This is a genomic window from Clostridium sp. AM34-11AC (assembly GCF_003435375.1).
GTDB lineage: Bacteria > Bacillota > Clostridia > Lachnospirales > Lachnospiraceae > Pilosibacter > Pilosibacter fragilis.
This window is the reverse complement of sequence record NZ_QWGL01000004.1, coordinates 56943-114613: the sequence shown is the minus strand read 5'-3', so window position 1 is coordinate 114613 and position 57671 is coordinate 56943. Positions and strand designations below refer to the sequence as shown.

Annotated in this window: 48 protein-coding genes and 1 other RNA gene (2 of these 49 cut by a window edge); 45 read left to right on the top strand and 4 right to left on the bottom strand. The window is 50.0% G+C overall.

What is annotated here, in order from left to right; genetic code table 11:
- Nucleotides 1-1081, bottom strand: the 5' portion of a protein-coding gene (locus DW826_RS04925; protein WP_117552202.1) for a spore germination protein. It extends 338 nt beyond the left edge of the window; 1081 of the gene's 1419 nt are visible here — the first part of the coding sequence; its start codon is at nucleotides 1079-1081; its stop codon lies beyond the left edge, outside the window.
- Nucleotides 1082-1932: 851 nt separating this feature from the next.
- Between DW826_RS04925 and DW826_RS04920 the strand changes: the two genes are divergently transcribed.
- From DW826_RS04920 to DW826_RS04870, 11 genes are all read left to right on the top strand, one after another.
- The gene (locus DW826_RS04920) at nucleotides 1933-3864 is read left to right on the top strand and encodes an NAD(+) synthase (RefSeq protein WP_117552201.1); all 1932 of its coding nucleotides are present in this window, start codon (nucleotides 1933-1935) and stop codon (nucleotides 3862-3864) included.
- The gene (locus tag DW826_RS04915) at nucleotides 3861-4643 is read left to right on the top strand and encodes an RNA methyltransferase (RefSeq protein ID WP_117484326.1); all 783 of its coding nucleotides are present in this window, start codon (nucleotides 3861-3863) and stop codon (nucleotides 4641-4643) included. Before DW826_RS04920 ends, DW826_RS04915 begins: the two co-directional genes overlap by 4 nt.
- A 12-nt stretch (nucleotides 4644-4655) precedes the next feature.
- The gene (locus tag DW826_RS04910; protein WP_015554883.1) at nucleotides 4656-5105 is read left to right on the top strand and encodes an NfeD family protein; all 450 of its coding nucleotides are present in this window, start codon (nucleotides 4656-4658) and stop codon (nucleotides 5103-5105) included.
- A 99-nt stretch (nucleotides 5106-5204) separates the two neighbouring features.
- Nucleotides 5205-6140, top strand: coding sequence for an SPFH domain-containing protein (locus tag DW826_RS04905; RefSeq protein WP_015554882.1), 936 nt, complete (start codon nucleotides 5205-5207; stop codon nucleotides 6138-6140).
- Nucleotides 6124-7269 carry a patatin-like phospholipase family protein gene (locus DW826_RS04900; RefSeq protein ID WP_117469867.1) on the top strand — a complete coding sequence of 382 codons (1146 nt, stop codon included), beginning with the start codon at nucleotides 6124-6126 and terminating at the stop codon, nucleotides 7267-7269. The genes DW826_RS04905 and DW826_RS04900 overlap by 17 nt, the downstream gene beginning before the upstream one ends.
- Before the next feature lie 104 nt (nucleotides 7270-7373).
- Entirely contained in the window at nucleotides 7374-7682 is a 309-nt protein-coding gene (locus DW826_RS04895; RefSeq protein WP_015554881.1) for a DUF6637 family protein, read from the top strand.
- 4 nt (nucleotides 7683-7686) lie between these two features.
- The gene (locus DW826_RS04890; RefSeq protein ID WP_015554880.1) at nucleotides 7687-8667 is read left to right on the top strand and encodes a biotin--[acetyl-CoA-carboxylase] ligase; all 981 of its coding nucleotides are present in this window, start codon (nucleotides 7687-7689) and stop codon (nucleotides 8665-8667) included.
- Nucleotides 8660-9796 (top strand): A/G-specific adenine glycosylase, encoded by a 1137-nt coding sequence (mutY, locus tag DW826_RS04885; RefSeq protein WP_242990529.1) that lies wholly within the window; start codon nucleotides 8660-8662, stop codon nucleotides 9794-9796. The genes DW826_RS04890 and mutY overlap by 8 nt, the downstream gene beginning before the upstream one ends.
- A gap of 218 nt (nucleotides 9797-10014) precedes the next feature.
- A complete protein-coding gene (locus tag DW826_RS04880) occupies nucleotides 10015-10950 on the top strand; it encodes a YegS/Rv2252/BmrU family lipid kinase (RefSeq protein ID WP_343220730.1) in 936 nt (311 codons plus the stop codon).
- 168 nt (nucleotides 10951-11118) lie between these two features.
- The gene (rpoD, locus tag DW826_RS04875) at nucleotides 11119-12243 is read left to right on the top strand and encodes an RNA polymerase sigma factor RpoD (RefSeq protein ID WP_021905985.1); all 1125 of its coding nucleotides are present in this window, start codon (nucleotides 11119-11121) and stop codon (nucleotides 12241-12243) included.
- A gap of 230 nt (nucleotides 12244-12473) precedes the next feature.
- Entirely contained in the window at nucleotides 12474-13136 is a 663-nt protein-coding gene (locus DW826_RS04870; RefSeq protein ID WP_015554877.1) for an epoxyqueuosine reductase QueH, read from the top strand.
- Here DW826_RS04870 and DW826_RS04865 read toward each other — a convergent pair.
- Complete coding sequence (locus tag DW826_RS04865; protein WP_117484322.1) at nucleotides 13116-14120, bottom strand: MBL fold metallo-hydrolase; 1005 nt, start codon at nucleotides 14118-14120, stop codon at nucleotides 13116-13118. The genes DW826_RS04870 and DW826_RS04865 overlap by 21 nt on opposite strands.
- A gap of 298 nt (nucleotides 14121-14418) precedes the next feature.
- Between DW826_RS04865 and DW826_RS04860 the strand changes: the two genes are divergently transcribed.
- From DW826_RS04860 to DW826_RS04800, 13 genes are all read left to right on the top strand, one after another.
- A complete protein-coding gene (locus DW826_RS04860) occupies nucleotides 14419-14682 on the top strand; it encodes an HPr family phosphocarrier protein (protein ID WP_015554876.1) in 264 nt (87 codons plus the stop codon).
- Between the two features lie 114 nt (nucleotides 14683-14796).
- Nucleotides 14797-15642 (top strand): Mrp/NBP35 family ATP-binding protein, encoded by an 846-nt coding sequence (locus tag DW826_RS04855; RefSeq protein WP_015554875.1) that lies wholly within the window; start codon nucleotides 14797-14799, stop codon nucleotides 15640-15642.
- A gap of 328 nt (nucleotides 15643-15970) precedes the next feature.
- Nucleotides 15971-17005: an ATP-binding cassette domain-containing protein gene (locus DW826_RS04850; RefSeq protein WP_117469863.1), complete on the top strand. Its 1035-nt coding sequence runs from the start codon at nucleotides 15971-15973 to the stop codon at nucleotides 17003-17005.
- A complete protein-coding gene (locus DW826_RS04845; protein ID WP_015554874.1) occupies nucleotides 16998-17678 on the top strand; it encodes a methionine ABC transporter permease in 681 nt (226 codons plus the stop codon). The genes DW826_RS04850 and DW826_RS04845 overlap by 8 nt, the downstream gene beginning before the upstream one ends.
- 179 nt (nucleotides 17679-17857) lie before the next feature.
- Nucleotides 17858-18745 (top strand): MetQ/NlpA family ABC transporter substrate-binding protein, encoded by an 888-nt coding sequence (locus tag DW826_RS04840; protein ID WP_015554873.1) that lies wholly within the window; start codon nucleotides 17858-17860, stop codon nucleotides 18743-18745.
- Between the two features lie 399 nt (nucleotides 18746-19144).
- Nucleotides 19145-20515: an MATE family efflux transporter gene (locus tag DW826_RS04835; protein ID WP_242994044.1), complete on the top strand. Its 1371-nt coding sequence runs from the start codon at nucleotides 19145-19147 to the stop codon at nucleotides 20513-20515.
- Nucleotides 20516-20948: 433 nt separating this feature from the next.
- Entirely contained in the window at nucleotides 20949-22928 is a 1980-nt protein-coding gene (locus tag DW826_RS04830) for an ABC-F family ATP-binding cassette domain-containing protein (protein WP_117552200.1), read from the top strand.
- Between the two features lie 276 nt (nucleotides 22929-23204).
- Nucleotides 23205-23897, top strand: a complete 693-nt coding sequence (locus DW826_RS04825; RefSeq protein WP_015554866.1) for a redox-sensing transcriptional repressor Rex — start codon at nucleotides 23205-23207, stop codon at nucleotides 23895-23897.
- Nucleotides 23891-24259, top strand: coding sequence for a holo-ACP synthase (gene acpS / locus DW826_RS04820; RefSeq protein ID WP_117552199.1), 369 nt, complete (start codon nucleotides 23891-23893; stop codon nucleotides 24257-24259). Before DW826_RS04825 ends, acpS begins: the two co-directional genes overlap by 7 nt.
- Nucleotides 24256-25839: an NAD(P)H-hydrate dehydratase gene (locus DW826_RS04815; protein WP_117552198.1), complete on the top strand. Its 1584-nt coding sequence runs from the start codon at nucleotides 24256-24258 to the stop codon at nucleotides 25837-25839. The genes acpS and DW826_RS04815 overlap by 4 nt, the downstream gene beginning before the upstream one ends.
- Nucleotides 25829-27004 carry an alanine racemase gene (gene alr / locus DW826_RS04810; RefSeq protein ID WP_117552197.1) on the top strand — a complete coding sequence of 392 codons (1176 nt, stop codon included), beginning with the start codon at nucleotides 25829-25831 and terminating at the stop codon, nucleotides 27002-27004. The genes DW826_RS04815 and alr overlap by 11 nt, the downstream gene beginning before the upstream one ends.
- A gap of 176 nt (nucleotides 27005-27180) precedes the next feature.
- Nucleotides 27181-27531, top strand: coding sequence for a type II toxin-antitoxin system PemK/MazF family toxin (locus DW826_RS04805; protein ID WP_117552214.1), 351 nt, complete (start codon nucleotides 27181-27183; stop codon nucleotides 27529-27531).
- Nucleotides 27532-27707: 176 nt separating this feature from the next.
- Nucleotides 27708-29054: a hemolysin family protein gene (locus DW826_RS04800; RefSeq protein WP_117552196.1), complete on the top strand. Its 1347-nt coding sequence runs from the start codon at nucleotides 27708-27710 to the stop codon at nucleotides 29052-29054.
- A gap of 71 nt (nucleotides 29055-29125) precedes the next feature.
- Here the strand turns inward: DW826_RS04800 and DW826_RS04795 are convergent, their stop codons facing one another.
- Nucleotides 29126-29710: a xanthine phosphoribosyltransferase gene (locus DW826_RS04795; RefSeq protein WP_015554861.1), complete on the bottom strand. Its 585-nt coding sequence runs from the start codon at nucleotides 29708-29710 to the stop codon at nucleotides 29126-29128.
- 480 nt (nucleotides 29711-30190) lie between these two features.
- On the opposite strand from DW826_RS04795, the gene recQ reads away from it, so the two are divergent.
- The 10 genes from recQ (at nucleotide 30191) to DW826_RS04745 (ending at nucleotide 42508) form a co-directional block, all read left to right on the top strand.
- Nucleotides 30191-32059, top strand: coding sequence for a DNA helicase RecQ (recQ, locus tag DW826_RS04790; protein WP_117552195.1), 1869 nt, complete (start codon nucleotides 30191-30193; stop codon nucleotides 32057-32059).
- Between the two features lie 216 nt (nucleotides 32060-32275).
- Nucleotides 32276-33313: an ABC transporter substrate-binding protein gene (locus DW826_RS04785; protein ID WP_117502962.1), complete on the top strand. Its 1038-nt coding sequence runs from the start codon at nucleotides 32276-32278 to the stop codon at nucleotides 33311-33313.
- A gap of 92 nt (nucleotides 33314-33405) precedes the next feature.
- Nucleotides 33406-34335 carry an ABC transporter permease gene (locus DW826_RS04780; RefSeq protein ID WP_117552194.1) on the top strand — a complete coding sequence of 310 codons (930 nt, stop codon included), beginning with the start codon at nucleotides 33406-33408 and terminating at the stop codon, nucleotides 34333-34335.
- Nucleotides 34328-35122, top strand: a complete 795-nt coding sequence (locus DW826_RS04775; protein ID WP_117552193.1) for an ABC transporter ATP-binding protein — start codon at nucleotides 34328-34330, stop codon at nucleotides 35120-35122. Before DW826_RS04780 ends, DW826_RS04775 begins: the two co-directional genes overlap by 8 nt.
- A gap of 339 nt (nucleotides 35123-35461) precedes the next feature.
- On the top strand, nucleotides 35462-35962 hold the full coding sequence (ybaK, locus tag DW826_RS04770) for a Cys-tRNA(Pro) deacylase (protein WP_021906009.1): 501 nt from the start codon (nucleotides 35462-35464) through the stop codon (nucleotides 35960-35962).
- A gap of 301 nt (nucleotides 35963-36263) precedes the next feature.
- Complete coding sequence (locus DW826_RS04765) at nucleotides 36264-37205, top strand: cell wall hydrolase (protein ID WP_117552192.1); 942 nt, start codon at nucleotides 36264-36266, stop codon at nucleotides 37203-37205.
- A gap of 268 nt (nucleotides 37206-37473) precedes the next feature.
- Nucleotides 37474-38136 (top strand): HAD family hydrolase, encoded by a 663-nt coding sequence (locus tag DW826_RS04760; RefSeq protein ID WP_117469851.1) that lies wholly within the window; start codon nucleotides 37474-37476, stop codon nucleotides 38134-38136.
- Nucleotides 38137-38331: 195 nt separating this feature from the next.
- Nucleotides 38332-38509, top strand: a non-coding RNA gene (gene ssrS / locus DW826_RS04755) — 6S RNA.
- Nucleotides 38510-38862: 353 nt separating this feature from the next.
- Nucleotides 38863-40173 carry an AI-2E family transporter gene (locus DW826_RS04750; RefSeq protein ID WP_117552191.1) on the top strand — a complete coding sequence of 437 codons (1311 nt, stop codon included), beginning with the start codon at nucleotides 38863-38865 and terminating at the stop codon, nucleotides 40171-40173.
- Between the two features lie 34 nt (nucleotides 40174-40207).
- The gene (locus DW826_RS04745; RefSeq protein WP_117552190.1) at nucleotides 40208-42508 is read left to right on the top strand and encodes a SpoIID/LytB domain-containing protein; all 2301 of its coding nucleotides are present in this window, start codon (nucleotides 40208-40210) and stop codon (nucleotides 42506-42508) included.
- 227 nt (nucleotides 42509-42735) lie between these two features.
- Here DW826_RS04745 and DW826_RS04740 read toward each other — a convergent pair whose 3' ends face one another.
- Complete coding sequence (locus tag DW826_RS04740; protein WP_252196285.1) at nucleotides 42736-43950, bottom strand: 6-phosphofructokinase; 1215 nt, start codon at nucleotides 43948-43950, stop codon at nucleotides 42736-42738.
- Nucleotides 43951-44147: 197 nt separating this feature from the next.
- Here DW826_RS04740 and DW826_RS18200 point away from each other — a divergent pair, with 197 nt between their 5' ends.
- The 11 genes from DW826_RS18200 to DW826_RS04685 form a co-directional block, all read left to right on the top strand.
- A complete protein-coding gene (locus DW826_RS18200; RefSeq protein WP_158552983.1) occupies nucleotides 44148-44318 on the top strand; it encodes a hypothetical protein in 171 nt (56 codons plus the stop codon).
- 22 nt (nucleotides 44319-44340) lie between these two features.
- On the top strand, nucleotides 44341-46311 hold the full coding sequence (locus DW826_RS04735; RefSeq protein ID WP_117552189.1) for an oleate hydratase: 1971 nt from the start codon (nucleotides 44341-44343) through the stop codon (nucleotides 46309-46311).
- Nucleotides 46312-46648: 337 nt separating this feature from the next.
- Entirely contained in the window at nucleotides 46649-48292 is a 1644-nt protein-coding gene (locus tag DW826_RS04730) for a DUF3298 and DUF4163 domain-containing protein (protein ID WP_117552188.1), read from the top strand.
- Between the two features lie 218 nt (nucleotides 48293-48510).
- Nucleotides 48511-49164 carry a fructose-6-phosphate aldolase gene (gene fsa, locus DW826_RS04720; RefSeq protein WP_117552186.1) on the top strand — a complete coding sequence of 218 codons (654 nt, stop codon included), beginning with the start codon at nucleotides 48511-48513 and terminating at the stop codon, nucleotides 49162-49164.
- A 189-nt stretch (nucleotides 49165-49353) separates the two neighbouring features.
- Nucleotides 49354-50256 (top strand): YitT family protein, encoded by a 903-nt coding sequence (locus DW826_RS04715; protein ID WP_117552185.1) that lies wholly within the window; start codon nucleotides 49354-49356, stop codon nucleotides 50254-50256.
- A gap of 175 nt (nucleotides 50257-50431) precedes the next feature.
- The gene (locus DW826_RS04710; RefSeq protein ID WP_242994043.1) at nucleotides 50432-51862 is read left to right on the top strand and encodes a carboxyl transferase domain-containing protein; all 1431 of its coding nucleotides are present in this window, start codon (nucleotides 50432-50434) and stop codon (nucleotides 51860-51862) included.
- A gap of 17 nt (nucleotides 51863-51879) precedes the next feature.
- Nucleotides 51880-52674 carry an OadG family transporter subunit gene (locus DW826_RS04705; RefSeq protein WP_015554845.1) on the top strand — a complete coding sequence of 265 codons (795 nt, stop codon included), beginning with the start codon at nucleotides 51880-51882 and terminating at the stop codon, nucleotides 52672-52674.
- Between the two features lie 21 nt (nucleotides 52675-52695).
- Nucleotides 52696-53091, top strand: coding sequence for a biotin/lipoyl-containing protein (locus DW826_RS04700; protein WP_015554844.1), 396 nt, complete (start codon nucleotides 52696-52698; stop codon nucleotides 53089-53091).
- A gap of 38 nt (nucleotides 53092-53129) precedes the next feature.
- Complete coding sequence (locus DW826_RS04695; RefSeq protein ID WP_015554843.1) at nucleotides 53130-54278, top strand: sodium ion-translocating decarboxylase subunit beta; 1149 nt, start codon at nucleotides 53130-53132, stop codon at nucleotides 54276-54278.
- Between the two features lie 66 nt (nucleotides 54279-54344).
- Complete coding sequence (locus DW826_RS04690; RefSeq protein ID WP_117469840.1) at nucleotides 54345-55757, top strand: oxaloacetate decarboxylase subunit alpha; 1413 nt, start codon at nucleotides 54345-54347, stop codon at nucleotides 55755-55757.
- 289 nt (nucleotides 55758-56046) lie between these two features.
- On the top strand, nucleotides 56047-57671 hold the 5' portion of the coding sequence (locus tag DW826_RS04685; protein ID WP_181967993.1) for an SH3 domain-containing protein. It continues 577 nt past the right edge of the window; only the first 1625 of its 2202 coding nucleotides appear in the window; the start codon lies at nucleotides 56047-56049; its stop codon lies off the right edge, out of view.

The following is a 57671-nucleotide window of genomic DNA, read 5'->3' as shown; positions in this document are numbered from 1 at the left end:
CGATAACACTTAACGGTGTGGTCAGCATGCTGGGCGTATTGACAGCGGCGAGGCGCAGGCCGTCGATGGCAAATTCCAGGATCAGGAGTTGGAAGATCAGCGGCACATACATGTCATCCGCCAGCTTGATAAACTCCAGCCAGCCTGGGATCCAGTTCTGGTTCTGCATAAAGAGAAGCCACACCGGGGTCAGAAACAGGGTGAGGAAGGAGACTGTCATCCTGGAGAGACGCAGGTAGGTTCCGGTCACCGGCGGGAAGTAGTAGTCATCTGCCTCCTCGATAATATCGAAGACTGAGGACGGCAGGATCATGCAGGCGGGGGAATTGTCAACAAGGATGACGATGTTTCCCTCCAGAATAGACGCCGCAGCCGTGTCCGGACGTTCAGAAAAACGGAATTTTGGGAACGGGTTGAACCATTTGTGGGGAAAGATACATTCTGCCAGACTTTCCTGATTCATAGTCAGAGCATCTACATGCAGATTTTCGATGCGGTCCTTGATCTTATTTAGCAGGTCCTCGTCCACACGACGTTTCATGTAGCAGATCGCAATGTCTGTGTGGGAGCTTTCTCCGGTCTGCATGATCTCCACCGTGAGATTCACGTCCCGGATCCGGCGGCGGATCAGGGCGGTATTGAAGATCATGGTTTCCACGAAGCCATCCCGGGAGCCTCGGAGCACCTTGTCTTTTTCGGGCTCCGAGACCCCGCGGGCCGGGTAAGTACGGCAGTCGATGAGGATCACCCGGTCATACCCGTCGATCAGGAGACAGGAGAGGCCGGAGAGGAGCTGTGTAAAGATATTTTTATCATCGGTCTCCACGGTGGTCTCGCCGTAATGGACGTACTGCTTTGCGAAATCATGGGCAGATGATGGGAACGAGTCCGGTTTTACGGAGGCGAAATCCTGCATCAGGCGCAGAAGGATCTCGTCCTTTGTGAAGCCGTCAATGAAGTACAGGCAGGCTTTTTTGTCCGCAATAGTGAGAGTGTGGTAGACGATATCGAAGTTTTTTTGGACATCCAGGATCTCGTGAAAGCGGGAGATGTTCTGATCGAAATTGGATGAAATGTTCATGGATATCATGTCCTTTCAAGAGTTATGATGATGTAGAGTGTTGCAAGCGACCGCGCTCGGTGCGAGAATGTGCCAAGGTACATTTCTTTTAAAAAGCAGACCCGGTGATCAATAATCGAAAGGGGCAGTCATGAGTCACGTGAAGGGGGAGTGATTCCTTCAGACGATATTTTGCAGATATTATTTCAAAAAAACATGAAATTATACGGGAGATACCTGCGGCCTGCAAACCGCCGAAAATGCGTACTGTATACAAAGTTCCAATTCCACTGGGCAGAACCACCATAGAATAGATTGTTTTTTTGTAAAAACAACGAATCTGCTTTTCCCCAGCGGACATTTGTGCGGAAGATAGTAAATATATACAATAAAATTGTGCAAATTTAACTATATTTACCATAGCATTTCCGGTAATATTTTGTTATACTGCATAAGCATTGAAATTGAAGGGGTATCAATTTCGAGGAACTGTATAATGCAAGGAAATTGTACGTGAATGAAAGGCTGTGCTCAGTGGGGGAGCACAGCCTTTCGCCGTTTAAGCGCTGCCCGTATGCAGTTCAGCGAATGTGAGTGCTTATGCAGGCAAGAGTGCAGCGCACACATATTTGCCAGACTGACGCATGGTCGGACTATTCATGAAATATTTCTTAAACAGATGAAAATCCATAGCCCTTTTCAGAAAAAAAGTGTATAATAAAAAGTAATCATTCAGCCATACGGAAATTTTCAAAACAATAGAAAGCCCGTTTATGACTGAATTGTTGTATAACGGCATATATTCCCAAACTGACTGAAATTCTGCGCTGCAGCGCGGCTATCAAAGTCGGAATGTAATAAGGAGAACAAAAATGAAAGACGGATTTATCCGGGTGGCGGCGGCCACCCCAGATTTAAAGGTTGCAGATCCTGTGTTTAACCGGGAACAGACCTGGAAGATGATGCAGGAGGCAGCATCCCAGGATGTAAAGATCCTGGTGTTCCCGGAGCTCGGTCTCACCGGATACACCTGCAGTGACCTGTTTCTGCAGGACACCCTGATCGATCAGGCGAAGGAAGAACTCTTATGGCTCTTAGACGCATCAAAGGATATGGATATGCTGACCTTCATCGGACTTCCGTGGATGAAGGACGGAAAACTCTACAACGTAGCGGCTGCCATCAAGGATGGCGAGCTTTTAGGCCTTGTTCCGAAGAGACATCTTCCGAACTATTCTGAATTCTATGAGCTACGCCATTTCAACCCGGGTCCGGTAAAACCGGATGTGGTAGAGTGGGGAGAGAGCCTGATCCCGTTTGGAAGCAAGATCCTGTTCCGCTGCACGAATATCCCGGAACTCATAGTCGCCGCAGAACTCTGCGAGGACGTATGGACGATGGATCCACCGAGCGTCTCCCACGCGAAAGCCGGAGCTACCGTGATCGCAAACTGCTCCGCCAGCGATGAGACCACAGGAAAAGCGGGATACCGTGAGACACTGATCGCCGGACAGTCTGCCCGCCTCGTATGTGCGTACATCTATGCCAATGCCGGAGAGGGCGAGTCCACCCAGGACCTCGTCTTCGGCGGACATGATATCATTGCCGAGAACGGAAATATCCTTGCGGAATCCGAGCGTTTCAAAAACGGCATGATCACGGCGGACATCGATCTTTACAGACTTAAAAACGAGAGAAGAAGAATGACCACATGTCAGCCGGGTGCGGAGACTGAGGACTATGATTACATGGACTTCACCTTAAACAAAACGGAGCTCACATTAAAACGCTATATCGATCCGGCACCTTTCGTTCCGTCAAACGAGAAAGAGAGAACCGCCCGCTGTGAGGAGATCTTAACGATCCAGGCCATGGGCTTAAAGAAACGTCTCGCCCACACCGGTGCCAAGAGCGCAGTTGTAGGAATCTCCGGCGGACTCGACTCCACCCTGGCACTTCTCATCACAGCGAGAGCCTTCGATATGCTTGGCATTCCGAGAGAAAATATCCTCTCCGTCACGATGCCGTGCTTCGGAACTACGGACAGAACCTACAACAACGCAGTCACGCTCACAAAGAAGCTGGGTGCGACATTAAGAGAGGTAAATATCAGAAAAGCAGTTTCCACCCACTTCGAGGATATCGGACATGATCCGGCGATCCATGATGTGACTTACGAGAACTCCCAGGCAAGATACCGCACCCTGATCCTCATGGACCTTGCGAACAAGACGAACGGCATGGTCATCGGAACAGGAGATATGTCTGAGCTGGCTCTTGGCTGGGCGACCTACAACGGCGACCACATGTCCATGTACGGCGTGAACGCGTCTGTTCCGAAGACGCTTGTCCGTCATCTTGTCCGCTACTACGCGGATACCTGCGGCGACAAGGCCTTGGCAGATGTACTCAACGATGTCCTCGATACCCCGGTGAGCCCGGAGCTTCTGCCGCCGGAGGACGGAAAGATCTCCCAGAAGACGGAGGACCTGGTCGGACCTTACGAGCTTCACGATTTCTTCCTCTATTATATTCTCCGTTACGGTTATCATCCGGCGAAGATCTACCGCCTGGCGAAGATCGCTTTCGCGGGAGTTTACGAGGACAAGGTGATCTACAAGTGGTTAAATACCTTCTACCGCCGGTTCTTCGCACAGCAGTTCAAGCGTTCCTGCCTGCCGGACGGCCCGAAGGTCGGATCTGTTGCGGTTTCTCCGAGAGGTGATCTCAGAATGCCGAGCGACGCAGCGAGACGGATCTGGATGGATGAAGTGGAGAAACTTGACCCGGAGGAAGGGAGATGATCACAAGCACAAAAAATGACCAGGTAAAAGCAGTCATTGAATTAAAGAAAAAAGCGAGAGCGAGAAATGAGCAGGGACTTTTCGTCGTCGAGGGAGTGCGGATGGCCGCTGAGCTCCCGAAGGATCAGGTTAAAAGTATCTATGTTTCTGAAACTTTCGCGAAAAATCCGGAGAATGCCGCAATTCTTGCGGAGTACCCGGGATACGAACTTGTCAGCGACTCTGTGTTTGCGGTGATGTCCGACACGCAGACGCCCCAGGGTGTGCTGGCACTTGTCAGACAGTTTTCCTACGGAATGGACGAGCTCTTAAAGAGTGACCGTCCAGCTCATCTGATGGTGCTGGAAAATCTTCAGGATCCAGGAAACCTGGGAACGATCCTGAGAGCCGGAGAGGGCGCGGGGATCACGGGACTCATTATGAGCCGTGATACTGTGGATATCTACAACCCGAAGGTGATCCGTTCCACCATGGGATCCGTATTCCGTGTCCCGTTCTTCTACACGGACGATCTGGAGCAGACCGTTCTGGATCTGAAAGCGCGGGGGATCCGGGTATTTGCGGCCCATCTCGCAGGAAAGAATAATTACGAGCAGGAAGATTATACTGGTAATACGGCGTTCCTGATCGGAAATGAGGGAAACGGGCTGACGGAAAAGCTTTCCAACATGGCAGACACCTGGGTGAAGATCCCCATGGCCGGAAAGGTGGAGTCGTTAAATGCCGCCATCGCTGCATCGATCCTGATGTTTGAGACGGCAAGACAGCGGCGCGCATAAAGGAGTGATTTTATGGATATGATCGGATGGCTGGTGGCCTTTGTAATTCTGATCGGAATCGAGGCGGCGACCATGGCGCTTACGACGATCTGGTTTGCGGGCGGGGCTGTGTTCGCGTTTTTTGCTGCGGTACTGGAATTTTCCGTGCAGTCGCAGCTTGTGGTGTTCCTGATCGTATCGTTTGTCCTTCTTCTCTTTACAAGACCGCTCGCTATCCGGTTCGTCAACCGGGAGACCGTGAAGACGAATGTGGACGGGCTGATCGGAAGAAAGGCAAAAGTGATCAAAAAAATCGACAACAATGAGCCGTCCGGAGCCGCTGTCATCGACGGCCAGGAGTGGACGGCGAGATCCGCGGATGAAGCGGTGACGATCCCGGTGGGGACCCATGTGGTCATAAAGGAAGTCCGGGGCGTGAAGCTCATTGTGGAGATGATTCCAGAAACAGAGAATAGGAACTGATAAAAAGTTTCCGGCTTGCTCATAGTAATATGAATGGGCTGAAGAAAAAAATGGGGGATAAAGATAATCCCCCATAAAAACATAAAGGAGGACATAAATATGCCAACAATTTTAGTATTAGTACTGATCTTTATCATTCTGCTGATCCTCGTTTCCTGCATCCGCATCGTGCCCCAGGCACAGGCGATGGTAGTGGAGAGACTCGGCGCGTACCTTGAGACATGGAATGTGGGAATCCACTTCAAAGTTCCGTTTATTGACCGCGTTGCAAAGCGGGTCCTCTTAAAAGAGCAGGTCGTTGACTTCGCTCCGCAGCCGGTGATCACAAAGGATAACGTCACCATGAAGATCGATACGGTCGTGTTCTTCCAGATCACAGACCCGAAGCTCTACGCATACGGTGTTGAGAACCCGATCATGGCCATCGAGAATCTGACAGCCACCACGCTTCGAAACATCATCGGTGACCTGGAGCTCGACCAGACCTTAACTTCCCGTGAGACCATCAACACAAAGATGCGTTCCGCCCTGGATGTTGCCACGGACCCGTGGGGCATCAAGGTAAACCGTGTGGAGTTAAAGAATATCATTCCGCCGGCAGCGATCCAGGATGCCATGGAGAAACAGATGAAGGCAGAGCGTGAGCGCCGTGAGGCGATCCTTCGTGCGGAAGGTGAGAAGAAGTCCACGATCCTCGTGGCAGAGGGTAAGAAACAGTCCGCGATCCTCGACGCGGAGGCAGATAAGCAGGCAGCGATCCTTCACGCGGAGGCGGAGAAGGAGAAACGGATCCGCGAGGCAGAAGGCCAGGCGGAGGCGATCATCAAGATCCAGCAGGCGAACGCCGATGGTATCCGCATGATCAAGGAAGCCGGAGCAGACCAGACAGTTTTGCAGTTAAAGAGTCTTGAGGCGTTCGCGAAGGCGGCAGACGGCAAGGCAACAAAGATCATCATCCCGTCTGAGATCCAATCCCTCGCAGGTCTTGTGACAAGTGTAACGGAGATCGCAAAAAAGAGTGAAACTGAGAATTGATCTTGAAAAGGAATATGGAATCGTTTTAGAGGGCGGCGGTGCCAGGGGCGCATACCAGATCGGTGTCTGGAAAGCGCTCCGGGAAGCCGGCATGAAGATAAAGGGTGTCGCGGGAACGTCCGTTGGGGCGTTAAACGGCGCCCTGATCTGCATGGATGATCTCGGGAAGGCGGAGGAGATCTGGGGAAACATGACCTACTCCACCGTGTTCAATGTGGACGATTCCATGATCGGAAAATTAAAGAAATTTGGCGTGCGATCCATGAAAGTGACCGACGCGGCGGCAGAATTCAGACGGCTGTTTTCAGACAGGGGGCTCGATATCGCCCCACTCAAAAAACTTCTGGAAGAGACGGTGGATGAGGAGCGGATCAGGCGCTCACCACGGGATTTCTGCGCCGCGTCCTTTTCAGTCACGGACCGGAAAGAGGAGGACTTCGATGTAAAGGCAGCACCTCTGGGGACCATAAAGGATATAATGATGGCCAGCGCCTATTTCCCAGGATTTAAGCAGGAAAAGCTGGGTGGAAAGACGTATCTTGACGGCGGCAGCGTCAACAATGTGCCGGTGGATCTCCTGACGGACCGGGGATATAAGGATATCATCGTGATCCGCCTCTATGGGATCGGCGTGGACCGGCGAAGGTTCATGGATATCCCGGAGGACGTGACGGTCCACGAGATCGCGCCAAGAAGAAATCTCGGCGGGATCCTGGAATTTGACAGTGCGAGAACGAGGAAAAACATGAAGCTCGGCTATTTTGACGGGCTGAGATTCCTCTACGGACTCTGCGGAAGGAAATATTATCTTGACATGCCATATTCCGAGGCGTATTATTTTGGCAGGATCATGTCGGAACTTGACATGTTTAAGGAGTGGCTGAGACCTTATGTAAAGGAACATGAGTTTGCAAAGCTCACAGGCTATCGTGTATACACGGAGAAGATATTTCCGTTTCTTGCCAGGAAGCTTCGGCTGCAGCCGGAATGGGATTACAGGGATCTCTACGGGGCAGTCCTGGAAGTGTTCGCGAAAAAGATGCAGATGGAAGTCTACGAGGTTTACACGCCGGACGATATCGTGGGGAAGATCCATGAACTTTTTTCAGACAGGCTGACGATAGGATAGGGAAGCGTGGCAGCACATCGGAAGTCTTTCAAAAGTACCAGGCAGCACGGCTGATCCTGGGAAAACGACAGATCCGGCAGAAAATATGAGGAGAACGCTGAAATATGGCGGAAAACAATAAGAGAAGAAAAGTCAGGAGCGAGTCCATGGCTCTTGATGCCATGCACATCATCATCGGCATCGCTGTGGTGGTGATGGCAGTTATCTCGTTCCTTGACACGGAGAGGTATATGTTCCTCTTTCCGGCGATATTTTTCCTGGCGGCAGTTTTAAATCTGGTCACAGGAAAATACTGGCTGTCCCGGGCAAAACGGGAGAGGCGGAGAAGAACGGCGGCGGTGTTCCAGATGGTGTTCGGAACGACTCTGCTGATCTTTACATTTTTAAGCGCAATGAGTATCTGGTGGAGGTAATGAGATGAAGGGAGAGATCCTGAAATTATTGAAGGAGACAGATGGCTATATTTCCGGTCAGGAGCTTTGCGAGAAGTTCGGTGTCTCGAGAACGGCGGTCTGGAAGGTCATCAACCAGTTAAAGGAGGAGGGCTACGAGATCGAGGCCGTCCGGAATAAAGGATATATTTTAAAGGGATCGGCGGATGTGCTCTCAAAGGAAGAGCTGGAAAGCACGATCCACACGAAATGGGCAGGAACGCAGGTGGCGTTCTTCGAGGAGACCGACTCCACGAACAATGAGATCCGCCGTCTCGCGGAACAGGGCGCGCCCCACGGAACCCTGGCTGTCGCGGAACGCCAGCTCGGCGGAAAGGGCAGAAGAGGTCGTGTCTGGACATCTCCGGCGGGCGTTGGGATCTGGATGAGCATGCTCTTAAGACCACAGATCGATCCCATGGCGGCCTCCATGCTGACGCTCGTCATGGCGCTGTCCACGAGAAGGGGAATCGAGAAGGCGACAGGATTGAAATCTGAGATCAAATGGCCGAACGACCTTGTTTTAAATAAGAAGAAAATCTGCGGAATCTTAACGGAGATGAGCACGGAGCTCATGGAAATCCAGTACGTGATCCCGGGAACCGGCATCAACGTAAACCAGATGGAATTTCCAGATGATATCAAGGCAACAGCGACTTCCCTGCGGATCGAGAGCGGAAAGATCCAGAAGAGAAGTGAGATCATCGCGGCGATCATGGAGGCATTTGAGGGATATTATGACACCTTCATCGAGACACAGGACATGTCGGGACTTATTGAAGAGTACAATGCAAACCTTGTAAATCTCGGCAACGAGGTGTGCGTTCTGGATCCGGCGGGCGAGTACCGCGGTGTCTCTGAGGGAATCAACAAGGAAGGCGCACTTTTAGTCCGTCTCTCCGATGGCACATTAAAGGAGATTATCTCCGGGGAAGTTTCCGTCCGCGGAGTCTATGGATATGTATAAGGAAGAAATGAATGTTTCGGGGGCGGATCTTTATTCCGGTCTCCAGAAAATCTTTCCGGATGAGAAAGACCTCACCCTGACGGAGCGTCTGGAAGCCGCAAGAGGACCACTCCTTTCCTGGTATCGGGGGAATAAAAGAGATCTCCCCTGGCGGGAGAACCAGGATGCCTACCGGATCTGGATCTCGGAGATCATGCTGCAGCAGACGAGAGTGGAGGCAGTAAAGCCCTACTTTGCCCGGTTTATGGAGTGTTTTCCGACGGTGCAGGCATTGGCTGAGTGTGAGGAAGAAGAGCTTTTCAAGTATTGGGAAGGTCTCGGATATTACAGCAGGGCCAGAAATCTGAAGAAAGCGGCCAAGATCATCGTTTCCCAGTACGGCGGAGAACTTCCGGCAGATCGCAGAGCGCTTCTTGCGCTTCCGGGAATCGGAAGCTACACGGCGGGTGCCATTGGATCCATCGCTTTCGGACTCCCTGTCCCAGCGGTGGACGGAAATGTCATGCGGGTCCTTTCGAGAGTTGCCGGAAGCTACGAAGATATCTTAAAACAAGCGGTAAAGAAGAAGACAGAAGCTGCGGTCGAAGAGGTCTTAAAGACACTCAAAAAGGATGAGCCAGGAGATTTCAACCAGGCGCTCATCGAGACCGGAGCCATCGTCTGCGTCCCCAATGGTGCCCCTCTCTGCGATCTTCCATGTCCATTCTATACGGTATGCGAGGCGAGAAAAAGAAACCTGATCTCTGCGATCCCGGTGAAGGCACCGAAAAAGAAAAGGAAAATTGAGGAAAAGACCGTATTATTAGTGAAATACGGGGATAAAATAGCCATTAGAAAGCGGGATGACACCGGACTGCTGGCATCCCTGTATGAATTTCCGAATCTGGAAGGAAAACTTTCAGAGAAAGAGGTACTGGAACGCCTCGGTGGCGGGGCATCGGTGGAGGAAAAACTGCCGGAGGCAAAGCACATTTTCAGCCATGTGGAGTGGCATATGAGCGGGTACCTGGTGAAGGCAGGGGAAGAGATCCCGGGAATGCTGTTTGCGGACAGAGGGGAATTGAAGGAGAAGTACCCGATCCCGAACGCGTTTGCGGCGTATAGAAAGCTGCTGGAAAGCCAGTCATGATATAATGGCTGTAAATTCTCTTGAACCCACAGATATTGTTTGTCAGGGCGGACAGAATGCAGAAGATGCATCATTATTGTACACGGGTAGGAATTTTCTGAACTGAAAATTCCGTACAGTAGTACCGATGCATCTGTCAGTGTCCCATATTAGAAATAGAAAGTATTGACATTTGTTAGTATTATGGCGCATAAGGGCGTCTTTTATGGAGCGTGTTCATGATGAAAATGAAAAAAATGTTATTTGTTTTTAATCCCCGTTCCGGGAAGGAAGCCATCAAGAACCAGTTGTCCGATATTCTCGGGATTTTCTGTGGAGCAGGCTATCTGCCCTCTGTCTATGTGACCCAGGAACCGGGGGATGCGGCGAAGATTGCCGAGGAATACGGTAAGGATGTGGAACTTTTCGTCTGCAGCGGCGGGGATGGAACGCTGAACAGCGTGATCTCCGGCATCATGAGGCTGGAAAAACGCCCGGAGATCGGATATCTCCCGGCAGGTTCCACGAATGATTTCGCGAGAAGCTTAAAGATTCCGGCGAATCTCACGAAGGCGGCGCAGGATGTGGTGAGCGGAAAGTCCTACGGCGTCGACATCGGAAAATTTGGGGATGAGCGGTATTTTGTTTATATCGCCGCATTTGGCGCTTTCACGGAAGTGTCGTACAGCACGCCCCAGGACATCAAGAACGTTCTTGGGCATCAGGCATATATCCTGGAGTCCATCAAGGCACTGGGAAATCTCAAATCCTACAGGATGCATTTGACATGGGATGACGGTGAGACGGATGGAGAGTTCGTTTTCGGAATGGTGACGAACACCACAAGTGTCGGAGGCTTCAGAGGACTTGCGCCGAAGGATGTTTCCTTCCATGACGGCCTGTTTGAGGGCGTGTTTATCCGGACACCGAAGACTCCGGCGGATCTTCCGAATATTATAAGTGGTCTGCTTCTGTTCCCGGAACAGGAAAATAAGGACGTGATCCGCGTGAAATCTTCAAAGTTTACGGTCACCGCCAAGGAAGAGATCCCGTGGGTCCTCGACGGTGAGTTTGGCGGATCGGTTACTGAGGCAAAGATCGAGAATGTGAAGGAAGCAGTGACCTTAAGCTGCAGCCCGGAGCCGGAGAAGCAGGAGGAGAAGACGGCGGGATGACAGGGGCGGCAAGTGCGCAGACCTGCTGAATAATTACAAAAAGTGCTAATAAAATGTTAAAATTCAACAAAAAAGGCGTAGAAAAGCATTGAAAATTGTCACTGGATAGTATATAATGAACTATCGTGGAGCAGTTTGAGCAGCCCCAACCTGAAAGGACGTTATTCAGTGGAAAAAGAAGTATTTTTAGACAAACTTAAGAAACTTGTCGCACTGGGCAAGTCAAAACAGAACGCACTTGACGCGACGGAGATCAACGACTTTTTTGCCGGAGATAACCTCGGACCGGAGCAGATGGATGAAATTTATAATTACTTAGAGCACAGCAATATCGACGTTGTGCCGGTAATTGATGACGCAATGCTTGCGGATGATTCCATGCTTCTGGATGATCTGGATGATGACTACCGTGAGGACAAGGACGGAGAGGACATTGACTTAGACGCCATCGATCTTCTGGAAGGTATCGGAACAGAGGATCCGGTCCGCATGTACTTAAAGGAGATCGGTACCGTGCCGCTTCTTTCCGCGGATGAGGAGCTTCGTCTCGCGAAGAGAAAGGCAGAGGGAGATGAGTCTGCAAAAGAGCGTCTGATCGAGGCAAACCTTCGTCTCGTCGTAAGTATCGCAAAGCGTTACACTGGACGTGGAATGAGTTTCCTGGATCTTGTACAGGAAGGAAACCTTGGTCTGATCAAGGGTGTTGAGAAGTTCGATTATACAAAAGGATATAAGTTAAGTACATATGCGACCTGGTGGATCCGCCAGTCCGTGACAAGAGCCCTTGCGGATCAGGCGAGAACGATCCGTGTTCCGGTGCATATGGTAGAGACGATTAACAAGATGTCAAAGATGCAGAGAAAGCTGACTCTGGAACTTGGTTATGAGCCGTCCGTGACAGAACTTGCGGAAGCGCTCGAGATGTCTGAGGACAAGGTGATGGAGATCATGCAGATTGCGAGAGAGCCAGCATCCTTAGAGACTCCGATCGGTGAGGAGGACGATTCCAACCTCGGCGATTTCGTTGCGGACAGCAACGCGGTGACTCCGGAAGGAAACGTGGAATCCGTAATGTTACGTGAGCACATCGACGCATTACTTGGTGATCTCAAAGAGAGAGAACGTCAGGTCATCGTTCTTCGATTCGGTCTTGAAGACGGACATCCGAGAACTCTGGAAGAAGTTGGAAAAGAGTTCAACGTAACGAGAGAGCGTATCCGCCAGATCGAGGCGAAAGCATTGAGAAAGCTCAGAAATCCGGTCCGCAGCAAACGGATCCGGGATTTCCTGTAAGACCGGGAAAAGGATATTGGAAGCGGATCGTTGGGGGCAGACTGAACGGATTCGGTGAAAATAGAAATGCAGGCAGCGGGAGAAGATCCGGCTGCCTTTTTCCGTTGCGGTCTTTTTGCCGGTATCCTGTAATGGTGAAGTGCCGGTGACGGCAACCGGGCAGAAGGCTGAGACAGAAGGAGACACAGGGGATTGAAGCATCGGGGCAGCATAGCCTGCCGGGAGATCATATGAATAAGAGAAATTATCAGAAGGAATTAGATAAAAAACTGGAAGAACTGCAGAAAGAGGGAAAGGTTCCCACTTTATTTCTACACAGCTGCTGTGCGCCCTGCAGCAGTTATGTTCTGGAATATCTTTCCAGATATTTTGAGATCACGGTATTTTATTATAACCCGAATATTTATCCGCCATCAGAGTACGAGGAGCGGACATCGGAGCAGGAACGTCTGATCCGGGAATTCAATGGAGAGTGGGAACAGGAGACAGACCGCCACCCGATCCATTTTGTGGCAGGAACCTATGTGCCCGACGATTTCTATGCAGCGGCAAAAGGGCTCGAGCAGGAGCCGGAAGGCGGCGCAAGATGTACGGAGTGCTTTAAACTCCGTCTCTCCGAGGCGGCGAGAGAGGCAAAAGCCGGGTACTTCGATTTCTTTACGACGACGCTTACGATCAGCCCCCTAAAGGACGCGGAGCGGTTAAACCGGATCGGGGAAGAGATGGGACGCGAGTATGGTGTGGAGTTTCTGTCATCAGATTTCAAGAAGAGAAACGGATATAAAAGATCCACGGAGCTTTCCAGAGAACACGCGCTCTATCGTCAGAATTACTGTGGCTGCGTGTTCTCAAAGAGGGAGTCGGAGGCGCGCTCAGCGGAGAGACCAGAATAAGACCCCGTCCTTCTCTGTCCGGGTGATCGACCCTGTCTCTGCCAGCCAGTCCAGACAGGAAAAGAGTTTCGGCCATGTATTGAGATAGGAGAAAAGATAGGAATAGCGGTAGGTCTGCATGCGCTGGACATAGAGCGCCTGATCAAGCTCTAAAAGAGTCATGGGGTGGCGGCTTTCTGCCAGAGCCAGCCGGAGCTGGGTGCAGCGTGTCTCATATTCGTCGATGATGCGGCAGGTCTCCTCACGGATCTCGGTGAATTCTCCGTAGTGTCCGGGGAGAAAACGGTAACCGGCATAATCGGCAGCCAGTGCTTTAAGGGATGCAAAGTATTCAGCAAGGAGATGCTGGTCTTTTCCTGATGTGATGACGATGGGAGTAAGCCCCAGGATCACCTGATCAGCGCAGAAGAAAAGCTTTTTCTTCCTCTCCACGAGCCCACACTGACCGGCTGTATGACCGTATAGGGGGACGATCTCGAAATCATAGCCGCCGCAGGAGAGCGTGTCCCCCGGCGCAATGGGGGTAAAGGGAAAATGAAAAGAAATATTGTTTTCCCTTGCAAGTTGGTCAGCTCCGGTGTTGATTTCCTGCCAGGCATCGGGAGCCAGTTCTTTTGTGACTCCGCATTCTCTGGTGTAGGAGCGGCGCATGGTGTTGTCCTCATAAAGACGATGGTAGCGGTCGGAACATTCGGAGATCTCCACGGGGTTCATGAAGGCCCGGGCACCGCGCTCTATGAAAAGGGAGATGTATCCGCTGTGATCTGCATGATTGTGGGTCACAAAGATGTCGAGATCCCGATAGTCGATGGAAAGCTCTTTTAAGACATGTTCCATCTCATTCAGGCACTCCGGAACTTTCCAGGATGTGTCGATCATGAGGCTGCGGCCATTTCCTTTTATAATATAGAGGTTTCTCGATGAGGTCCGCATGGCTTTATTGGTGAGAATGACTTTATATAGATTGGGAGCGAGTAGTTTCATTTCGTGGGAACTCCTTGAACGTGGTTTTTAAGGTAGATCGTTTTGATTTTATCCCGGGCTTTGTAAAATGTCAAATCATTCCGGAGCGTTTCGTTGACATCATGGGGTTTGTGGTATAAAATGAAAATGTTTACGTAACTATTCAGTAGGTCTGCGCATATGCTGCGCTGACCGTAAGAACACATAGGATAGAAAGCAAAAATCCCATCAGCGAAGCTGATCTGGAATGGATTTTTGCTCGTGACTATGAAGGTACTGAATAGTTACATGTTTACAAACAAAATAGGAGGAACAGGTTATGGTAGAAAGAAAAGTTACAGTCGTAAACCCGACAGGTCTTCATCTTCGCCCGGCGGGACTGCTCTGCCAGACATCCATGAAGTTCGATTCTAAAGTGATGATTTTTTATAAAGAAAAAGAAATCAATGCGAAGAGTGTGTTAAACGTAATGGCATCCGGGATCCGGTGCGGCGATGAGATCACAGTACATTGTGATGGCCCGGACGAGAAAGAAGCCCTGGAGGCTGTATGTGACCTGATCGAGACAGGTTTAAAGGAATAAGAACAGCGTAAAAAGAAAAATAAGCAACGTGGCAGCATCAGGCTGCCATGGCTCCCGTCAAACTCACAGGTAGAGGATCTGGTGGGAGAATAAGTGATAGAAAGTGAGAGAATCATGAGCGAAACAGCAGAAAATTGTACACATGACTGCGGAAGCTGTACTGCAAACTGCGGAAGCAGAACAAATGAGCCGCAGAGCTTCCTTGAGAAGTTAAATCCGGCGAGCTCTGTAAAGAAAGTGATCGGCGTTGTCAGCGGGAAAGGCGGTGTCGGAAAATCCTTAGTGACATCCCTGATGGCCTGCCGCATGCGCGCGACGGGTGCGAGAGTAGGAATCCTTGATGCGGATATCACAGGTCCGTCGATCCCGAGAGCCTTTGGGATTCATGATGGCGTGACAGTGACTCCGGATGGAAAGCTCCTTGTCCCGGCGACTTCCTCCACTGGTGTTGAGGTGATCTCCTCCAATATGCTTCTGGAGAATGAGACAGATCCGGTGATCTGGCGTGGTCCGGTGATCGCAGGTGCAGTGAAACAGTTCTGGAGTGAGACACTCTGGCAGGATATCGACTATATGTTCGTAGATATGCCTCCGGGAACCGGCGATGTGCCGCTTACTGTATTTCAGTCTCTTCCTGTCAATGGAATCATCATCGTTACCTCCCCGCAGGAGCTTGTCTCCATGATCGTTGAGAAAGCGGTCAACATGGCGAAGAAAATGAATGTTCCGATCCTCGGTCTTGTTGAGAATATGAGCTACCTCGAATGTCCGGACTGCGGAAAGAAGATTTCCGTATTCGGCGAGAGCCATATTGATGATGTCGCAAAGGAATACGGAATTCCGGTTCTCGCTCAGATCCCGATCCGTCCGGCGATCGCGAAAGCTGTCGACGAGGGAACGGTAGAGTATATAGAAGCAGACTTCTTAGACAATGCGGTGAAGGCAGTGAAGGAAGCTTAGGAAAAGCAAAAAAATAAGGTATGATACACAGGGCAGCTAAGGCAATAGCTGCCCGTATTTTTGGTGTAACAGGAAATTCCCTGTTACACCAAAGGCACATTCTTTTTATGCAATCGAAAATCAAAGGGTTCAATCTGGTAAATGACCACCACAGAAAGACAGATGAATGTCAGAGCCGGAAAAATTCATAAAAGACTCTCTGATATAGAAAAAACCTATAACGACTTATTTCTTATCTGTATTGGACGGATCAGTGAAAACGTGATATCTTATTAGCACACACAGAAATTAGAAAATGTACGACTGGTACGTACATAGGAGGATAAAATTGATTCAGTTAGACCATATTACAAAGACCTTTGATACCGGCGCGGATAAAGTCCACGCGGTCTCCGATGTAACGCTCCATATCAAGAGCGGCGAGATCTTCGGTATCATCGGATTCTCCGGAGCCGGAAAATCCACACTGGTGCGATGCATCAACCTGCTTGAGAGACCGACGAGCGGAACCGTCACCGTAGACGGAAAGGTCCTCACGGATCTTCCAGCAAAGGAATTGAGAGAGGCGAGAAAGAAGATCGGAATGATCTTCCAGCACTTTAACCTGATGCGTTCCAGAACGGTAGGAGAGAATGTCGCTTACCCGTTAAAGGGAAGCGGGCTTACAAAACAGCAGATTAAGGCGAAAGTGAAGGAGCTTTTGGAGCTCGTTGATATCGCAGAGAAGGAAAATGCGTATCCGAGCCAGCTTTCCGGCGGACAGAAACAGAGAGTCGCGATCGCAAGGGCCCTTGCGAATGACCCGAAGGTTCTTCTCTGCGATGAGGCCACCAGCGCTCTGGACCCGCAGACTACGGGGGCGATCTTACAGCTCTTAAAGCATTTAAATAAGAAGCTTGGAATCACTATCGTGATCATTACCCACGAGATGGCAGTTGTCAAGGAGATCTGTGACAGGGTTGCTGTTATGGAGCACGGAAATGTTGTTGAGGAAGGCGATGTGTTCTCGATCTTTGCGGCACCGAAGGCTGGTATCACGAGAGATTTCATCCGCACCACCTCAAACCTTCAGAAGATCGAAAAACTGATCGAGGATAAGTCACCGCTTGTAGAATTAAAGCCGGGCGAGAAGATCCTTCGGTTGAACTATATTAAGAAAAATACATCGGAGGCATTGATTTCCGAGACTTCCAGAAAGTTCAACATCAACTTAAATATCATCTTTGCGGATCTGGAGATCGTTCAGGACGCGCCGATCGGCGGAACCGTAGCGATCGCCAGCGGCAGGAAAGAGGATATTGAGGGTGCAGTTGAATATCTGAAAGCAAAGAATGTAGGAGTGGAGGTGATTGAGAATGGCTGATTTTTTAAATGCAATCATCCCAAATGTCATGTCGAAGCCGGATGAACTTCTTGAAAGCTTTGGACAGACGATCTACATGGTGATCGTATCAGGAGCAATCTCCATGGTATTCGGACTTTTCTTCGGAATTGTCCTCACGGCGACCGCTCCGAAGGGTGTTTTAAAAAACAAGGTTGTTTTCAATATTTTAGACAAGCTGGTAAATATTTTCCGTTCGATTCCGTTTGTGATCCTTCTGACAGCTCTGATCCCGCTGACCCGTATGGTAGTGGGAACCGCCATCGGTACGAAGGGCGCGATCTTACCTTTGATCTTCGGTACTGTCCCGTTTTTCACGAGACAGATCGAGAGTGCGCTCGCTGAAGTGGATTACGGACTGATCGAGGCGGCGGAAAGCATGGGGAACAGTCCCTGGGAGATCATTTTCCGGGTATATCTGAAGGAGAGTGTACCGGGAATCGTCCGCGCGATGCAGATCACGTTCATCAGTCTGGTAGGCCTTACCGCGATGGCAGGTGCTGTCGGCGGCGGCGGACTCGGAGACTTCGCGATCCGTTACGGTCATTCCAGAGGACAGACAGACGTCACATATGTGACTGTGATCATCATTCTGATTATGGTAAGCCTCATTCAGAGTACAGGTTCTTATGTTATTAAAAAGACGACCCATTAAGAGGGTATCCCCTTGTTGGGCGGTCGGTATGTTTCAATACCGGTCATAAGAAACGATCATATAGCTTGAAGCGGCGCGGAAATTTTCTGAGCCGTATCAATAGAATGGAACTGTCCGGTCCGTACAGCGAATGCGGACAGAACCGGGCAGCGACAAATCAGTTTAGGAGGAGACATATTATGAAGAAAAGAATTTTAGCACTTGGTACTGCAGCAGTTTTAGCATTATCCTTAACTGCATGCGGAAGCAGCCAGAAGGCAGAGACAACAGCAGCGGCAGCAGACACAACAGCAGCAGGTTCCGCGGCAGCAGATACGACAGCGGCATCCGGCGAGAAGACGGTGATCAAGCTCGGCGTAGTCGGCGAGAACAATGAGCAGTGGCAGCCGGTCATTGAGAAGCTTGCTGAGGAGAATATTGATCTGGAACTTGTAAAGTTCGCGGATTATCCGCTTCCGAACCGTGCATTAAACGACGGCGAGATCGACTTAAACTCTTTCCAGCATATTGCATATTTTGAGGATGACTGCAAGAACAACGGATATGATCTTTCCATCATCGGTGAGACCATCATCGCTCCGTTAGGACTTTATTCCAACAAGATCAAAGACGTTTCCGAGATCAAGGACGGCGATATCATCGCGATCCCGAACGATGCTACAAACGGCGGCCGTGCGTTAAAGCTCTTAGAGTCCGCAGGTCTCATCAAGGTTGATCCGGAGGCTGGTTACACACCGACGAAGAAGGACATCACAGAGAATCCGTTAAACCTTGACATTAAAGAGGTTGAGGCAGCAAACACAGCAAGCCTTCTTCCGGACGTCGCAGCGGCAGTCATCAACGGCGGCCATGCGGTTGACAACGGTTTAAACCCGGAGAAAGATTCGATCTTCCTTGAGAGTGTTGAAGAGGGAAGCGACAACCCGTATGTAAACATCATCGTTGCGAGAACAGCGGACAAGGACAATGAGCTTTACAAGAAAGTTGTAGATTATTTCCGCACACCGGAAGTTGCGAAAGTGATCGAGGAGACTTACAAGGGCGCTTACATTCCAACATGGGAGTAATCTTTAGAATTTAAATAGTACGAATGGCCAAAGAGGCAGGATATCCCGTTTACTTGCGGGTTTCCTGCTTCTTTTACGTGAATTCGTAACGATTCAGTACCTTCATAATTACAAGCAAAAATCCATTCCGAACCGGCTGCGACGATGGGATTTTTGACTTTTAGTCTATGTTTTCTTACGGTCAGAGCAGCAAATGTGCAGACCTGGTGAATAGTTACTTGAATTCACAAAATTTTCTTGTGAAACAGACAACGGTTTTCCTGTGACAGCGACGCCATGGAACTGCTTGCTTTTTCTCCCGAAATCCCGTATGATTTACATAGATATTATATTTTAATGGTAAATTTTACATGAAAAACGAGATAAAACAGAAATAACAGTCAGAAAGGGGCAATGCGGATGCCGAGACCTCAAGGTGGACGAAAAACAAACATTGATATGACGGAGGGAGTGATCTGGAAACAGCTGGTGCTGTTTGCAATCCCGCTGATCATGGGAAACGTATTCCAACAGCTCTACAATACCGTGGACAGCATCGTTGTGGGAAATTATCTCGGAACGTCGGCCCTGGCTGCTGTGGGAGCCACCACGGCGATCTGCAACACGCTGGTGAACTTCTTTAACGGAATCTCCATCGGAGCCGGTGTGGTGATCAGCACGAGTTTCGGCGCGAAAAACCTCGAGAAGCTTCACGAGGCGGTGGAGACGACGATCCTCTTCGCTGTGATCGTCGGATGTTTTGTCTCCCTGATCTCTATCGGGGTCGTTCCGGTGATGTTAAAGTGGATGTCCACGCCGGATGATGTAGTCGGACCGGCGGGTGAGTATTTAAAGATCTACTTTGTCGGAGTTCCGGTGCTGTTCCTCTACAATATGGGAAGTGCGATCTTAAGGGCTGTGGGGGATACGAGACGTCCGCTCCTGTTCCTGATCATCAGCAGCTGCTTAAATATTGTTCTGGATATCCTTTTTGTGGCGGTATTCCACTGGGGGATCAGCGGTGTGGCGATCGCCACGGTGATGGCGGAGACAGTTTCCGCGTTCCTGGCCTGCATGACACTCACAAGAACAGATGGAGCCCATAAACTTGTCTTAAGAGATTTACATATCAATAAGACCTGTCTCGGTGAGATCTTCCGGATCGGACTTCCGGCCGGTGTCCAGCAGGGACTCACAGCGTTTTCCAATGCTCTGGTACAGGCATACGTCAACGGTCTTGGTTCCTCGGTGATCATGGCGGGCTGGAGCTGCCACTCGAAGATCGACCAGTTCGCGATCCTGCCGGCCCAGAGCATGGGCCAGGCGGCAACCACCTTCGTGGGACAGAACCTCGGCGCGAAGAATGTAAAGCGTGCCAGAAAAGGCGTCCGACAGGCGGTGTTCATGGGTGTCGGCGCGCTGATCTGCATCTCCATCGTCATGGCACTCTCCGCGAGATCTCTGGTATCCCTTTTTAACAGGGATCCGTCGGTTCTGCATTACGGAACTCTGTTTATCCTGATGACCGTGCCGTTCCGCTTCTGCAGCTCCTTCAACCAGATCCTGGCTGGTTCCTTAAGGGGATCTGGGGACGCGAAGGGTCCGATGTGCATCATGCTCTTCAGCTTCGTTGTCTGCAGGCAGATCTATCTGTTCTTTGTGACAAAGATCGCCTTCAACGAGTACACCGTAGGTCTCGGCTACCCGGTTGGGTGGATCGTGTGCGCGGTTATCTCCTACTTTTACTATAAGAAAAGCAGATGGGAAGAGCAGGTGGAGAAAGAAGCATAAAATGAATAAAGATGTCCGCTGCCTGGTTCAACATGAACGGAATGTCATGGAAAACGGCAGCGGATTTTTGATTTTGTGTTCGTTGCGCTGATGGGAGATATGTGTTATACTTAACTGCGTATGTCGTTTTATATGAATACGATATGGTGTTATATCAGGCGGATTTGATGTGACATGACACTGACAAGAGAAAAGAGGCAGGCAGCCGGACTGAAAAAGCGGTTGGTTGTAAGGACAAAATGTTTGGACTTGGAACGATCATAAACGTCGGTGTGGCCGTATTTTCCCTGGGCTTAAATAAAAAAGTAAATGACGGCAAATACAGAGTCTGTATTTGCGGTTGAAAGATAAAAGAGCAGTTGTAAAAATAACTGCGGTGTACAAAAAGTATGCGGCTGTGAGGCTGTTACAGTGATAGAAACAGGAGGATTTTATGATATTATCCTGCAGCAATATCTGCAAATCATTCGGAAGCGACGATATTATCAAGAACGCTTCCTTTCATATTGAGGATCATGAAAAAGCTGCCATCGTCGGCATCAACGGAGCGGGAAAATCGACGCTCTTAAAGATCATTGTCGGCGAGCTGGCACCGGATTCCGGTGAGGTGGTGCTTGGAAGCGGGAAGACGCTGGGCTACCTGGCGCAGAACCAGGATCTTTTGAGCCACCGGACTATCTATGAGGAGATGCTGGATGCGAAAAAGTCCGTCATCGCCATGGAAAATCGTCTGAGGGATCTGGAAAATTCCATGAAGACAGCATCCGGGGAAGAGCTGGAGACCATGATGAATCAGTACAGCCGTTTAAGCCACGAGTTTGAGCTCATCAACGGCTATGCCTGGAAGAGTGAGATCGTGGGCGTCTTAAAGGGACTTGGTTTTACGGAGGAGGAGTTCTCCAAACAGATTTCCACACTTTCCGGCGGCCAGAAGACAAGAGTTTCCCTGGGCAAGCTTCTTCTCACAAACCCGGATATCATTCTTCTCGATGAGCCGACGAACCATCTGGACATGTCCTCCATCGCATGGCTAGAGACTTATCTCTTAAACTACCGCGGTGCTGTTCTCATCGTTGCCCATGACCGGTATTTTCTCGATAAGATCGTCACAAAGGTCATTGAGCTGGACAATGGACATGCCATTGTGTACTTCGGAAATTATACGGCCTACAGCGAAAAGAGAGCGCAGATGCGCGCGATCCAGATGAAGGCGTACTTAAACCAGCAGCAGGAGATCAAGCACCAGGAAGCGGTCATCGAAAAGTTAAAATCCTTCAACCGGGAAAAGTCCATTAAGAGAGCGGAGAGCCGGGAAAAGATGTTAGATAAGATCGAAGTCCTTGAGAAGCCGACGGAGGTCAATGACGCCATGGATATCCGCCTGGAGCCGAATATCTTAAGCGGAAACGATGTGCTGACGGTGAACGGTCTGGCAAAATCCTTTGGCTCCCAGACATTATTTACAGACCTGAATTTCGATGTAAAGCGCGGGGAACGGGTCGCCATTATCGGTGACAACGGAACGGGAAAGACCACGATCTTAAAGATCATCAACGGTCTTGTGGAGCCGGATGACGGTGAGATCATTCTTGGTTCCAGAGTCCACATCGGATATTATGATCAGGATCATCAGGTGCTCCACATGGAAAAGACTTTGTTTGAGGAGATCTCCGACGCCTACCCGGGAATGTCCAACACCCAGATCAGAAGTACGTTAGCGGCATTCCTCTTTACCGGGGACGATGTGTTTAAGCGGATCGGGGACTTAAGCGGCGGCGAGAGAGGCCGTGTTTCCCTTGCGAAGCTCATGCTTTCCGAGGCAAACTTCCTGATCCTCGATGAGCCGACGAACCACCTGGATATCACTTCGAAGGAGATTCTGGAGAATGCCTTAAGCCATTACGGCGGTACGGTGCTCTACGTCTCCCATGACCGTTATTTTATCAACAAGACCGCAACGAGGATCCTGGATCTCACCGGAAAGCGGATGATGAATTATATCGGTAACTACGATTATTATCTGGAAAAACATGAGGCCATGATGAACGCCCATTTCGGGACCGAGAATGTGGAGCCTACCGGCGGAATCGTCGGATTCGGCGCATCAAAGACGGGAGCGGCGGCTGAAACTTCCGGAAAAGCGGCGGAGAGCAGCGCGGACGCAGGCGGAAAGCTTGACTGGAAAGCCCAGAAGGAAGAGCAGGCCCGCCAGAGAAAACGTCAGAATGACTTGAAAAAGGTCGAGGACGAGATCCACAGACTTGAGACGAGAGACGGTGAGATCGACGGACTTCTCTGCGACGAGAGTGTTTTCTCCGATGTGGCGAAGCTCATGGAGTTAAATAAAGAAAAAGAGGAGATCGCAGGGAAACTTGAGACTCTGTATGAAAAGTGGGAGGAGCTGGCTGAATAAGCAGCAATCATTAATATCCGCTGAGTCTCAGGTCCGTTGCTGCCTGCGCAGGGTGTGAACAGCAGCAAACCTGTTGAACAGATATAGATATACTCAAAAGAAAAATGTTCCGTCCGGTCGGGGAGATCATGGGCGGGACATTTTCTTTTTTATGGGATAGGGCAGTTCCAGCCCCAATTCGCCTAAATTCTTTGACAAGGATTTGACAAATAATATAGATATGAGTATAATAGATTCCATCGTTATATGAAAGTTTTGAGAAGGTGAAACCAGAAAATGACAGACGAAAGACAGATTTCAAAGGCGGTTATTTCCAGACTTCCGCGCTATTACAGATATCTGGGTGAACTGATGGAGGAGGGGATCGAAAGGATTTCTTCCAATGAGCTGAGCGCCAGAATGAAGGTGACGGCGTCCCAGATCCGTCAGGATCTTAACAATTTCGGCGGCTTCGGCCAGCAGGGATACGGATATAATGTTAAGTATCTCTACACGGAGATCGCAAGGATTTTAGGAATCGACAGACAGCACAACCTCATTATCATCGGAGCCGGAAACCTTGGACAGGCCATCGCCAATTACACAAATTTTGAGAAGCGCGGATTTATGATCAAGGGAATGTTCGATACCAATCCGCGGCTGATCGGTCTCGTGGTCCGTGGTGTGGAAATCCGCGGGATCGATGACCTTGAACAGTTTATTATCGATAACGAGGTGCAGATCGCAGCCCTCACGATCCCGAAGTCCAAGGCTCCGGAGATCGCAGAGCGCCTGGTAAAGGCCGGAATCAAGGCGATCTGGAACTTTGCCCATACCGACCTAAATGTTCCGGATGATGTGGTCGTTGAGAATGTCCACCTCTCCGAGAGCCTGATGCGACTTTCCTATCGTGTCTGCAGCATGCAGGATGAGCGGGAGCGGAAAGCAAAGGAAAAAGCAGAACAGACGGGAACCAATGAGACATGTTGATTGGAGTTGGCTGTGATTTGATCGAAATTGAGCGCGTAAAAAAAGCCTGTGATAAAGAGGCTTTTTTGTCGCGTATTTATACCGAGCGTGAGCGCCGGCAGGCAAAGGGAGATCCCCGGGTCCTTGCCGGCACTTTTGCCGTTAAAGAAGCAGTGGCGAAAGTGTTTGGAACGGGATTCCGGGAGTTTATGCCGATTCATGTGGAGGTCTTAAGAGATCCTCTTGGAAAGCCCTATGTGGAGCTTCATGAGGGAGCCGCAAAAATAGCCGAAGATCTCGGGATCACAAAGATCGAAGTGTCGATCTCAGACACGAAGGACCATGCGATGGCGTTTGCCGTCGGAGAGGGGGATGCCGGATGAAAGCAGTTCTCAATGGAAAAGAAATGAAAGAGTTCGATGCAAGGTCCATCAAAGGGTATGGGATTCCATCCTTAGTCCTGATGGAACGGGCGGCTATGGCAGTTGCAGAGAAAGCAGAGGAGATACTGGAAAAAGAAGAGGCAGGGACCGTCTGGTCCGTCTGCGGCTTTGGAAATAACGGGGCGGATGGGGTTGCCGCCGCCAGAATGCTGTTTTTAAAGGGGTACGATGTGAAGATCGTTTTCCCGCAGCGGGACGGAAAAGGAAGCGAGGAACTGGAAGCCCAGCTAAATGTCGTAAAACGACTGGGAATCCCGGTGATGACGGCCGAAGATCTGCCGGACCTGGTGGAAAAGAAGATCCCGGCGCAGCCGTTTAGAAAGGCCGGGGAGAGAAAAAGAAGCTGCCGGGGCGTGATTCTGGACGCAATCTTCGGGATCGGTCTTTCGAGAAATGTGGAGGGCGCATACCGGAAGCTGATCCGGTGGATCAATGGACAGGAAGACATGAAAGTCATTGCTGTCGATGTCCCGTCGGGCATCAGCTCCGATAACGGAAGCGTGATGGGAGATGCAGTCCGCGCGGATGTGACGGTCACGTTCGGAGAAAAGAAGCTTGGACAGGTGCTGTTTCCGGGGCGGGAGCTCTGCGGACATCTTCTCGTGAAAGATGTGGGCTTTGTGCCGGAGAGCAGCGCAGAACGGGAAAAACATGTCCAGATGCTGGATCGGGAAGATCTTTTGAGGATCCCGGCCCGCATGGCTGACTCCAACAAGGGAACATACGGAAAGGTTCTTGTAATGGCCGGAGCGAAGAACATGGCGGGGGCTTCCCTGCTTTCCGCCACAGCAGCATACCGGATGGGGGCCGGACTTGTAAAGGTCTTTACCCCGGAGGAGAACCGGCTGATCGTACAGGAAAAACTTCCGGAGGCCATTTTAGCCACCTACGACACGAAGGAGGCCGAGAAAGATCCGGAAAACTTTGCGCGAAAGATTGCGAGGGAGACGGAATGGGCCGATGTGATCGTTCTGGGACCTGGGATCGGGATGGAAGATTATGCCAGATGCATGGTGGAAAATGTCCTGAAGGATGCCTATGTTCCGATCATTCTTGACGCGGATGCCCTGAATCTTGCGGCGGAATACCGGGAACTTACAGGTTATTTTACGGAGAATATTATCGTGACGCCGCATATGAAGGAGATGTCGCGGCTCACAGGAATTCAGATAGAAGAAATGAAGGAGAATCCGGTCCGCACCGCCAGGGAGTTCGCAGATCAGTACGGCGTAGTATGCGTCTTAAAGGACGCGGCGACGGTGATCGCCGGAAGAGACGGAAAGACGTTCGTGAACGGAAGCGGGACTCCGGCTATGGCCAAAGGCGGTTCCGGTGATGTGCTTACGGGCGTGATCGCCGGGCTCGTAGCGCTGGGACTGGAGGAGAGTGACGCGGCGGCCCTTGGAGTTTATGTACACGGTCTCGCCGGCGAGGCCGCTGAGAAACACTTTGGAGTCCACGGAGTGTTAGCAGGGGAGATCGCAGATTGCCTTCCGGAGGTATACAGAGATGGAATTTGACAGAATCTACGCAGAGGTGGATCTCGGGCGTATTGAAGAAAATATGAAGGCCATGAAGGAGCATCTTCGTCCGGGAACGAAGATGTACGGCGTGGTAAAGACGGACGCATACGGACACGGGGCAGTCCCGGTGGCGAGGACCATCGACCGTTTTGTCTGTGGGTACGCGGTGGCAACGGTGGATGAGGGGCTTAAGCTCAGGAGACATGGGATCGAAAAAGAGATCCTGTGTCTTGGTCCGGTTTCAGCCGGCCGCTATCAGGAATGTCTTGAAAACGACATCAGTCTGCCTATGTTTGAATACTGGAGAGCAAAAGAATTATCAGATGCCGCTGTGGCAGAGGGAAAGACCGCGAAGATCCATATCGCGGTGGATACGGGAATGAGCCGTATCGGACTTTTCCCGGATGAGGGATCCGTGGAGACCATAAAGGAGATCGCGGAGCTTCCGGCTCTCAGGATCGCCGGTATGTTTACCCACTTCGCACGGGCAGACGAGGCAGATAAGACGAATGCAGGGGAGCAGTACAGACGGTTTCACGAGTTCTGCGATGATGTGAAGGCAGCCGGTGTGGCCGTCCCGGTCTGTCACTGTTCTAACAGCGCCGGAATCGTAGAACTCCCGGATTTTAACATGGACGCGGTTCGCGCGGGAATCACGATCTACGGCCTGTACCCGTCGGATGAAGTAAAACAGGATATCATTTCTCTGAAACCGGCGATGGCGTTAAAGAGCTTTATCACTTACATCAAGGAGATCGGACCGGGAACGGAGGTCAGCTACGGCGGAACCTTTAAGGCGGAGAAGACGATGCGGATCGCTACGGTCTCTGCAGGTTACGGGGACGGCTATCCGAGAAATCTCTCCGGAAAAGGAGAAGTGCTGATCCATGGAAAACGGGCAAAAATCTTAGGGCGGATCTGCATGGACCAGTTTATGGCGGATCTTACGGGGATTCCGGAGGCCAAAGAGGGAGATCCCGTGACTCTTGTGGGCAGGGACGGGGACCAGGAGATCACTATGGAGGAGCTTGCAGAGATTTCAGGCGGATTCCATTACGAGATCCCGTGCCTGATAGGAAAACGTGTGCCGCGGCGGTATGTGAAGAATGGAAGAGAAGTGGGCGGCATGATGTGCAGGGATGAGGAGTACGAAGGCTTTTGACGGTCATGCTCGAAAAACGGTACGTCTGAATAAAATATCATAAGTGGGAAATACTCTGGACTATAAGAAGCACGCGTTGCAGGCTTCTTGAGTGAGCGCGGCAGCCGCCGGGGACAGGTGCAGGCACAGCCCCGGATCTGCTGACCGCATAGAAATTCAGGCGGAGTGTGGGACTTGTGATTATCAGACGGGGCGATATTTATTATGCGGATCTGAGACCGGTAGTCGGTTCGGAGCAGGGAGGTGTGCGGCCCGTGCTCGTGATCCAGAACGATGTGGGGAATAAGCACAGCCCCACGGTGATCTGCGCGGCGATCACATCGAGGATGAATAAGGCGAAGCTTCCGACCCATGTGGAGCTTTCCGCCAGAGACTGTGACATGGTGAAGGACTCTGTGATCCTTTTAGAACAGCTCCGGACCATCGACAAGCAGAGACTCAGGGAAAAGATCTGCCATATTGACGGGGAGCTGTTAGGCCGGGTGGACGAGGCGCTGAAGGTCAGTCTGGAACTCGGGGACTATTAGGAAAATGCCTGTGAAAGGGGCGGAACCTGTTACATAATCGCGGGTGTATTCCTTGACGGGGCATGGATTTAATGCTATAGTGGAAAAATACGTAAATACTTTGAAACAATTCAGCCGTGGATCTGGAAACGGCTGGATGCAGTACTGAAAATGATAAAGGAGTGTATGTAATTCTCATGGACGATGGCAATTCGTGGATAGGAATTGTTTTATTTGCCGCATCGGTGATCTTGTTTGCGGTGTTGTACGGATTCGGTGCGGCGGTTCAGGCGCTGAACACCAGCGCGCTGGAGGATGAGCGCGACGAGGGGAATAAGAGGGCGGAAAAGCTTCTGAAGATTCAGGAGGATCCGTACCTCTTTATCCGCACGAATCAGCTGGCGACGAGTATCCTGACACTGGCAATGGGGGCCTCTTCCCTGCTGTTTGTGGTACGAAATCTGACGGCGCTGCTTGGAGTGCGCACAAAGCTGCCGCATCTGGCAGCCGTTGGAATTTCATATGTCGCGGGACTTGTGGGAATCGCATTTCTGCTCACGGGACTGGGGATCGTGATCCCGAAGCGCATCGCTGCGAAAAGTCCGATCCGGTTCTGCTATAAGGTGCTTCCACTGGTGGAGCTCGTGGCGAAATTTCTGTTTCCGTTCGCGTGGCTGATGGATCAGTTCGCCTATATCTCCCTGAAGGCGGTGGGCATCAATATCCGCGAAAAAGATGACAATGTGACCGAGGAAGACATCATGTATATGGTCAATGAAGGTCATGAGCAGGGGGTCTTAGAGGCCAGTGAGGCGGAGATGATCACGAATATCTTCGAGTTCGATGATAAAGTGGCGGCGGATATCATGACGCACCGCACGGCTGTCCTTGCGTTGGACGGGGAGATCACGCTTAAGGAAGCGCTGGATTTCGTTGTGAAGGAAGCAAACTACTCGAGATTCCCGGTTTATGAGGAAGATATCGACAATATCATCGGTATTCTCCACATGCGGGACATGCTTCATTATACAGACTCGAAAGAACATTTAAATACGCCGATCAAAAAGATCAAGGGTCTGCTCAGAAGTCCACACTTTATTCCGGAGACGAAGAATATCAACTCTCTCTTTAAGGAGATGCAGTCCCAGAAGATCCATATCGAGCTGGTCGTGGATGAGTATGGTCAGCTTGCGGGTATCGTCACGATGGAGGATATCTTAGAGGAGATCGTCGGAAATATTCTGGACGAGTATGATAAGGAAGAGCCAGATATCGTTTCCAGAAAGAATGGTACATATGAGCTTACCGGTCTCACACTCTTAGATGATGTGGAGGAGACTCTTGGGGTGGAATTTGATAAGGAAGATAAGGATAACTTTGACACGTTGAACGGTTTCATGGTGTCCAGGCTTGGGCATATCCCGAAAGCGGGAGAGAAGGGGAGTGTCCGGATCGGGGACTATCTGTTAAAGATCATGAAAGTGGAGAACAAGGTGATCCAGACGGTTCTTGCGATTCCGTTACCGAAAGAAGAGAAGAAATAGAAAGAAGAAATAGAAAACGGATACTCTGCACTCCGGCATTCCTGCCGGAAGCGAAAGTATCCGTTTTTACATTAGTCCTGTTCGCGGAATTTTACAGTGCCGGCAGCCGGGTCCATGGACTCAACGATGGCTAAGGACTCTAAGTGGTAGCCCAGATTTCTGATGACCTGTCCGCCGATCTGGAATCCTTTTTCTACCACGATGCCGATTCCTTCAACTGTAGCGCCCGCCTCATGGACAATGGAGATCAGTCCCTGAAGGGCATAACCGTTCGCAAGGAAGTCATCGATAATTAAAACATGGTCATCCGGGGAAAGGAATTTCTTGGAAACGATGACCTGATTTTTACATTTATGGGTGAAAGATTCTACCTCAGCAACATACATTTCGCCGTCAAGGTTTACGCTCTGGGATTTCTTAGCGAAAACGACCGGCACATGGAAATGCATTGCCGCGATACAGGCGATACCGATACCGGATGCCTCGATGGTCAGGATCTTGTTGATATTTTCATTGGCAAAACGGCGCTTGAACTCCGCGCCCATCTCGTCAAAAAGTTCGATATCCATCTGATGGTTTAAAAAGCTGTCAACTTTTAATACGTTTCCCTCTTTTACAACACCGTCTTTCGCGATACGCTCTTCTAAAAAGTTCATGTTCTTTCCTCCGTAATTCCCCTTTTCGGGTGTATCTGTATTGTATCCAATTATAGCAATATTGGGGGGAGATTACAAGATGAAAAGTCGGGGAAAATATTACTGTACACGGGTAGGAATTTTCTGAACTGAAAATTCCGTACAATACAGTGGTGGTAGTGGATTTTGCCGATTCGGAATGCGAAGCATCGGCAAAATCAGTTACTGTTTGCGCAAAGCGTGAACAGTAACGGGAAAATGAATGGGCACAGGGATGGAAAAGCGACATCTTTTATAAAAGTTTATGGACTGCGGGCTTGCACGGAGAGCAGGAGCGTGATATTATGGAACAACAATAAATTCTTGATTCTGAATGATCTGATATTCGATATGCTCTTAGCTGCGTTGCGGCATCGTTTTTCTTTATGTTCCATTTGAATAATGCTTCAATAGCAGACTTTGCTCGATACTTTATCAGATTTGGAAAGGTATTATGCTTTTATGGATAAATATGAGGTATTAAAACAGTATTTCGGCTATGACGCTTTCCGGGACGGACAGGAAAAGATGATCGACGCGATCACCTCCGGCAGGGACGTACTTGGAATCATGCCGACGGGTGCGGGAAAGTCGCTCTGTTACCAGATCCCGGCGCTGATGGCAGGGGAGAACGGGGGAATTACGCTTGTGATCTCACCGTTAATTTCCTTAATGAAGGACCAGGTCAGCGCGCTGAACCAGGCGGGAGTCCATGCGGCCTATTTAAACAGTTCCCTGACGCCAGGGCAGTATTATAAAGCGCTGGGATATGCCCGCGAGGGTCGATATCCGATCATCTACGTCGCGCCGGAGCGCCTTCTGACACCGGAATTTCTCGATTTTGCCGTCCACGCGAAGATCGCTATGGTGGCGGTGGACGAGGCCCATTGTGTCTCCCAGTGGGGGCAGGATTTCAGGCCCGGTTACCTAAAAATAGAAGAATTTTTGTGTACACTCCCGAAACGTCCGGTAGTCAGCGCCTTCACGGCAACGGCGACGGCGGCGGTTCGGGATGATATTATCGATCTCCTGAAACTCCAGGATCCGGTGGTGACGACAACAGGATTCGACCGTCCAAACCTCTATTTCGAGGTCCAGAGCCCGAAGGACAAGTATGCGGCGGTAAAGACATATATCGAAGAACACGCCGGTCAGTGCGGCATCGTTTACTGCCTGACGAGAAAACTCGTGGAGGAGGTGACGGAGAAGCTGATGAAGGACGGCTTTTCCGTGACGAGATACCACGCGGGACTTTCCGACAGCGAGAGAAAACAGAATCAGGAGGATTTCATCTTCGACCGGGCGCAGATCATGGTGGCGACCAATGCCTTCGGCATGGGAATTGACAAGTCGAACGTCCGCTTTGTGATCCACTACAATATGCCGAAGAACATGGAGAGCTATTATCAGGAAGCCGGCCGCGCGGGGCGTGACGGGGAACCGGCGGACTGCCTGCTGCTCTACGGCGGCCGAGATGTGGTGACAAACCAGATGTTTATCGACAACAACCGGGATAATGAGGAGCTTGACGATGTGACGAGAGCGATCGTTGCGGAGAGAGACCGGGATCGCTTGAAAAAGATGACGTTCTACTGCTTTACGAACGACTGCCTGAGAGAGTATATCCTGCGGTATTTCGGGGAGTATGGAAGCGGATACTGCGGGAACTGCTCGAACTGCAAGACACAGTTTGAGGAGATGGATGTGACGGAGATTGCGAAGGCTATCGTGGGCTGCGTCGCAGAGTGCCGGGAGCGGTATGGAACCACGGTGATCCTGGATACTGTCCACGGGGCAGCGACGGTGAAGATCCGAAATTACCACATGGATGAGAATTCCCATTACGGAGAGTTATCGAAGGTTCCCACATACAGATTGCGCCAGGTCTTAAATTTCCTCCAGGTGAAGGAATATCTTGTGGTGACATCCGACGAGTACGCCATCGTAAAACTCGGAAAGAACGCGGCGCCCCTCTTAAACGGCGAAGATGAGAAAGTCATGATGAAGCTCCCGAAGGAGCAGGAGAGAATGAAGACTGGGAAGACTTCCAGTGCGAAGAAGCCAAAGATGACGGCCGGAAGCGAGAACTTCACGGAGGAGGAGACGACGCTTTTCGACCTCTTAAAGGAACTTCGCAGGGAGATCGCAAAGGAAGAAAAAGTCCCGCCTTACATCGTATTCTCCGACAAGACGCTGGTACATATGTGCCTTATAAAACCGAAAAATAAGGGGGAAATGCTGAAGGTTTCCGGCGTTGGAGAGTTTAAGTTTGAGAAGTACGGGGAGAGGTTCCTGGATAAAATCAGGGATTCTTTGAGTGGGGAATTATAAATTTAAAAGCGCAGAAAGTTTCGAAATATCGAAATTTATGCGCTTTTTGCATAGATAAAAATAGGAAATCGACTTGACGAATCACAGAAACGGGTGTATGATAATGACAGTTTCACTCACACGCGTTAAAGCGTAACGCAACAACGCATTTAAGAACGGAATTCCGCATGAAGGAAAGGATTCCGAAAAGAGAAAAATTGAGGGGAGATCGATATTATGAAAAAAGTAACAGCACTTGCAATGGCAGCCGTCGTTGCGGCTTCTGCACTGACGGGCTGTGGATCCAGTTCCACAGCGGAGACAACAGCAGCAGCCACAGAGGCAAAAACAGAAGCTGCGGCAGCAGCTTCCACTGAGGCGGCAAAAGAGGACGGCAAGACTTATAACGTAGGTATCTGCCAGTTAGTCCAGCATCCGGCACTTGACGCGGCGACAGAAGGCTTTGAGGCTGCATTAAAAGATAAACTCGGTGACAATGTTAAATTTGATCTTCAGAACGCATCCGGCGATTCCGCAACATGCGCAACGATCATCAACCAGTTCGTTTCCAACGATGTTGATCTGATTCTTGCAAACGCGACTGCAGCACTTCAGGCCGCTGCGGCAGGAACCAGCGAGATCCCGATCCTCGGAACCTCCATCACGGACTACGCGACTGCTCTTGACATCGATAATTGGACCGGTACGACTGGTCTTAACATTTCCGGAACCTCCGATCTCGCTCCACTTGACCAGCAGGCTGCAATGCTCAACGAGCTGTTCCCGGAGGCAAAGAATGTCGGCTTATTATACTGCTCCGCAGAGCCGAACTCCAAATATCAGGCAACAACCGTAAAAGGATATCTTGAGGATCTCGGATATACCTGTAAGGAATACACCTTCGCAGACTCCAACGATATCGCTTCCGTAACAACAACAGCAGCAGGAGAGAACGATGTTCTCTATGTTCCGACTGACAATACGGCTGCTTCCAATGCAGAGATCATAAACAATATCTGCCTTCCGGCGAAAGTTCCGGTAATTGCAGGTGAAGAAGGAATCTGCTCCGGATGCGGCGTTGCAACTCTTTCCATCGACTACTACGACATCGGATACAAAGCCGGTGAGATGGGCGCAGAGATCCTGATGGACGGCAAGGACGTAAAGGAAATGCCGATCGAGTTTGCGCCGGAGGTAACAAAGAAATACAATAAGGCAAACTGCGAGGCACTTGGAATCACGGTTCCGGATGACTACGTTGTGATCGAAGAATAATAACGACTTGAAATTATGAGGACATCAGGGTGGCAAACAGCAAAAAATTTTGTCACCCTGTTTGCTATCATCAGCCATAGGAGGAAAGAAACGTGAATTTTGCAACATTGTTTAATGCATTGCCGGGTGCCTGTGCACAGGGACTCATCTGGGGCATCATGGCGATCGGCGTTTATATTACATATAAGATCCTCGATCTTGCAGACCTTACCGTGGACGGAACCATGTGTACGGGAGGTGCTGTCTGCATCATTTTCATGTTAAACGGACATTCTGTGGGAGTGTCCCTGTTTGCGGCGTTTATCGCGGGAATGATCGCGGGTCTTGTGACCGGAATCTTTCACACGGCGATGGGGATCCCGGCGATCCTTGCGGGAATCCTGACCCAGCTTGGTCTCTACTCCATCAACCTCCGCATTATGGGCGGTAAGGCAAATCAGGCCATCAGTGTGGATAAGTATGATCTTTTGGTGTCTCTCCGTTATGTAAAGGGAGTCGCTTTTTATAAGAACACGATCTTTGTGGTGGCGCTGATCATTGTGATCCTGATCGCGGTCCTCTACTGGTTCTTCGGAACGGAGATCGGATGCTCCATCCGTGCTACGGGTTCCAACCAGAATATGTCACGTGCCCAGGGTATCAATACCGATTTCACAAAGATCTTAGGTCTTATGATCTCCAACGGGATCGTTGCCTTTGCGAGCGGCTTATATGCCCAGTATCAGGGCTTTGCGGATGTCAACGCAGGCCGTGGCGCCATCGTGATCGGTCTCGCAGCCGTTATCATCGGTGAGGTCGTATTCGGAAAGATCAGCCAGAACTTCGGTTTCAAGCTGTTCTCCGTTGCCTTCGGCGCGATCATTTATTATCTGGTCCTTCAGGTCGTCCTCTGGATGGGATTGAATTCCAATGATTTAAAACTCCTGTCAGCTCTTGTCGTTGCGGTATTCCTTGCGATCCCGTACATGAAAGGCAAATATTTCTCTAAACCGGTAAAAAGAGGAGGTGCACCTCGTGCTTGATCTTCACAATATTTATAAAACCTTCAACGCGGGAACCGTCAATGAAAAGACAGCGTTAAACGGATTAAATCTTCATTTAAACGAAGGCGATTTTGTCACCGTCATCGGTGGAAACGGTGCAGGAAAATCTACCATGTTAAATGCAGTTGCAGGAACGTGGTTTGTGGATGAGGGAAAGATCACCATCGATGATATCGACGTGACGAAGCTCCCGGAGCACAAGCGTGCGAAGTATCTCGGACGCGTATTCCAGGATCCGATGACAGGAACGGCTGCCACCATGCAGATCGAGGAGAACATGGCGTTGGCGGCGAGAAGAGGAATGACACGTTCTCTGAAGGCCGGAATCACCGCAAAAGAGCGTGAGTTCTACAGGGGGCAGTTAAAGATCTTAGGCCTTGGTCTTGAGGACCGCCTCACATCAAAAGTCGGACTTCTCTCCGGCGGACAGAGACAGGCGCTGACCCTTCTCATGGCAACCTTAAAGAAGCCGAGACTTCTCCTTTTAGACGAGCACACGGCAGCCCTCGACCCGAAGACGGCAGCAAAGGTTCTTGAGACAACCGACAAGATCGTAAACAGTGAGCATCTGACAACACTCATGATCACTCACAACATGCGCGATGCGATCGCCCACGGGAACCGTCTGATCATGATGAACGCAGGCCACGTGATCTATGATGTGGCCGGAGAGGAGAAGAAACACCTGACAGTCCAGGATCTTCTTGCGAAGTTTGAGGAAGCTGCAGGCGGCGAACTTGCGAACGACCGTATGATCCTGTCGTAGGGGCCATATATATAGAAGAAACAGGTCGAAAAGTAGATAAACGGCAGCGGATATCTGTAAGCAGATTACAGAGTTTGCTGCCGTTTTTTGTGTAATAGGAAATTCCGAGGAATTCTCTATTACATAAAAGGCACTCATGTGCCAATGATGCGCACTCGCGCGAAGATGTAGATTGTCGCAAGCGACCGCGCGAGGCGCGAAAATGTGCCAAGGCACATTCTTTATTATTGCTTTTTTGCGTATTCCGTTGTATAAATGATGTGCAGCCTAAAAGGATTAAATACCGGACTGCGGGCAGATGCGGCGCAGGGAAAAGGCTGTGTTCAGGAGGAAATATTTATGAGCAGATCTGCAAAAAATGATAAAACAAAGACAAATGTGATGCGGCTTTTAGATGCCGCGAAAATCCCTTACGAGGCGAAGGAGTACCCGGTGGATGAGAACGATCTCTCCGGAAGCCATGCGGCGGACATGCTGGGTGTGGATCATGGAAGCGTGTTTAAGACCCTTGTACTGAAGGGAGAACGCACCGGATTTCTCGTCTGCTGTATTCCTGTGGACGGTGAAGTAGATTTAAAAAAGGCGGCGAAAGCGGCGGGAGATAAGAAGGTGGAGATGCTTCCGATGAAGGATCTTTTAGCCACAACGGGGTACATCCGCGGTGGCTGTTCTCCTATCGGAATGAAGAAAAAGTTCCCGACTTTTATTGATGAGGCGGCGTTAAAATACGAAACGATCGCTGTCAGCGCGGGCCAGAGGGGATTCCAGGTACTGCTTTCCCCGCAGACTCTCGCGGACTATGTGGGAGCAAAACTGCTGGATTTGCAGCAAAATGGTTAACATAAATGAAAAAGTTATCGGAAACCACCTGAAAGTGGGGAATCAATATTTAACAAAATTGTAACATTTGCAATATTTTATACTTGCCAATACCACCAAAAATTTAGGTTTTATGCCGATAATATTTGGAAAAGATATTAATAAAATGTAACAATCATTAAAAAACGGGCTGTAAAATGTAACAAAGTTGGCCATGGCTTATTGACATTTGCCCTCTCATTCTCCTATAATCACAGACACCGGCCGGAAAACGGTCGGAATGAACAACCGGCGACAGGACGGAGAAAGAGGGTATTCAAAAATGAATCCATGGAACTCATTTCTTCAGACAGTCTTTCAGTTTGTGAAATCACTCTTCACCGGTGTGACAAAGAAGATGCACCGGAATGCGGCAATTCTCACGATGGGCGCAACACTGATTGCAGTGATTCCATTTACAGCGGTGGACTTCCAGGGCGGAGGCAAAAACGCGATCGTAGCGTTTGCAGAGACGCAGGGAGGTTCGGATGAAGACAGTCTGGAGGAGACAGAAGATACTGCTCTTCCGGAAACAGACGGAAATGTTTTAGAGGATGAGACGACGGCGGATGAAGCATCATCCGCGGAGACGGAAGCAGATATCGAGAAAGAAACTGAAAATACAGAGACGAATGATAAGAACAGCGCCGAGGACGCAGGAGATTCGGAAAAAGCAGACGAGAGCAATGGGGCTCAGGATGAGTCTGCGGGGCCGGAAGTGGAAACTGCGGGAAACGCAGAGGCCGGAGCTGTGCAGGTTGAGGCGGAAGCAGAAGGCTCACCTGTGACAGAGGTACAGGCGGAAGCGGAAGAGACTGCGGCGGAGGAGTCTGCAAGGGAAGTTTTCACCGGCTACTCTGACAGCGACTACGATGTTCTTCTACGGATCGTGCAGGCGGAAGCTGGAAACTGTGACATGGAAGGCCGTGTCATGGTGGCGAACGTGATCTTAAACCGTGTGGAGAATGACTCATTCCCGAACACGATCACGAAAGTTGTCTACCAGAAACACCAGTTTTCACCGGTGTCCAACGGCTCCATCAAGAGATGCAGGGTCACAGCCGAGACGGTGGAGGCCGTAGGGCGGGCGCTCTCAGGTGAAGACCTGACGGACGGTGCCCTGTATTTTATGAACCGGCATGCGTCATCAAAAAAGAACGCCAGCTGGTTTGACAGACATCTGGAATTCCTGTTTAAACATGGAAATCACGAGTTTTTCCGGTAAACTCCGGGTCAGATAAAAAGGATAAGGGAAAGGCGGCATGTGCCAGAACCGTAAAAAGCGGTTCTGGTGGGTGCCGCTTTTTTGCAGCTGCAGATCTGAAATAGAATACAGGTGATATATTCTGTCGGTTTGAAAACGAAAAGTCGATAGCCATGGAAAATAGTGGAGGTTGGCGGAAGGGCAGTACAGGATTTTATAATTGACATTTAAATGGGGGCATGGGATAATAAAACTCATGAAATTGGAAATACGTGAAAGAGGAAAAATGATGAAGTTAAAAAGAGTATTTTTTGATCTTGACGGCACACTGACGGATTCCATGCCAGGGATCACGAGGGGTGTTCAGTATGCGCTGAAACATTACGGCATCCATGTGGATGACCTTTCGGTCTTGAAACCGTTTGTGGGACCGCCGCTCTTCGACAGCTTTAAGAGATATTATAATTTTTCAGATAAGGACGCAAATGATGCGATCTATGTGTTCCGGGAATACTACGATGTGAAAGGCTGGATGGATAATGCGCCGTTCGATGGCGTGGAAGATATGTTAAAGACCTTAAAGGAGGCTGGCCTCGAACTCTATGTGGCAACATCGAAGCCGGAGGAGACCGCAAAGAAAGTCCTGGAATATTTCCAACTGACAGAGTATTTTAAATTTATCGGCGGCGCGTCCATGGATGAAGCGCGTGTGAATAAGGACGATGTGATCCGCTATGTCCTGGAAGAAAACTGCATCAGCGAGGAGGAGAAGCCTTCCGTGATCATGGTGGGTGACCGGGAACATGATGTATACGGTGCGAAGAAAACGGGACTTTCCGTGATCGGCGTGCTTTACGGATATGGAAGCCGTGAAGAACTCCAGAGCGCCGGGACAGATTACCTCTGTGAGACACCGGAGGAGACAGCAAAGCTCTTAAAAGGTATGATGTAAAAAAAGATCAGCCGATATTTGGGATGCTTTGTCTGTGTTAAAGACAAGACAGACAGTACAGCAGGGATCGAAGATCCGGTTTACAGCTATGTCGGGAGTTGTAATTATGAGTCGCAGAAAAATACATGACACCAGGAAATGGAACTTGAAAAATGATCCGTGATGCGCTATAATAGTTCTCAGTTAAAGGGAATGTGATTCCTGGGATGTTCGACACTCCTGTCTATTTTGAACCTACATTTTGACATACGGGATTCCTATATTTTTGAACGGATGTCAGGCCTCCAAAGAGTGGAAGGCAGATGTTTAAGTGCGGATGCCCACCTAGCATTGCTAGGCGTCAATTATTCAGGAAACGGCATTTTGGGATTGCGAAAGATAAAAAAGCAGCGAGAGATCGCTGCTTCTTTTCATGTAACAGGAAATTCTGAGAAATTTCCTGTTACATGAAAAGGCACTAACGTGCCAGTGATGCGCACTCGCGCGAAGATATAGATTGTCGCAAGCGACCGCGCGAGGTGCGAGAATGCGCCAAGGCACATTCTTTTCACTTTATAGGAAAGACCGCCTGCGAGGATTTCCAAACGACGGTTTTGGAATGCGGGGAATGTTCAGATTCTGTTAATACTCTTTTCTAAATGATCGAAGTATGATATTATGGGTGCAAACAGGTTTCGATACATATGATATGAATGGAAGAAACAACTGCAAAGGAGAAACTTTTTTATGAAAAATGAACGGTTCGAACGATACATTTACATGGGGGTGACGGCAATCCTGGTACTGATCGCAGCGGTGTTTGTCGTCTTTCTGTTTCTGGAGAGGAATGCAGTGTTTGCCTTTCTGGGAAAAGTGCGGTTTGTCCTGGCACCGGTGATCTACGGCGCTGTACTTGCTTTTTTAATGTCTCCGGTCTATAACTGGTGCTACAATACAGTCGTGTATGTGCACGATGACGACAAGAAAAAAGAGGACGAGGAAAAGAAGATCGCGCCAAAGAAACGGTTCAAGAGTGAATCCTTCGGCAATTTCCTTGGAAAAGCCGTTGGAACAGTGATAAGCCTTGCGTTTCTGATCGTGGTGGTCGTAAGCCTTTCCAGCATGATCATCCCGCAGCTCTATTCCAGTATCGTGGGGATCATCAACATGATGCCGGTTTATTTCCAGAACGTGTATGACTGGCTGACGGAATTCTTCGTGAACAACCCGCCGGTGGAGCAGGCAATCTTAAATATTTACGAGCAGTCAGCCCAGTATTTTCAGAGCTGGATGGAGACGGACTTAATGTCGAATCTCTCCAATTTCCAGAACTTCCAGAATATTGAGAAGATTGTCGGCGGCGTATCCAGCGGAGTCATGAATGTGATCACGCTGACAAAAAACATGCTGATCGGATTGATCGTTATGATCTATCTGTTAAATATCAAGGAATCCCTATCAGCGCAGGGAAAAAAATTTATTTATTCCGTTCTTCCACTGAAAGCGGCCAATATCGTTGTGGCTGAATTCCAGTTTATTAAAAAAGCGTTTTCCGGCTTTATTATCGGAAAACTGATCGATTCCCTGATCATCGGAATTCTCTGCTTTATCCTGATGCATCTGTTTAAGCTGCCGTATGAGCTGCTGATCAGCGTGATCATCGGAGTGACGAATGTGATACCGTTCTTCGGACCATTTATTGGAGCAGCTCCGTGCGCGATCCTCGTATTCCTCATCAGTCCGAAACAGTGTCTGTACTTTATCGGGCTGATCCTTGTGCTTCAGCAGTTTGACGGAAATATTTTAGGACCGAAGATCCTGGGAAATTCCACAGGTGTTTCCAGCTTTGGTGTACTGTTTTCGATCCTGCTGTTCGGCGGATTGTGCGGATTTGTGGGAATGATCATTGCGGTTCCGTTGATGGCAGTCATCATTCATATTTATAATCAGATTCAGGAATATCTCCTTTCAAAGAAGAGTCTGAGCATAAAAGAAGAGGACTATGTAAATCTGAAGCGGATCGACGAACAGAACGGCGAGTATAAAAAAACACGGTGACGAACAGTAGCTGGTTCTGGTCGGGAAAGGAATTATGAACGAGAGAAGGAAACTGATAAACTGGATGGCGGGAGTCACGACGTTCATCGTGGTTCTGCTGATCGTGATCGTACTTCTGGACAGGGAAGAGGATGGAGTCTCCCTGGCAGCGGCATCCCGGACGGTGGCACTGACACTGGAGTCGGGGGATGGAATTCTTGAAAATGCGCCGGAGACGTCGAATTTTGATGAAGATCTATCGGACCAGTGGTATGTGAAATATATGGACTACCTCTATGGTCAGGGATATCTTGACAGCGGATCGGTCAAAGCGGACGAGCGGAGCGCTACGTCCGCAGTTACATACGCGGTTCTTTCAGACTGGGCAAAAAAGGCATCGGAAGAGGGAAAAGGGGAAACAGATGCGCTCCTTTCTTATGTGGATTCCGGTGACCGGGCGAAAAAGGCGGTCTCCAGTGAGAATTTCTGGAAGTTCTATGACGCGTTCCGCGCGGCGGTGGATCCGGACAGAGCTGTGGCCGAGGTGGAGACGGACCTTTACGGAACACCGGACAATGTGGATGGTGCGCCTGCATGGACAGCCTACACGAGGGACGGTATTTTTCAGTTTGAGGGACTTTACCTCGACGGATATATTGATCAGAAGATCCGGTTTCTGGCGAGAGACGATGAGATCTTAAAGGTGGAGGAGATGGTCTCGGACGAGATCGTCTACGAGAATGCCTGGATCTCGGGATTCTCCGGAAAGACAGTGACGGTCTTTATCGGAAATATCCAGAGGGAATTTCCGGTAAAGGGAGTTTTAAAGGATGAGAGCGAGATCTCCGGTCAGATCGGAGATCTGTACTTAAAGGGCGGAACCCCAAAACGACTGGTGCTGAAGAAAGAGAAGATCACCGGAACGGTCCTTGCGGTCCGCGACACAGAGATTGAGATCGACGGCTACGGCAGCGTGCCGCTGGCGGATCAGTTTAAGATCTATCGGACCTACGGTGTTCTCAGGGAACAGCAGAAGAAGGATATTCTCGTCGGCTACCACATGCAGGAATTTGTGGTGGCGGATGGAAAGATCTGTGCGGCCCTGACGACGGAGAAACCGGATATCGACATGATCCGCGTGCTTATCATGACGAACGGATTTAAGTCACTGTTCCATGATACGATCACACTTTCCTGCGACTCCATGGCAGTGTTGGAGTACGGAGATGAGAAGGATGCAAAGACGGAGTCCATCGCAGCAGGGGAGACGGTGACGATAAAACCGGGAGATTCAAGGGTCGCAAGTGGGCGTCTCACATTCCGTTCCGCAAATGAAGGCGGAATGATCACGGTACACAGTCTGGAGCGCGCTCAGGGAATGCCCGTCTATCCGGGACATATGGAGATCACGGAGGAGAGCGACGGCCTGCTTCTCTTAAACGAGGTGGATCTCGAGGAATATTTAAAGCGGGTGACACCGAGCGAGATGCCGCCGACTTATGAGCTGGAGGCGCTGAAGGCCCAGGCGGTCTGTGCGAGAACCTACGCATGGAGGCAGATTCAGGGCAATGCCTACTCGACCTACGGTGCCCATGTGGATGACAGCACGAATTTCCAGGTGTACAACAACACGCTGACCTTCGATTCCACGGATACCGCTGTGAATGAGACCTTTGGTCAGCTTCTGGAATACAACGGGGATCCCATCGAGGCGTTCTATTACTCCACATCTGACGGGCATGGAACCGACGGAAGTGTGTGGGGAGCGGATGCGTCCAACACGCCGTACCTCAGGGCAGTCACGATCAACAACAAGGCGAAGAAGCTGGATCTGACATCCAACGAGGCCTTTGAGAGCTTTATCAAGGACGAGAACACAGATGCCTACGACTCTGACTTCCCGATGTTCCGTTGGAACACGAAGACCACCAGCACGATCCTGGACGAAAAGATCGGCGGGGTCGGCAGGATCACGGGACTTACGATCACATCCAGGGGAGCGGGTGGATACGCGAAGACCCTGAAGGTCGTTGGAACGGAAGGTTCCAAGACATTTTCCGGGCAGAGCAGGATCCGCAGCATTCTCGGAAATGTATCACTTGTATACAACAGGAAAGACGGTTCCACATCTACGGGATGGGATACACTTCCCAGCGGTTTCATCTATATCGAGAACAACGGAACCGATGAAAATCAGGTGACGACCTTCACAATCTACGGAGGCGGCTTCGGACACGGTGTCGGCATGAGCCAGAACGGTGCCCAGGGCATGGCAAAGCAGGGAAAGACCTGCCAGGAGATTTTAAAGTTCTTCTATGACGGGTGCGGGCTGATGGATATCAGTGAAGTGAATTAATGGAATATGAAAAATAAACAGCTCTGTGCAGCAGTTAAATGGAAAAGTGGATTTCGTTTGGCAGCGGTGCAGGGCTGTTTCGATCTTGAATAAGTCTGGGACAGGAAGTGGGAGAGTTCTTACCAAGGAAAGAAAAGGAAAAAGCCCGTGGAAGCATGTTTTCACGGGCTTTTGCTTTTGTTGAAGAGTTTTGTTAAAATTCGCGGTTATGGGTGATAATACCAAACTTACTTTCTGTACAGGTATTTCGGCACCCCGTTCTCCATCACGCGCTTCGGCTCGCCCTGGATCAGCGGGAGAGCGTAAGCTGAGAAGTCATCGGTGATATCGTTTCCTGCCGCGTTGATCCATTCCTTTGGGAATTTCTTTTCCTGATTGCAGATGAGGCTTACATCCTCCGGTGTGCAGTGCATCTTGTACGGCATGTCGGAGTCACGCTTGAAGGCGATCATCTTCTTTGTCTCCCCGGCGAGAACTGCCTTCACACCGGCAGCGCCTGCCATGGCAGCTTCCTCGATATCCGTCTCAGATACCATCATGCCGCTGCAGCGCTGGTTGACATTTAACTCGATGGAGCGGACTTTCACGCCGAACTTGTCGCGGACAAAGCTTTCCAAGACCTCACCGCAGCCGGTGAGCATCTTGTGACCGAAGGAATCGAGCTTCGCTGCGTCGGAGTACTCGCAGACAAAGGTGCCGCCCTCATCGGCAATTCCCTCGGAGACGCAGACAACGAGGTTCGGGGATTTCTTGAATGCAGCGTCCAGGTCATTATAGAACTGCTCTAAGGAGAACGGAGTCTCCGGGAGGTAGATAAGGCATGGGTTGTCGCCCTCATATTTTCTTGCAAGCCTGGAAGCAGCGGTGAGCCATCCTGCGTGGCGTCCCATGATCTCGACGATGGTGACGGATCTCTGCTGATAGACGGAGGCGTCGAGGACGATCTCGCGGACGGTGGAGGCAACATACTTTGCGGCGCTTCCGAAGCCCGGTGTGTGGTCGGTGAGGACAAGATCGTTGTCGATGGTCTTCGGGATTCCGATGAATTTCACATCGCTTCCAATCTTCTCCGCATAGCGGGAGAGCTTGTCCACGGTATCCATGGAGTCGTTTCCGCCCACATAGAGGAAGTATCCGATGTTCATCTCACGGAAGTTATCGAAGATCGCAGGGTAAACTTCACTGTCTAAATCTGCCGGAAGTTTATAACGGCAGGAACCAAGGTATGCGGCCGGAGTGAGCTTTAAGAGCTCAAGTTCCTTGTCAGAGAGGTCTGTGGAAAGGTCCATCACATGGTCAGCGAGGAATCCCTCGATTCCGTTGATCATTCCGAGAACATGTCCGTCCGCGCCGGATTCCCTGAATGCTTTTACCGCACCATAAAGGCTCGCGTTGATGACGGCGGTAGGTCCGCCGGACTGTCCGATTACAAGATTTTTCATGATTTCTGTATTCTCCAATCTGAATGTATTCCGTAAGCTTATTATAAAAAAATGTGTATGGAAAATCAATGATGAATGTATAAAAACGGAAAAACGGGCAATCCTATGACCAGTACAAAAGAAAAAGATTAATACTTATCCTCCCCTTTTTAGTACCCTGTTCGCTGCCCCTATAGAGACAGCGGGCGGGGTACTTTTTGAATGAAAATCAGAAAAAAGGAGAAGATAAAAGGCGGGAAGCGCAGAAAAAACTTTTGCGTTCAAAATATTTGAATGGAAAGCTTGACAAAGCCCGTGGAAAGGATTACTATCAAAAGCAGCAATATAGTTATGAAAACTACATGATACGGAATGTAGAAATGAAATAAACAGGAAAGGAAACCAGAAACGATGAGCAAAAAAGGATGGAAAGCCGGAGCAGTTCTGGCGGCCGGAGCTGGAATCACAGCGGTACTCGCGGCGAAGAAGCGCGGAAACATGGAAATGGATAAGATGAAAAAGACTTCCCATGGAAGCAGATCCGATTACCGCAACACAGAACTCGGAAAACATGATAAGAACAGCAAGGGAATCTACTACACAAACGGAAACTACGAAGCGTTCGCCCGCCCGGAGAAGCCGGCGGGAATCGAGGAGAAGTCCGCGTACCTTGTGGGAAGCGGTCTCGCATCCCTGGCGGCGGCATGCTTTCTCGTCCGCGATGCCCAGATGCCGGGAAAGAACATCCACATCTTAGAGGCCATGGATATCGCCGGAGGTGCCTGCGACGGAATCGATGATCCGACAAGAGGATATGTGATGCGCGGCGGCCGCGAAATGGAGGATCATTTCGAGTGCCTCTGGGATCTGTTCCACAGCATCCCGTCCCTGGAGGTTCCAGGCGCGTCCGTTCTCGATGAGTATTACTGGTTAAACAAGCATGACCCGAACTATTCTCTCTGTCGTGCCACAGAGCGCCGCGGCGAGGATGCCCATACGGACGGAAAGTTTGGTCTGAGCCAGAAGGGCAGTATGGAGATCATGAAGCTCTTCTTCACGAAGGATGAGGATCTCTATGACAAGACCATCGAGGATGTGTTCGATGATGAGGTATTCGGCTCCCAATTCTGGCTTTACTGGAGAACCATGTTCGCCTTTGAAAACTGGCACAGCGCCCTGGAGATGAAGCGGTACTTCCAGAGATTTATCCACCATATCGGCGGCCTTCCGGACTTCTCCGCTCTGAAATTCACCCGCTACAACCAGTACGAATCCCTGATTCTGCCGATGCAGAAATACCTGGAGGCGGCAGGCGTGGAGTTTCGGTTCGGCACAGAGGTCACAAACGTCCGCTTTGAGATCACGGACGGAAAGAAGACGGCCCGCGCTATCGAGTGCCGCACGAAGAACGGGGACACGGAGATCCCGCTGACGGAAAAGGACCTTGTGTTTATCACAAACGGAAGCTGTACAGAAGGGACGATCTACGGTGACCAGAACCATGCGCCGGTGGGTGACGCGGAAGTGAGAAGCAGCGGCTGCTGGAGCCTCTGGAAGAAAATTGCAGCACAGGATCCGTCCTTCGGTCATCCGGAAAAATTCTGCTCCGATATCGAGAAGACGAACTGGGAGTCTGCGACGGTCACCACCGCAAATGAAGAGATCATCGACCAGATCAAGAAAATCTGCAAGCGCGACCCGAGGACAGGCAAAGTTGTTACCGGCGGTATCGTGAGCTGCCGCGATTCCAAGTGGCTTTTGAGCTGGACCATCAACCGCCAGGGACAGTTCAAGAATCAGAAGAAGGACGAGGTGTGTGTATGGGTATACAGCCTGTTCACCGATGTCCCGGGCGACTATGTGAAGAAACCCATGAAGGAGTGTACCGGTAAGGAGATCACCGCCGAGTGGCTGTATCATCTCGGAATCCCGGTGGAGGATATCGAGAGACTATCAGGAGAAGAGTGCAACTGCACACCGACCATGATGCCGTATATCACCGCATTCTTTATGCCGAGGTCTGCCGGAGACCGCCCGGATGTAATTCCGGACGGTTCTGTAAATGCCGCTTTCCTTGGACAGTTTGCGGAGACTCCGAGAGATACGATCTTTACCACAGAGTATTCTGTCCGTACCGCCATGGAGGCAGTATACGGACTCTGTGGAGTGGACCGCGGTGTGCCGGAGGTATGGGGCAGTGTCTATGATGTGAGAGAGCTCTTAGACAGCACGGTGAAGCTCATGGACGGAAAGTCCCCGCTTGAGATGAAGCTTCCGATGCCGTTTGAAATGTTGAAAAAGCCGCTGCTCCGAAAGATCGATAAGACGATCGTTGGAAAACTTCTGCGTGATCACGATGTCCTTAAGGACTGGATGTTGTAGAGGCGTGGTGCGCGAATAAAATGGATATATGAGAATATAATGAAAATGCCGGAAATGGGAAGCTGCCTGTTTCCGGTATTTTTATGCCTGAATATGCTGAGATTTTTTGCGAAAAGAGGAGATCCGCTGTACTTTCTGTTTTCTTCCGCTTTGTTTTAAGAATTCGTAAGGGAAAAGAAATGGATTCCTTTGAGTGTATGCGGTAAGATAAGGATGTAAAAAGAAATAGTCCTGATACAGGTGAATTTCAGCTGCAAAGGGAAACAGAACATGAATGCCGCATGTCTGACGCAAATAAAATCGAGAGGTTATAAAAATTGATAAAGAGGGGGAAAGTATGAGAAAATATGGATTATATCTTCTGATCGCGGTGAGTCTCATGACTGGCTGCCAGAAAAAAGATACAGTGACGGTGGATACGGCAGCGGAGACGACACAGGAGAGCAGCGAGACAGGACTCAAGGCGGAAAGTGAGCCGGAAAGCACGGCGGAGAACTTGTCGGGCACAGATCAGAACGGGAATACGGACGTGGATGCCAGGGCGGACCGTCTCGCCCCAATCCCCATCGCGGTAAACGGGGAATATGACGGGGAATGGGATGACGCAGACCAGACTCCGATCATCACATCACGCTGTGACAAGGTTTATGTTCAGGGGGACGGATATGACGCACTGAAGCAGTCACTCACTTCCCTGAATAAAAAGCTGGTCAGCCAGAATAAAGAGGAGTATGCCTCCTATAAAAAAGAAGCTGAGGATATGCGGAACAATTACCCGGACAGGAAGCAGTCATATGTCTGCAATTATGAATTTAATCCGGTCCGCTTCGACCATACGGTCGTCAGTATGTACTGGCTGAAATATTATGATCTGGGAGGCGCGCATCCAAGCTCTGTGACGGAATACCACAATTTCGATACGCAGACAGGAAAAGAGCTGGAACTTTGCGATGTAGTAAAAGATCTTCCGGGATTCCGGAAATATGTGGAGGAGGAGCTTTCTGACCAGAAGGAGGAGAAGGAATTATTCGAAGATTATGAAATGACTGTGGACAGTCTGTTTGCGGGGACGGATGGATATGGGCCACTGGGATGGTGCATCACAAAAACAGGTGTGTGCATTCATTTTGATCAGTATGTTATCGCCTCATATGCGGCAGGAGCTGTTGAAGTGGAGGTTCCGTTTGCCGGAAATGAAGCGATGTTCCAGACAGACTATATAGGGAAAGCTTCAGAAGGCTGGGCAGAAAAGATCAGTCCATGGGAGACTGTGACGTATGAGCACGAGGAAAACGATACTTCTGTGAGTTATCATTTTGATGATGCCGCAGACGGGTATGACGCGAGAAATATCACGATCGAGCGGGAACAGGGCGGAAAGAAGGAAGAATTCACGATGGAACTCTATGGACAGCCTCAGGACGGCTGGATCGTCATGACAGATGACGGGCACCCATATCTCTACACGGAGATCCAGAGTGAGAATGACTGGAGGACCCTGGAAGTCTTTAACCTGAAGGGAGAAGAGATCTGCCATGTTGGTACATCGAATGACAGTCCTCATGGCGCCCTGTTAAATGATTCGGATGGATTTTACCTTACCCGCAGAGTGGATGCCCTGGGAACATATGACGCTTACCGGAAATTCCATGTGGGTGAGAGCGGGATGCCGGTGGCAGAGAATGATGTGTATACAAAAGTCAATGTCTGCGATTCAAAGGAGGATGAGGCGGCGCTGGTATCCACGAGGGAGCTTCCGGTGACAGTCTTCGACGCGGATGGCAGCGGGAAAGAGGAAAAGCTTCCTGCCGGAACAAAGTATTATGTCCGGGCAACGGATCTGGAAAGTTTTGTGGACATGGAGCTTTCCGATGGACGCAGATGCCGTCTGGCGGTGGGAAAGTCGGATAAAGGCTGGGGATTCGAGATCGACGGGGTGTATGAAGAGGATTGTTTTGAATTTATCCCGTATGCCGGATAAAAAGGATGTCTCCTGGTGGATTTCCACACCAAACGCGCTCACCTGCTGTGATCTGCATCTGTTCACGAACACGCATTCGGGAATGGACAGAATCCGGGAAAAACGTCGAAATGCATTGACAAAACATGTCCTCATGTTAAAATGGACTTATATGACGGTTTGTAGCTGCGAAAATACCGGGCAGTTACGATTATTAGAAAAAACAGGAGGGGGAACCAATGAAGTTTTTCATTGATACAGCCAATGTGGATGAGATCCGCAAAGCAAATGACATGGGAGTGATCTGTGGAGTTACAACAAATCCGTCACTGATCGCAAAAGAAGGAAAAGATTATGTTGAGACTTTAAAAGAGATCGCTTCTATCGTAGACGGACCGATCAGCGGTGAGGTAAAGGCAACAACAACTGACGCGGAGGGAATGATCGCGGAGGGCCGCGAGATCGCGAAGATCCATTCGAATATGGTCGTAAAGATCCCGATGACGGTGGAAGGCTTAAAGGCGACAAAAGTGCTTTCTTCCGAAGGCATCAAGGTGAATGTGACCCTGATCTTCTCCGCCAACCAGGCACTTCTTGCAGCCAGAGCAGGCGCAGCTTATGTGTCCCCGTTCGTAGGACGTCTCGATGATATCTCCCAGCCGGGTATCGATCTCATCGACACTGTTGCAGAGATCTTCGCTCTCCATGATATCGAGACAGAGATCATCGCGGCAAGCGTACGACACACCATGCATGTAACAGAGTGTGCACTTGCAGGCGCTGATATCGCGACGGTTCCGTATAAAGTAATCGAGCAGATGACACATCACCCGTTAACTGACCAGGGAATTGAGAAATTCCGTAAAGACTATGAAGCAGTTTTCGGCAAATAAAGAAAATTCATGAGGACGCCTTCGGGCGTCCTTTTTTTGTACGCTTTTCTGTGATAAAGAGGTAGTGGAAAGAACAGAAAACGCGAAAAATTGCGAAGGCGGAAACATTAAATAATACAAAATACATAAACAATACAAACAATAATAGACAACAATAAACAGCATACAAAGAGAAAGGTAACAAAACAAATGGAAACATCAGAAACAAAACAGAACAAGGCGGCATCTGTCGTTATCCAGACTGCGGTTATCCTGTTCGGTCTCACGGTCTACGCTGCGGGAGTCGTCCTCTTCATTCTGCCGTTGGACATGATCGCCGCGGGAACCACAGGACTTGGCCTTATGGCACAGCATTTCTTCGGGATCCCTCTTTCTGGCTTCGTGGCAGTCTTCAATATTATCATGTTCGGTCTCGGCTGGCTGGAGTTGGGGAAAAAATTTGCGGCGACGACCCTGCTTGCGACATTTTATTACCCGTTCATCCTTGACCGCCTGACCGCCCTGGCGGGAGACTTCGTATTCACAACGGATCCCATGCTCTGTGCCATCTTTGCTGGGATCATGATCGGATTCGCTCTGGGGTTCGTGATCCGCTCCGGTGCCTCCACCGGCGGCATGGACATCCCTCCGCTTGTCCTGCAGAAACGCTTTAAGTTCCCGGTATCTGTGTCCATGTACGTTTTCGATGTGGCGATCCTCTTATCCCAGCTTTTGTTCCGCGACCGGGAAAAGATCCTCTACGGGATTATCATGGTCATGGTCTACACCGTGATCTTGGACAAGATGCTCATGATGGGCAAAAAGCAGGTACAGGCGAAGATCATCAGCGAGAAATACGAGGAGATCAATATCGCAGTGCAGGAACAGCTTGACCGTGGAACCACATTATTCCAGATCGAGGGCGGGCACTTAAGAAAGACGTCCATGGCCGTCGTCACCGTAGTTTCCGGCAGGGAACTTCAGAAATTAAACCGCATCGTGATGGACATCGATCCGGAAGCATTCATGGTGGTTCACCAGGTCGGAGAAGTCCGCGGGCGGGGCTTTACTGAGATGAAACGTCATCTGGAAGCAGAAGGTTTAAAAAATTAACTGCATCACGAGACAGGCATTAGAAAAAAAGTTTCTTAAATTTTTCTGACGAAAAGGGATAAAAATGTTGCTAAGGCGGGGAAAAACTCCTTGAATTTTGCATCAAATCCGTTTATTATTACACTAGGCAGAAATTTGATTTTCGTCAATTTAAGGAATAATGGAGGACAGCAAAATGACAAAAACGTCGGCAATCAACAGAATTCATGAATTGCTTGATGACAACAGCTTTGTTGAGGTTGGTGCTTATATTACTGCCAGAAGCACTGATTACAACATGCAGTCTCAGGAAACCCCTGCAGATGGTGTTGTTACCGGTTATGGTACGATCAATGGCGCTCTCGTCTATGTGTACAGCCAGGACGCGTCCGTAATGGGCGGATCCATCGGCGAAATGCACGCAGAGAAGATCGAGAAGCTCTATAGTATGGCTATGAAAATGGGCGCACCCATTGTTGGTCTGGTTGACTGTGCAGGATTTAGACTCCAGGAAAGCATGGATGCCCTGGACGGCTTCGGCAAACTTTATGTCTGCCAGGCAATGGCATCCGGTGTGATCCCGCAGATCCAGGCTGTGTTTGGAAACTGCGGCGGCGGAATGGCTGTGGCATCTGAAATGGCTGATTTCACATTTATGGAACAGGACGCAAAAATGTTTGTGAATGCTCCGTTTGTAATCGCTGAGAACGATGCTGATAATTCCAGCGCTGAGTATCAGGCAAAAGAGACAGGAAACGTATGCGCGACTGGCTCCGAGAAAGAAATTTTCACAGAGATCAGAAACCTTGTTTCCATCCTTCCGGCTAACAACGAGGATGACATGTCTTACAGCGAATGTGAGGATGACTTAAACAGAATCTGCACAGATATCGAGAACTGCGCAGGCGATACATCCATCGCACTGTCCATGATCTCTGATGACAGCTTCTACATGGAAATGAAGAAGGACTACGCACCGGAGATGGTAACGGCATTTATCCGCTTAAACGGAGCTACCGTTGGCTGTGTTGCAAATCGTAGCGAAGTTTATACAGACGGCGAGAAGACTGCTACTTATGACGCAGCCCTTACCGCAGCAGGATGTGAGAAAGCAGCAGCATTTGTAAACTTCTGCAACGCTTTCGAGATCCCGGTACTTACACTCGTCAATGTAGATGGTTACAAGAACTGCAAATGCAACGAGAAGAAGATCGCGAAGGCGGCAGCACGCCTGACCTACGCATTCGCAAACGCTGACGTTCCGAAGGTAACTGTCGTTGTCGGCAAGGCAAACGGAACAGCAGGTCTTACCATGAACAGCAAGTCCATCGGTTCTGACATTGTATACGCATGGAAGAACGCGAAGATCGGTGTCATGGAAGCAGTACCGGCTGTGAAGATCATGTATGCTGACGAGATCACAAAGGCTGACAATGCGGCAGCCCTGATCAATGAAAAAGCAGCACAGTATAATGAGATGCAGGCAAGTGCACTTGCGGCAGCAAAGAGAGGATATGTAGACGATATCATCGAGGCTTCCGAGACAAGACAGCGTGTAGCTGCTGCATTTGAGATGCTGTTCACAAAAAGAGAGGATCGTCCGTCCAAAAAGCACGGAACGATCTAATATGAGGTGGCTGAAATATGAAACAGAGAATTAGAAGAATCTGGCTTGCACTCTGCATGGCAGTTTGTCTCTTCGCGCTTGCAGGATGCTCTGCAGCCGCTGACACCGCTGAAACAATCGATCCGCAGATCGAAATGGCGATGCAGTCCGGCTCCCAGCAGTACCTGGATCTGTTCAACCAGATGGATGATGCTTCCATCGAACAGGCCCTTGCAACAAGCGTAAAGAACAAAGATACTGTTATGGAGAATGCGTTAAAATCCTGGGATTCCATTAAGGATGACCTTGGCGCGTTCGTTTCCAGCGAGACAGCAGTCGTTACAAAAGGTGATGACGGCTATATCGCAAGAATGAACACCGTTTACGAGAAGAGAGCGATGGAATTCACTCTGATCGCGGACGAAGATCTCAGCAAAGTTGAGACAATTTCCTTCTCCCCGGTTTACACAACAGGCGAGAAGATGGCGAAAGCCGGAATGAATACCTTAATGGGTATGGGCGTTGTATTCGCAGTCCTGATCTTCATCAGCTGGCTGATCAGCATGTTCAAATACATCAGCGTATTTGAGGCGAAGATGAAAGCAAAGAAAAATGCGGCAGCGGCAGCACCTGTGGCAGCACCGGCAGCTCCGGCCCCTGCAGCAGCACCGGCTCCGACAGCAGCTCCGGCTGAGGAGGAGAACCTTACCGATGATACAGAACTCGTTTCCGTGATCACAGCAGCAATCGCAGCTTATGAGGGAAAAGAGACTGTTGACAACGGACTTGTAGTCCGCTCCATCAAACGTGTTTCTAACAGAAACTGGAATTAATATTATCAGGAGGAAATCACAATGAAAAATTATACAATCACAGTAAACGGTAATGTATATGAAGTAACAGTAGAAGAGGGCTTCACAGGCGCAGCTTCCGCACCGAAGGCAGCAGCACCGGCACCGAAGGCAGCACCGGCAGCAGCACCGAAGGCAGCTCCGGCACCGGCAGCAGCTCCGGCAGCTCCGGCTGGCGCAGCAGGCGCAGTAGCAGTTACAGCTCCGATGCCGGGTAAGATCCTTGGCGTTAAGGCATCTGCAGGTCAGGCTGTTAAGAGAGGTCAGGTCCTCCTGATCCTTGAAGCTATGAAGATGGAGAACGAGATCGTTGCTCCGCAGGACGGCACTGTTGCAACAATCAACGTTGCTGTTGGTGATTCCGTAGAGCCGGGTGCTACACTCGCTACATTAAACTAATTTTCTGCTGACTGCAGATTCCACATGGAGGGATTAACATGGAATACATTCAAAATACACTTTTGAATCTTCTTCAGCAGACAGCATTCCTGAACTTAAGCGTAGGAAACCTGATCATGATCTTAGTTGCGTGTATCTTCCTTTACCTTGCAATCGGTAAAGGGTTCGAGCCGCTTCTTCTTGTGCCGATTTCCTTTGGTATGCTGCTCGTAAATATCTATCCGGATATTATGCTGAGCATTGAAGATTCTTCCAACGGTGTTGGAGGACTTCTTCACTACTTCTATTTACTGGACGAGTGGAGTATTCTCCCGTCCCTGATCTTCATGGGTGTCGGCGCGATGACAGACTTCGGTCCGCTCATCGCTAACCCGAAGAGCTTCCTTTTAGGCGCTGCCGCTCAGTTCGGTATCTACGCCGCTTACTTTATGGCTATTTTCATGGGCTTCAACGACAAGGCAGCAGCTGCGATCTCCATCATCGGTGGTGCTGATGGCCCAACATCCATCTTCCTTGCAGGTAAGCTTGGACAGACTGAGTTCATGGGACCGATCGCCGTAGCAGCTTACTCCTACATGGCTCTCGTTCCGATCATTCAGCCGCCGATCATGAAACTCTTAACAACGGAAGAAGAGAGAAAGATCAAGATGGAACAGCTTCGTCCGGTATCCAAACTTGAGAAGATCCTCTTCCCGGTTATCGTTACGATCGTAGTTTGTATGATCCTTCCGACAACAGCTCCGCTCGTTGGTATGCTTATGGTTGGTAACCTCTTCCGTGAGTCCGGCGTTGTTAAACAGTTACAGGAGACAGCTTCCAACGCTCTTATGTACATCGTTGTAATCGTTCTCGGTCTTTCCGTTGGCGCTACAACAAGTGCTGAGAGATTCTTAAAAGTTACAACTATCAAGATCGTTATCCTTGGACTTATCGCGTTCGCGTTCGGTACAGCAGCCGGCGTTATCTTTGGTAAGCTCATGTGCAAGGTAACTGGTGGTAAGGTTAATCCGTTAATCGGTTCTGCCGGAGTATCCGCAGTTCCGATGGCAGCCCGTGTATCCCAGAAGGTTGGTTCTGAGGCAGATCCGACAAACTTCCTTCTTATGCACGCAATGGGACCGAACGTAGCCGGCGTTATCGGTACAGCAGTTGCTGCAGGTACCTTCATGGCTATCTTCGGAGTTTAATTGGAACCGAAACTTTTAATATAGGGAGGTCTGCCCGGGCAGATCTCCCGGTAGGAGGATAATAAAATGGCAGAAGTTCAGAAAAAGCCGGTTAAGATCGTTGAGACCGTTCTTCGTGATGCGCATCAGTCTCTCCTTGCAACAAGAATGACGACTGATCAGATGCTTCCGATCGTTGACAAAATGGATAAAGTTGGCTACCACGCAGTAGAATGCTGGGGCGGCGCTACTTTTGATGCCTGCCTGCGTTTCCTGAAGGAAGATCCGTGGGAGAGACTCAGAAAACTGAGAGCTGGATTCAAGAACACGAAGCTCCAGATGCTGTTCCGTGGTCAGAATATCCTTGGATACAATCATTATGCAGATGATGTGGTTGAGTACTTTGTACAGAAATCCATCGCAAATGGTATTGATATTATCCGTATTTTTGACTGCCTGAATGATATCAGAAACCTTGAGACTGCCGTTAAGGCAACAAAAAAGGAAGGCGGACATGCCCAGATCGCCCTTTGCTATACATTAGGCGATGCGTATACACTTGATTACTGGAAGAATATCGCTTCCGAGATCGAGAGCATGGGCGCTGATTCCCTCTGCATCAAGGATATGGCAGGTCTGTTAACTCCGTATGCGGCTACTGAGCTTGTTACGGCATTAAAACAGGGTACAAAGCTGCCGATCGACCTGCACACGCACTATACCTCCGGTGTTGCTTCCATGACATATTTAAAGGCTGTGGAAGCAGGCTGCGATATCATTGACTGCGCAATGTCTCCGCTGGCTCTCGGTACATCCCAGCCGGCAACTGAAGTTATGGTTGAGACATTCCGCGGCACCAAGTATGATACTGGCTATGACCAGAATCTGCTTGCAGAGATCACCGATTACTTCACACCGATCCGTGAGGAAGCTTTAAAGAGCGGCCTTCTGAACCCGAAGGTTCTCGGTGTAAACATCAAGACGCTCCAGTATCAGGTACCGGGCGGAATGCTTTCCAACCTTGTTTCCCAGTTAAAGGAAGCTGGTCAGGAAGACAAGTACCGCGCAGTGCTTGAGGAGATCCCGAGAGTAAGAAAAGACTTCGGTGAGCCGCCGCTTGTAACTCCGTCCTCCCAGATCGTTGGCACACAGGCTGTCATGAACGTTCTTGCCGGCGAGAGATATAAGATGGTTCCGAAGGAGTCCAAGAAGATCATGATGGGTGAATTTGGTAAGACGGTGAAACCGTTCAACAAAGAAGTCCAGAAGAAGATCATCGGTGACGCGACTCCGATCACCTGTCGTCCAGCAGATCTGATCGAGCCGCAGTTACCGAAATTCGAGAAGGAATGCGCACAGTGGAAGCAGCAGGATGAGGATGTATTATCCTATGCTCTGTTCCCGGCTGTAGCAAAAGACTTCTTCGAGTACCGTGAAGCCCAGCAGACGAAGGTTGACCAGAAGACTGCAGACAAAGCAAATAAAGCTTACCCGGTATAATTTTGCAGTAAATCTGAAGTGTAATTGACGAAAAAACATGAGGCCCGGCGTTTCCATGAGGAGATGCCGGGCTTTTGTGCTGTCATGCATTCGAAAGAAACTGGCGGTGGAAGCTTCTGCAGGTTATAGTTTCTTTTTTAAGTTTTTATTAAGAAAATGCGGCAATATTTGGAATTTGTGTGAAGTTTCTCCTGCGCGGTTGACAGAAAAGTGCCTTTATCATTATAATGGATATGATGTCGATTTTATGCAAAATTTCACGAAATCGGCAGTGGGAGAGAAGAAAAACATGACAAAGAGACAAAAAAGATTTCTGGCGCTGATGCTGGGGGCGGTCCTTTTGGGAGATTGTGCGGCTCACACCGGAACGATGATATCCGGGCTGTCTTCCGTATACGCGGCGACAGGCTCGGCGACAGTAAATGCCACGACTCTGAATGTGCGGAGTACACCGGGGACGACGGGATCTATCGTAAAAAAACTTGCCTACGGAGCTGCTGTGACAGTGGTTTCCGAGACAACGGGATCCGACGGGAAGATCTGGTATAAGATCCAGTTTTCCTCCAGTTCAGGGACACAGGGAGGCTATGTCCGTTCAGACTATATCAAATTCCCGGTATCCTACAGCTATGACGCGAACTTTGAGAGCTATTTAAACAGCCAGGGATTCCCGGAAAGCTACAAGACGTCTCTGCGGACCCTTCACACGGAACATCCGACCTGGGTCTTCCAGGCCCAGAAGACGGGGCTTAACTGGAGCGATGTGATGGAGGCGGAAGGAGCAGTCGGAACGAATCTGGTATCGAAGGCGAGCATTTCATCCTGGAAATCCACAGACTACGGCGCTTACGACTGGAATACAAGCACCTGGACCGGATTCGACGGTTCTTCCTGGGTGGCGGCATCCAAGGACATTGTCGCCTACTATATGGATCCGAGAAATTTCCTAAACGATACCTATGTATTCCAGTTTCTGCATCACGCCTTCGACAGCAATACCCAGACGAGAGCGGGACTTACGAGCCTGATCACGGGAACATTCCTGGAAAAGACGCCGGAGGAGACGACGGCAGCCCAGAGTATCCAGGAGACTTCGGGGTCCGGTACAGCGGCAGTCATAAACAGTAAAACGAATACTGAAGTTTCCGACTCCCTGCAGCAGGGGGAAAACTACGGACCGGGAATGAGTTCTGGAACGTCCGGCGGAAGTCCTTCTGGAAGCGGCAACATAAGCTCCGGCAGCGGAAATCAGGGTGTGAGCCTTGAGGGGCCGGGCTCTACGGTGAGCTCCACGATCAGCCAGAGAAAGATGTATACAACGACACTCCCGGAGGTAGAGTATGGTCCGGGAATGGACGCGTCTGCCATCACCGATGACAATACCGGCGCGTCAAACACTTCACCGGTACCGACGGGACAGACTTATGTGGATATTATTATGAAGGCGGCGGCCCAGACTGGCGTCAACCCGTATGTCCTTGGCGCTATGATCCTTCAGGAGCAGGGGACAGGTAAATCTGGAAGTATTTCGGGAAAGACCTCAGGTTATGAAGGTTACTATAATTTCTTTAATATCGGCGCTTTCGCCTCCGGCTCCATGTCAGCCATCACGAGAGGTCTCTGGTACGCGTCCCAGTCGGGAAGCTACGGAAGACCGTGGAATTCTATCGAGAAGTCCATCATCGGCGGCGCGACCTACTACAGTGAGAATTTCCTGAAAAATGGACAGGATACCTTCTATTTAAAGAAGTTTAATGTGCAGGGCAGCAGCCCTTACAAACATCAGTATATGACAAACGTGGAAGGCGCGGCCGGAGAGGGCGCGAAGCTCGCGAGGGCCTATACGGATGAGATGAAGAAACAGGCGCTCGTGTTCAAGATCCCGGTATTCAACAATATGCCGGAAACTGCCTG

Excerpts from the sequence above, each read along its gene's own strand:
- DW826_RS04795 (WP_015554861.1), bottom strand. The coding sequence starts at position 29,710 with ATGAACTTTTTAGAAGAGCGTATCGCGAAAGACGGTGTTGTAAAAGAG.
- DW826_RS04715 (WP_117552185.1), top strand. The coding sequence starts at position 49,354 with ATGGAAACATCAGAAACAAAACAGAACAAGGCGGCATCTGTCGTTATC.
- DW826_RS04800 (WP_117552196.1), top strand. The coding sequence starts at position 27,708 with ATGGACGATGGCAATTCGTGGATAGGAATTGTTTTATTTGCCGCATCG.
- DW826_RS04890 (WP_015554880.1), top strand. The coding sequence starts at position 7,687 with ATGAAGGGAGAGATCCTGAAATTATTGAAGGAGACAGATGGCTATATT.
- DW826_RS04735 (WP_117552189.1), top strand. The coding sequence starts at position 44,341 with ATGAGCAAAAAAGGATGGAAAGCCGGAGCAGTTCTGGCGGCCGGAGCT.
- alr (WP_117552197.1), top strand. The coding sequence starts at position 25,829 with ATGGAATTTGACAGAATCTACGCAGAGGTGGATCTCGGGCGTATTGAA.
- DW826_RS04730 (WP_117552188.1), top strand. The coding sequence starts at position 46,649 with ATGAGAAAATATGGATTATATCTTCTGATCGCGGTGAGTCTCATGACT.
- DW826_RS04785 (WP_117502962.1), top strand. The coding sequence starts at position 32,276 with ATGAAAAAAGTAACAGCACTTGCAATGGCAGCCGTCGTTGCGGCTTCT.
- DW826_RS04860 (WP_015554876.1), top strand. The coding sequence starts at position 14,419 with ATGGTAGAAAGAAAAGTTACAGTCGTAAACCCGACAGGTCTTCATCTT.
- DW826_RS04920 (WP_117552201.1), top strand. The coding sequence starts at position 1,933 with ATGAAAGACGGATTTATCCGGGTGGCGGCGGCCACCCCAGATTTAAAG.
- mutY (WP_242990529.1), top strand. The coding sequence starts at position 8,660 with ATGTATAAGGAAGAAATGAATGTTTCGGGGGCGGATCTTTATTCCGGT.
- DW826_RS04835 (WP_242994044.1), top strand. The coding sequence starts at position 19,145 with ATGCCGAGACCTCAAGGTGGACGAAAAACAAACATTGATATGACGGAG.
- DW826_RS04690 (WP_117469840.1), top strand. The coding sequence starts at position 54,345 with ATGGCAGAAGTTCAGAAAAAGCCGGTTAAGATCGTTGAGACCGTTCTT.
- DW826_RS04880 (WP_343220730.1), top strand. The coding sequence starts at position 10,015 with ATGATGAAAATGAAAAAAATGTTATTTGTTTTTAATCCCCGTTCCGGG.
- DW826_RS04750 (WP_117552191.1), top strand. The coding sequence starts at position 38,863 with ATGAAAAATGAACGGTTCGAACGATACATTTACATGGGGGTGACGGCA.
- DW826_RS04855 (WP_015554875.1), top strand. The coding sequence starts at position 14,797 with ATGAGCGAAACAGCAGAAAATTGTACACATGACTGCGGAAGCTGTACT.
- DW826_RS04815 (WP_117552198.1), top strand. The coding sequence starts at position 24,256 with ATGAAAGCAGTTCTCAATGGAAAAGAAATGAAAGAGTTCGATGCAAGG.
- DW826_RS04845 (WP_015554874.1), top strand. The coding sequence starts at position 16,998 with ATGGCTGATTTTTTAAATGCAATCATCCCAAATGTCATGTCGAAGCCG.
- DW826_RS04910 (WP_015554883.1), top strand. The coding sequence starts at position 4,656 with ATGGATATGATCGGATGGCTGGTGGCCTTTGTAATTCTGATCGGAATC.
- DW826_RS04695 (WP_015554843.1), top strand. The coding sequence starts at position 53,130 with ATGGAATACATTCAAAATACACTTTTGAATCTTCTTCAGCAGACAGCA.
- ybaK (WP_021906009.1), top strand. The coding sequence starts at position 35,462 with ATGAGCAGATCTGCAAAAAATGATAAAACAAAGACAAATGTGATGCGG.
- DW826_RS04825 (WP_015554866.1), top strand. The coding sequence starts at position 23,205 with ATGACAGACGAAAGACAGATTTCAAAGGCGGTTATTTCCAGACTTCCG.
- recQ (WP_117552195.1), top strand. The coding sequence starts at position 30,191 with ATGGATAAATATGAGGTATTAAAACAGTATTTCGGCTATGACGCTTTC.
- DW826_RS04870 (WP_015554877.1), top strand. The coding sequence starts at position 12,474 with ATGAATAAGAGAAATTATCAGAAGGAATTAGATAAAAAACTGGAAGAA.
- acpS (WP_117552199.1), top strand. The coding sequence starts at position 23,891 with ATGTTGATTGGAGTTGGCTGTGATTTGATCGAAATTGAGCGCGTAAAA.
- fsa (WP_117552186.1), top strand. The coding sequence starts at position 48,511 with ATGAAGTTTTTCATTGATACAGCCAATGTGGATGAGATCCGCAAAGCA.
- DW826_RS04760 (WP_117469851.1), top strand. The coding sequence starts at position 37,474 with ATGAAGTTAAAAAGAGTATTTTTTGATCTTGACGGCACACTGACGGAT.
- DW826_RS04905 (WP_015554882.1), top strand. The coding sequence starts at position 5,205 with ATGCCAACAATTTTAGTATTAGTACTGATCTTTATCATTCTGCTGATC.
- DW826_RS04840 (WP_015554873.1), top strand. The coding sequence starts at position 17,858 with ATGAAGAAAAGAATTTTAGCACTTGGTACTGCAGCAGTTTTAGCATTA.
- DW826_RS04765 (WP_117552192.1), top strand. The coding sequence starts at position 36,264 with ATGAATCCATGGAACTCATTTCTTCAGACAGTCTTTCAGTTTGTGAAA.
- DW826_RS04740 (WP_252196285.1), bottom strand. The coding sequence starts at position 43,950 with ATGAAAAATCTTGTAATCGGACAGTCCGGCGGACCTACCGCCGTCATC.
- DW826_RS04745 (WP_117552190.1), top strand. The coding sequence starts at position 40,208 with ATGAACGAGAGAAGGAAACTGATAAACTGGATGGCGGGAGTCACGACG.
- DW826_RS04705 (WP_015554845.1), top strand. The coding sequence starts at position 51,880 with ATGAAACAGAGAATTAGAAGAATCTGGCTTGCACTCTGCATGGCAGTT.
- DW826_RS04710 (WP_242994043.1), top strand. The coding sequence starts at position 50,432 with ATGACAAAAACGTCGGCAATCAACAGAATTCATGAATTGCTTGATGAC.
- DW826_RS04915 (WP_117484326.1), top strand. The coding sequence starts at position 3,861 with ATGATCACAAGCACAAAAAATGACCAGGTAAAAGCAGTCATTGAATTA.
- DW826_RS04830 (WP_117552200.1), top strand. The coding sequence starts at position 20,949 with ATGATATTATCCTGCAGCAATATCTGCAAATCATTCGGAAGCGACGAT.
- DW826_RS04700 (WP_015554844.1), top strand. The coding sequence starts at position 52,696 with ATGAAAAATTATACAATCACAGTAAACGGTAATGTATATGAAGTAACA.
- DW826_RS04895 (WP_015554881.1), top strand. The coding sequence starts at position 7,374 with ATGGCGGAAAACAATAAGAGAAGAAAAGTCAGGAGCGAGTCCATGGCT.
- DW826_RS04865 (WP_117484322.1), bottom strand. The coding sequence starts at position 14,120 with ATGAAACTACTCGCTCCCAATCTATATAAAGTCATTCTCACCAATAAA.